Origin of the sequence: Bradyrhizobium sp. LMG 9283, assembly GCF_045571415.1 — a bacterium.
GTDB lineage: Bacteria > Pseudomonadota > Alphaproteobacteria > Rhizobiales > Xanthobacteraceae > Bradyrhizobium.
In genome coordinates this window covers 1,082,501-1,137,423 of the sequence record NZ_CP120691.1, presented here as the reverse complement: position 1 = coordinate 1,137,423, position 54,923 = coordinate 1,082,501, and the positions used below count along the sequence as shown (strand labels likewise).

The 54,923-nt window shown below is 64.6% G+C and carries 58 protein-coding genes (1 of these 58 cut by a window edge); 20 read left to right on the top strand and 38 right to left on the bottom strand.

The genetic code is table 11. From position 1 onward, the window contains the following. Together P6U29_RS05330 and P6U29_RS05325 are read right to left on the bottom strand one after the other, a co-directional pair. Window positions 1–503, bottom strand: partial view of a DUF1007 family protein gene (locus tag P6U29_RS05330; protein ID WP_407116637.1) — the 5' portion only. The gene continues 136 nt to the left of window position 1, outside the view; 503 of the gene's 639 nt are visible here — the first part of the coding sequence; the start codon lies at window positions 501–503; its stop codon lies off the left edge, out of view. Further along, entirely contained in the window at window positions 503–2,584 is a 2,082-nt protein-coding gene (locus P6U29_RS05325) for a M3 family metallopeptidase (RefSeq protein WP_407116636.1), read from the bottom strand. The genes P6U29_RS05330 and P6U29_RS05325 overlap by 1 nt, the downstream gene beginning before the upstream one ends. 134 nt (window positions 2,585–2,718) lie before the next feature. Here P6U29_RS05325 and P6U29_RS05320 point away from each other — a divergent pair, with 134 nt between their 5' ends. The 5 genes from P6U29_RS05320 to P6U29_RS05300 all read left to right on the top strand — a co-directional run bounded on the left by P6U29_RS05320 (window position 2,719) and on the right by P6U29_RS05300 (window position 7,545). After that, window positions 2,719–2,973, top strand: coding sequence for a hypothetical protein (locus tag P6U29_RS05320; RefSeq protein WP_122400851.1), 255 nt, complete (start codon window positions 2,719–2,721; stop codon window positions 2,971–2,973). A gap of 686 nt (window positions 2,974–3,659) precedes the next feature. Next, a complete protein-coding gene (locus P6U29_RS05315; RefSeq protein ID WP_407116635.1) occupies window positions 3,660–4,802 on the top strand; it encodes a type III PLP-dependent enzyme in 1,143 nt (380 codons plus the stop codon). A 128-nt stretch (window positions 4,803–4,930) separates the two neighbouring features. Then, the gene (locus P6U29_RS05310) at window positions 4,931–5,518 is read left to right on the top strand and encodes a GNAT family N-acetyltransferase (RefSeq protein ID WP_407116634.1); all 588 of its coding nucleotides are present in this window, start codon (window positions 4,931–4,933) and stop codon (window positions 5,516–5,518) included. A 146-nt stretch (window positions 5,519–5,664) separates the two neighbouring features. Further along, complete coding sequence (locus tag P6U29_RS05305; RefSeq protein WP_407116633.1) at window positions 5,665–6,054, top strand: RidA family protein; 390 nt, start codon at window positions 5,665–5,667, stop codon at window positions 6,052–6,054. 48 nt (window positions 6,055–6,102) lie between these two features. Continuing rightward, window positions 6,103–7,545, top strand: coding sequence for a homospermidine synthase (locus P6U29_RS05300; RefSeq protein ID WP_407116632.1), 1,443 nt, complete (start codon window positions 6,103–6,105; stop codon window positions 7,543–7,545). A 35-nt stretch (window positions 7,546–7,580) separates the two neighbouring features. Here P6U29_RS05300 and P6U29_RS05295 read toward each other — a convergent pair whose 3' ends face one another. The 15 genes from P6U29_RS05295 to P6U29_RS05225 all read right to left on the bottom strand — a co-directional run bounded on the left by P6U29_RS05295 (window position 7,581) and on the right by P6U29_RS05225 (window position 19,275). Beyond that, on the bottom strand, window positions 7,581–7,919 hold the full coding sequence (locus tag P6U29_RS05295) for a hypothetical protein (RefSeq protein ID WP_407119247.1): 339 nt from the start codon (window positions 7,917–7,919) through the stop codon (window positions 7,581–7,583). A 59-nt stretch (window positions 7,920–7,978) separates the two neighbouring features. Beyond that, window positions 7,979–8,464: a hypothetical protein gene (locus P6U29_RS05290; RefSeq protein ID WP_407116631.1), complete on the bottom strand. Its 486-nt coding sequence runs from the start codon at window positions 8,462–8,464 to the stop codon at window positions 7,979–7,981. 18 nt (window positions 8,465–8,482) lie between these two features. Next, window positions 8,483–9,226, bottom strand: coding sequence for an IS21-like element helper ATPase IstB (istB, locus tag P6U29_RS05285; protein WP_407112755.1), 744 nt, complete (start codon window positions 9,224–9,226; stop codon window positions 8,483–8,485). Between the two features lie 11 nt (window positions 9,227–9,237). After that, window positions 9,238–10,776: an IS21 family transposase gene (istA, locus tag P6U29_RS05280; protein WP_407119246.1), complete on the bottom strand. Its 1,539-nt coding sequence runs from the start codon at window positions 10,774–10,776 to the stop codon at window positions 9,238–9,240. 196 nt (window positions 10,777–10,972) lie between these two features. Next, window positions 10,973–11,386, bottom strand: coding sequence for a hypothetical protein (locus tag P6U29_RS05275; RefSeq protein WP_407116630.1), 414 nt, complete (start codon window positions 11,384–11,386; stop codon window positions 10,973–10,975). Next, the gene (locus tag P6U29_RS05270; RefSeq protein ID WP_407116629.1) at window positions 11,383–12,099 is read right to left on the bottom strand and encodes an MgtC/SapB family protein; all 717 of its coding nucleotides are present in this window, start codon (window positions 12,097–12,099) and stop codon (window positions 11,383–11,385) included. The genes P6U29_RS05275 and P6U29_RS05270 overlap by 4 nt, the downstream gene beginning before the upstream one ends. Before the next feature lie 30 nt (window positions 12,100–12,129). After that, window positions 12,130–13,149, bottom strand: a complete 1,020-nt coding sequence (locus P6U29_RS05265; protein ID WP_407119245.1) for a WD40 repeat domain-containing protein — start codon at window positions 13,147–13,149, stop codon at window positions 12,130–12,132. Further along, window positions 13,149–14,192: a CobW family GTP-binding protein gene (locus P6U29_RS05260; protein ID WP_407116628.1), complete on the bottom strand. Its 1,044-nt coding sequence runs from the start codon at window positions 14,190–14,192 to the stop codon at window positions 13,149–13,151. The genes P6U29_RS05265 and P6U29_RS05260 overlap by 1 nt, the downstream gene beginning before the upstream one ends. Window positions 14,193–14,247: 55 nt before the next feature. Further along, the gene (locus tag P6U29_RS05255; RefSeq protein ID WP_407116627.1) at window positions 14,248–15,111 is read right to left on the bottom strand and encodes a metal ABC transporter solute-binding protein, Zn/Mn family; all 864 of its coding nucleotides are present in this window, start codon (window positions 15,109–15,111) and stop codon (window positions 14,248–14,250) included. 2 nt (window positions 15,112–15,113) lie between these two features. Next, window positions 15,114–15,983 (bottom strand): metal ABC transporter permease, encoded by an 870-nt coding sequence (locus P6U29_RS05250; protein ID WP_407116626.1) that lies wholly within the window; start codon window positions 15,981–15,983, stop codon window positions 15,114–15,116. 6 nt (window positions 15,984–15,989) lie between these two features. After that, entirely contained in the window at window positions 15,990–16,742 is a 753-nt protein-coding gene (locus tag P6U29_RS05245) for a metal ABC transporter ATP-binding protein (protein ID WP_407116625.1), read from the bottom strand. Between the two features lie 2 nt (window positions 16,743–16,744). Continuing rightward, complete coding sequence (locus P6U29_RS05240; protein WP_407116624.1) at window positions 16,745–16,981, bottom strand: hypothetical protein; 237 nt, start codon at window positions 16,979–16,981, stop codon at window positions 16,745–16,747. Between the two features lie 169 nt (window positions 16,982–17,150). Next, window positions 17,151–17,651, bottom strand: coding sequence for a hypothetical protein (locus P6U29_RS05235; RefSeq protein ID WP_407116623.1), 501 nt, complete (start codon window positions 17,649–17,651; stop codon window positions 17,151–17,153). After that, window positions 17,648–18,259 (bottom strand): permease, encoded by a 612-nt coding sequence (locus P6U29_RS05230; RefSeq protein WP_407116622.1) that lies wholly within the window; start codon window positions 18,257–18,259, stop codon window positions 17,648–17,650. Before P6U29_RS05230 ends, P6U29_RS05235 begins: the two co-directional genes overlap by 4 nt. Before the next feature lie 419 nt (window positions 18,260–18,678). After that, the gene (locus P6U29_RS05225; protein ID WP_061846478.1) at window positions 18,679–19,275 is read right to left on the bottom strand and encodes a superoxide dismutase; all 597 of its coding nucleotides are present in this window, start codon (window positions 19,273–19,275) and stop codon (window positions 18,679–18,681) included. Between the two features lie 245 nt (window positions 19,276–19,520). On the opposite strand from P6U29_RS05225, the gene P6U29_RS05220 reads away from it, so the two are divergent. The 3 genes from P6U29_RS05220 (at window position 19,521) to P6U29_RS05210 (ending at window position 22,056) form a co-directional block, all read left to right on the top strand. Then, the gene (locus P6U29_RS05220) at window positions 19,521–20,048 is read left to right on the top strand and encodes a GNAT family N-acetyltransferase (RefSeq protein WP_407116621.1); all 528 of its coding nucleotides are present in this window, start codon (window positions 19,521–19,523) and stop codon (window positions 20,046–20,048) included. Between the two features lie 83 nt (window positions 20,049–20,131). Beyond that, window positions 20,132–21,517, top strand: a complete 1,386-nt coding sequence (locus P6U29_RS05215; protein WP_407116620.1) for an MATE family efflux transporter — start codon at window positions 20,132–20,134, stop codon at window positions 21,515–21,517. Window positions 21,518–21,621: 104 nt separating this feature from the next. Further along, a complete protein-coding gene (locus P6U29_RS05210) occupies window positions 21,622–22,056 on the top strand; it encodes a DUF2147 domain-containing protein (protein WP_407116619.1) in 435 nt (144 codons plus the stop codon). Window positions 22,057–22,126: 70 nt separating this feature from the next. Here P6U29_RS05210 and P6U29_RS05205 read toward each other — a convergent pair whose 3' ends face one another. The 11 genes from P6U29_RS05205 to P6U29_RS05155 all read right to left on the bottom strand — a co-directional run bounded on the left by P6U29_RS05205 (window position 22,127) and on the right by P6U29_RS05155 (window position 32,316). Next, entirely contained in the window at window positions 22,127–23,266 is a 1,140-nt protein-coding gene (locus tag P6U29_RS05205) for a DUF3095 domain-containing protein (protein WP_407116618.1), read from the bottom strand. A gap of 208 nt (window positions 23,267–23,474) precedes the next feature. Continuing rightward, complete coding sequence (locus P6U29_RS05200; protein WP_407116617.1) at window positions 23,475–23,684, bottom strand: hypothetical protein; 210 nt, start codon at window positions 23,682–23,684, stop codon at window positions 23,475–23,477. A 126-nt stretch (window positions 23,685–23,810) separates the two neighbouring features. Continuing rightward, on the bottom strand, window positions 23,811–24,533 hold the full coding sequence (locus P6U29_RS05195) for an SDR family NAD(P)-dependent oxidoreductase (protein ID WP_407116616.1): 723 nt from the start codon (window positions 24,531–24,533) through the stop codon (window positions 23,811–23,813). Then, complete coding sequence (locus P6U29_RS05190; RefSeq protein WP_407116615.1) at window positions 24,526–25,908, bottom strand: class I adenylate-forming enzyme family protein; 1,383 nt, start codon at window positions 25,906–25,908, stop codon at window positions 24,526–24,528. The genes P6U29_RS05195 and P6U29_RS05190 overlap by 8 nt, the downstream gene beginning before the upstream one ends. Next, entirely contained in the window at window positions 25,895–26,140 is a 246-nt protein-coding gene (locus P6U29_RS05185; protein ID WP_370137778.1) for an acyl carrier protein, read from the bottom strand. The genes P6U29_RS05190 and P6U29_RS05185 overlap by 14 nt, the downstream gene beginning before the upstream one ends. A 139-nt stretch (window positions 26,141–26,279) precedes the next feature. Further along, complete coding sequence (locus P6U29_RS05180) at window positions 26,280–28,094, bottom strand: long-chain-acyl-CoA synthetase (RefSeq protein ID WP_407116614.1); 1,815 nt, start codon at window positions 28,092–28,094, stop codon at window positions 26,280–26,282. A 211-nt stretch (window positions 28,095–28,305) separates the two neighbouring features. Continuing rightward, window positions 28,306–28,575, bottom strand: a complete 270-nt coding sequence (locus P6U29_RS05175) for a DUF3551 domain-containing protein (protein WP_407116613.1) — start codon at window positions 28,573–28,575, stop codon at window positions 28,306–28,308. 32 nt (window positions 28,576–28,607) lie between these two features. Then, complete coding sequence (locus P6U29_RS05170) at window positions 28,608–28,886, bottom strand: DUF3551 domain-containing protein (RefSeq protein ID WP_407116612.1); 279 nt, start codon at window positions 28,884–28,886, stop codon at window positions 28,608–28,610. Window positions 28,887–29,004: 118 nt separating this feature from the next. Beyond that, complete coding sequence (htpG, locus tag P6U29_RS05165) at window positions 29,005–30,882, bottom strand: molecular chaperone HtpG (protein ID WP_407116611.1); 1,878 nt, start codon at window positions 30,880–30,882, stop codon at window positions 29,005–29,007. 127 nt (window positions 30,883–31,009) lie between these two features. Continuing rightward, window positions 31,010–31,438, bottom strand: coding sequence for a hypothetical protein (locus P6U29_RS05160; protein WP_407116610.1), 429 nt, complete (start codon window positions 31,436–31,438; stop codon window positions 31,010–31,012). A gap of 263 nt (window positions 31,439–31,701) precedes the next feature. Beyond that, window positions 31,702–32,316 carry a nuclear transport factor 2 family protein gene (locus P6U29_RS05155; protein WP_407116609.1) on the bottom strand — a complete coding sequence of 205 codons (615 nt, stop codon included), beginning with the start codon at window positions 32,314–32,316 and terminating at the stop codon, window positions 31,702–31,704. A 198-nt stretch (window positions 32,317–32,514) separates the two neighbouring features. Between P6U29_RS05155 and P6U29_RS05150 the strand changes: the two genes are divergently transcribed. Beyond that, window positions 32,515–33,351 carry an energy transducer TonB gene (locus P6U29_RS05150; protein ID WP_407116608.1) on the top strand — a complete coding sequence of 279 codons (837 nt, stop codon included), beginning with the start codon at window positions 32,515–32,517 and terminating at the stop codon, window positions 33,349–33,351. An 81-nt stretch (window positions 33,352–33,432) separates the two neighbouring features. Here P6U29_RS05150 and P6U29_RS05145 read toward each other — a convergent pair whose 3' ends face one another. Beyond that, on the bottom strand, window positions 33,433–34,239 hold the full coding sequence (locus P6U29_RS05145) for a response regulator (protein WP_407116607.1): 807 nt from the start codon (window positions 34,237–34,239) through the stop codon (window positions 33,433–33,435). Window positions 34,240–34,472: 233 nt separating this feature from the next. Here P6U29_RS05145 and P6U29_RS05140 point away from each other — a divergent pair, with 233 nt between their 5' ends. Further along, on the top strand, window positions 34,473–34,706 hold the full coding sequence (locus tag P6U29_RS05140) for a NepR family anti-sigma factor (RefSeq protein WP_407116606.1): 234 nt from the start codon (window positions 34,473–34,475) through the stop codon (window positions 34,704–34,706). Next, entirely contained in the window at window positions 34,706–35,254 is a 549-nt protein-coding gene (locus tag P6U29_RS05135) for a sigma-70 family RNA polymerase sigma factor (protein ID WP_018316216.1), read from the top strand. Before P6U29_RS05140 ends, P6U29_RS05135 begins: the two co-directional genes overlap by 1 nt. Window positions 35,255–35,327: 73 nt before the next feature. Here the strand turns inward: P6U29_RS05135 and P6U29_RS05130 are convergent, their stop codons facing one another. The 8 genes from P6U29_RS05130 to P6U29_RS05095 all read right to left on the bottom strand — a co-directional run bounded on the left by P6U29_RS05130 (window position 35,328) and on the right by P6U29_RS05095 (window position 44,528). Continuing rightward, a complete protein-coding gene (locus P6U29_RS05130; protein ID WP_407116605.1) occupies window positions 35,328–36,026 on the bottom strand; it encodes a nitroreductase in 699 nt (232 codons plus the stop codon). A gap of 139 nt (window positions 36,027–36,165) precedes the next feature. After that, the gene (locus P6U29_RS05125; protein WP_407116604.1) at window positions 36,166–37,410 is read right to left on the bottom strand and encodes an acyl-CoA dehydrogenase; all 1,245 of its coding nucleotides are present in this window, start codon (window positions 37,408–37,410) and stop codon (window positions 36,166–36,168) included. A 132-nt stretch (window positions 37,411–37,542) separates the two neighbouring features. Further along, a complete protein-coding gene (locus tag P6U29_RS05120; protein WP_407116603.1) occupies window positions 37,543–38,787 on the bottom strand; it encodes an acyl-CoA dehydrogenase in 1,245 nt (414 codons plus the stop codon). Between the two features lie 143 nt (window positions 38,788–38,930). After that, window positions 38,931–40,058: an acyl-CoA dehydrogenase family protein gene (locus tag P6U29_RS05115; RefSeq protein ID WP_407116602.1), complete on the bottom strand. Its 1,128-nt coding sequence runs from the start codon at window positions 40,056–40,058 to the stop codon at window positions 38,931–38,933. 153 nt (window positions 40,059–40,211) lie between these two features. Then, window positions 40,212–42,083, bottom strand: a complete 1,872-nt coding sequence (locus P6U29_RS05110; RefSeq protein WP_407116601.1) for an AMP-binding protein — start codon at window positions 42,081–42,083, stop codon at window positions 40,212–40,214. A 43-nt stretch (window positions 42,084–42,126) separates the two neighbouring features. After that, on the bottom strand, window positions 42,127–42,933 hold the full coding sequence (locus tag P6U29_RS05105) for an enoyl-CoA hydratase/isomerase family protein (protein ID WP_407116600.1): 807 nt from the start codon (window positions 42,931–42,933) through the stop codon (window positions 42,127–42,129). A 191-nt stretch (window positions 42,934–43,124) separates the two neighbouring features. Further along, the gene (locus P6U29_RS05100; protein ID WP_407116599.1) at window positions 43,125–43,883 is read right to left on the bottom strand and encodes an SDR family NAD(P)-dependent oxidoreductase; all 759 of its coding nucleotides are present in this window, start codon (window positions 43,881–43,883) and stop codon (window positions 43,125–43,127) included. Window positions 43,884–43,949: 66 nt separating this feature from the next. Further along, window positions 43,950–44,528, bottom strand: coding sequence for a TetR family transcriptional regulator (locus P6U29_RS05095; RefSeq protein WP_249781772.1), 579 nt, complete (start codon window positions 44,526–44,528; stop codon window positions 43,950–43,952). A 230-nt stretch (window positions 44,529–44,758) separates the two neighbouring features. Here P6U29_RS05095 and P6U29_RS05090 point away from each other — a divergent pair, with 230 nt between their 5' ends. Both P6U29_RS05090 and P6U29_RS05085 read left to right on the top strand, forming a co-directional pair. Further along, window positions 44,759–45,931 (top strand): acetyl-CoA C-acetyltransferase, encoded by a 1,173-nt coding sequence (locus P6U29_RS05090; protein WP_407116598.1) that lies wholly within the window; start codon window positions 44,759–44,761, stop codon window positions 45,929–45,931. Window positions 45,932–46,078: 147 nt separating this feature from the next. Continuing rightward, window positions 46,079–47,623, top strand: a complete 1,545-nt coding sequence (locus P6U29_RS05085) for an acyl-CoA synthetase (protein ID WP_407116597.1) — start codon at window positions 46,079–46,081, stop codon at window positions 47,621–47,623. A gap of 40 nt (window positions 47,624–47,663) precedes the next feature. Here the strand turns inward: P6U29_RS05085 and P6U29_RS05080 are convergent, their stop codons facing one another. Beyond that, window positions 47,664–48,206 carry a methylated-DNA--[protein]-cysteine S-methyltransferase gene (locus P6U29_RS05080; protein WP_407116596.1) on the bottom strand — a complete coding sequence of 181 codons (543 nt, stop codon included), beginning with the start codon at window positions 48,204–48,206 and terminating at the stop codon, window positions 47,664–47,666. A gap of 133 nt (window positions 48,207–48,339) precedes the next feature. Between P6U29_RS05080 and P6U29_RS05075 the strand changes: the two genes are divergently transcribed. From P6U29_RS05075 to P6U29_RS05045, 7 genes are all read left to right on the top strand, one after another. After that, complete coding sequence (locus P6U29_RS05075; protein WP_407116595.1) at window positions 48,340–49,158, top strand: alpha/beta fold hydrolase; 819 nt, start codon at window positions 48,340–48,342, stop codon at window positions 49,156–49,158. Between the two features lie 3 nt (window positions 49,159–49,161). Next, window positions 49,162–49,974 carry an alpha/beta fold hydrolase gene (locus tag P6U29_RS05070; protein ID WP_407116594.1) on the top strand — a complete coding sequence of 271 codons (813 nt, stop codon included), beginning with the start codon at window positions 49,162–49,164 and terminating at the stop codon, window positions 49,972–49,974. 115 nt (window positions 49,975–50,089) lie between these two features. Further along, entirely contained in the window at window positions 50,090–50,233 is a 144-nt protein-coding gene (locus P6U29_RS05065; protein WP_407116593.1) for a hypothetical protein, read from the top strand. 91 nt (window positions 50,234–50,324) lie between these two features. Further along, window positions 50,325–51,581 (top strand): M20/M25/M40 family metallo-hydrolase, encoded by a 1,257-nt coding sequence (locus P6U29_RS05060; RefSeq protein WP_407116592.1) that lies wholly within the window; start codon window positions 50,325–50,327, stop codon window positions 51,579–51,581. Between the two features lie 188 nt (window positions 51,582–51,769). Continuing rightward, entirely contained in the window at window positions 51,770–52,447 is a 678-nt protein-coding gene (locus P6U29_RS05055; RefSeq protein ID WP_407116591.1) for a GntR family transcriptional regulator, read from the top strand. A gap of 129 nt (window positions 52,448–52,576) precedes the next feature. After that, window positions 52,577–53,377 carry a phytanoyl-CoA dioxygenase family protein gene (locus tag P6U29_RS05050; protein WP_407116590.1) on the top strand — a complete coding sequence of 267 codons (801 nt, stop codon included), beginning with the start codon at window positions 52,577–52,579 and terminating at the stop codon, window positions 53,375–53,377. A gap of 162 nt (window positions 53,378–53,539) precedes the next feature. Beyond that, entirely contained in the window at window positions 53,540–54,853 is a 1,314-nt protein-coding gene (locus P6U29_RS05045) for an NAD(P)H-dependent oxidoreductase (RefSeq protein WP_407116589.1), read from the top strand. Window positions 54,854–54,923 lie beyond the last annotated feature (70 nt).

Sequence of the window (54,923 nt, the reverse complement as noted above, 5' to 3'; positions counted from 1 at the left end):
CCCGCGGGCGCGCCGACCAGTTTGACCGGGTTGTCCTTGGCCATCTGGAAGTCGATGAAGAAGGAGCGGTCGAACACTTCGAGCACGAGCTGCCTCGGCTTGACCGGATTCTTCAGCGGCAGCGTGAAGTGCAGGGTCAGCACCGTGTCCTTGTAGTCGAGGAAATAGTCGACCGGCTCCTGGAACCGCTCCTTCTTGCCGTCGGCCTTTGCGAAGGTGAAGTAGGCGTATTCCTTCAGCGACTCGACATTGGTCTGCGCCAGTGGCCCGAGCTCCTCGCGGGTATAGGTGCCCCTGGTCTTGCTCTCGAGCCCCTGCACCGCATAGGCCGAGAACATGTCGTCGAAGGTCCAGGCGTGGCGCACGCCGGTGATCGAGCCATCCGCCGCGTAGAGCAGCTCGCTGGTCGCGGTGATCCAGACATGCGGATGCGCCTGCGCCGAGCCCGATACGAGCGCGAGGCCAATGGCGAGCAGCCATCCGAACAGAGCGCGCATGCCCATCAGGCGGCCTTTGCCGTTTCGAGCAGGCCGCGACGGCGCAGCAGCGCGTCGGGCTCCGGCGGCCGGCCGCGGAAGGCCTCATAGGCAGCTTCCGGATCGACTGAGCCGCCCGACGAATAGATGTCGTCGTGCAGGCGCTTGGCCACAGCCGGATCGAAAATGTCGCCGGCCTCCTCAAACGCGCCGAAGGCGTCCGCGTCCATCACCTCCGACCACATGTAGCTGTAATAGCCGGCGGCGTAGTGGTCGCCGGTGAAGATGTGGCCGAACTGCGTGGGCCGGTGACGCAGCGCGATCTCCTCGGGCATGCCGATCTTCTCCAGCTCACGTCTCTCGAAGGCACGGACATCCTGTGCGGCGGCAGCCGGCTGGGTGTGGAATTCGAGATCGACCAGCGCGGAGGAGACGAACTCGACCGTGGCAAAGCCCTGGTTGAATTTTCGCGCGGCAAGGAACCGTTGCAAGAGCTCGTCCGGCAGCGGCTCGCCGGTCTGGTAATGGCGCGCGAACTTTTGGAGCACCTCGGGCCGCTCCTGCCAGTGCTCGTAGAGCTGCGACGGCAGCTCGACGAAGTCGGTGAACACTGACGTGCCCGACAGCGACGGATAGGTCACGTTGGAGAGCATGCCGTGCAGCCCGTGGCCGAACTCGTGGAACAGGGTGCGGGCATCGTCGGGCGACAGCAGCGAAGGCTCGCCGCCGGCGCCCTTGGCGAAATTGCAGATGTTGAGAACGAGCGGTGCGACGTCGCCGTCAAGCTTCTGCTGATCACGCAGCGAGGTCATCCAAGCGCCGGAGCGCTTCGACGGCCGGGCGAAGTAGTCGCCATAGAACAGCGCCTTGTGCTTGCCGTCCGGCCCCTTCACCTCCCAGACCCGGACGTCGGGGTGCCAGACCGGAACGTCCTTGCACTCCTCGAACGTGATGCCGAACAGGCGCGTGGCGCAGTCGAACGCGGCGGCAATCATGTGGTCGAGCGAAAGATAGGGCTTGATCGCGGCGTCGTCGAAATTGGCGCGCTGAAGGCGCAGCTTCTCGGCGTAGAAGCGCCAGTCCCAAGGCGCGAGCTTGAAATTGCCGCCCTCGGCCGCAATCAACCCCTGCATCTCGTCGCGGTCGGCGAGCGCCCGCGCCCTCGCCGGCTTCCAGACCCGCTCCAAAAGGCCCCGCACCGCCTCCGGCGTCTTGGCCATGGAGTCTTCGAGCCGGTAGGCGGCAAAAGTCGGGTAGCCCAGGAGCTTGGCGCTCTCCTCGCGCAGCTTCAGGATCTCGACAATGGTTCCATTGTTGTCATTGGCGTTGCCGTTATCGCCACGCGCGACGAAGGCTTTGTAGACCTTCTCGCGGAGGTCACGCCGGGCAGAGCTCTTCAGGAATTGTTCGACCGAAGAGCGCGACAACGTGACGATGGCCTTGCCTTCCATGCCGCGCTCTTCTGCCGCAGCCTTGGCGCCGGCGACAAAGCTCTCCGGCAGGCCCTGGCTGTCGGCCTCCCCGAGCTCCATAAACCAGTCCTGCTCGTCGCCGAGCAGATGGTGGCTGAAGCTGGTGCCGAGCTGGGCGAGCCGCTCGTTAATCTCAGCCATCCGCGCCTTGGCCTCCTCGGAGAGACCGGCGCCGGAGCGGTGGAAGCGGGTATAGGTGCGCTCCAGCAAGCGGAGCTGCTCGGGCGTGAGCCCAAGATTGGTGCGATTCTCGTGCAGCTGGGCGATGCGGCCGAACAGCACCGCGTTCATCATGATCGGATTCCAGTGCCGCGCCATCCGCAAGGAGACCTCCTTGTCGATCTCCAGGATGGCCGGGTTGGAATGCGCCGAAACGAGGTCGTAGAAGACCGCCGCAACCTTGCTCAGCAGCTTGCCCGAGCGCTCCAGCGCCGTGATGGTGTTGGCGAAGTCGGGCGCCGCGGGATCATTGATGATCGCGGCGATCTCGGCGGCGTGGTCGGCGAAAGCCTGCTCGAACGCCGGGAGGAAGTGCTCCGGCTTGATCTCGTCGAAGGGCGGGGTCGCGAACGGCGTTACCCAGGCCTTCAGCAGCGGGTTGGTCTCGGCGTCCGTCATTTGGCGGGATTCTGACATCACAAATCCGGTTTCGTGGCTCGATTGCGGCGGCCAGCTATAGCACGCGATGGGGCTTTTTTGGGCCATTTGCCCTTGCTCCCGGCCGCCTTTTCGGGGAGATTGCGGCCCTCGAAGTCAGGACCCCGAGCCCCATGAACGCGCCTTCTTCCTCTTCCCGCCAGATCGTCTGGCCCAGCGTGATCACCGTCATCAGCGCCGCCATCCTGATCGGCGCCGAGGTGTTCGGAGCAGCCTTCGCCGGCGGCTGGGCGCTCGCGATCCTGCTCGGGCTCGGCGACCAGGGCGCGCACATCCTCCAGGCCGTGCTGTTCACACTCGGTGTGCTCGTGATGACCGCGTTCATCCGCGGCGCTCAACGCGTCGAGCCCTTCACGAAGCGCGGCTGACGCTTCTCGCGCGTGAGCAACACACACGCGCCGCAAAAAACTTAACGCCTGTTCATCTTCCGCGTCGCTCGCGCAACACTGCGCAAGCAGATGTTAGGCAATTCGTTCTCAACCTAAAAAAATTCTTGCGAAGCAGAGTCAAAACGCTTATTTGCGCTCTTGCCCAATTTCGCACGTGCCTGTGGTCGTGTGTCAGTCGGTAGGTATCCGGACAAGAGGCCGGACAGCCGCCAAGGGGTGAAGAAGCCGAGGGGCTCTTCGGAAGTGCAGAAGTCGAAGACCTGATGTCGCAAGACCGAAGGTCGGACGACGAAGCAAACCCGGAGCGCCCAGCATCTCTCTCAAAGAGGTGCCATGTCGAAGGTGACTTCGCTCTTTGCAACCGTGACTGGCAGCCGGAGGCGAACCGGCGCACCCCGCTCTCAACGGGGGACGCGACTTAAAGCAACGACGGATCGGGCTTTTTTGGTCTCTACCGGCAGTCCAACGCCGGCGCGGGCTACTGAAAAGGCTTGTCCTTCATTGCCAGGTGAGCGGGCGGGAATCTCTCCCAACCAATCCACGGCAGCACAGTCTGGTTTGAGTTTTTTGGCCTCAGCGCGCCTCCATCGCGCGGTGTGGCCGAAGCACTCTCATCAGACGTCACGTTGATATGGCTCCCGTCGCTGGGACCGTTGGAGAGTGCCATGACCGAACGTATTCAGGAATTCCTGCGCAACCGCCGCAAAGAAGGCCTCGACACCGAGCCGTGCCTCGTCGTCGATCTCGAGGTCGTGCGCGACAACTACCAGAGCTTCGCCAAGGCGCTGCCCGACAGCCGCGTGTTCTACGCCGTCAAGGCGAACCCGGCGCCGGAAGTGCTGGCCCTGCTCGCCTCCATGGGCTCCTGCTTCGACACCGCCACCGTCGCCGAGATCGAGATGGCGCTGGCCGCGGGTGCGACGCCCGACCGCATCTCCTTCGGCAACACGATCAAGAAGGAGCGCGACATCGCGCGCGCCTTCGCGCTCGGCATCCGGCTGTTCGCGGTCGATTGCGCCGCCGAGGTCGAGAAGGTCGCCCGTGCCGCGCCGGCTGCGAAGGTGTTCTGCCGCATCCTCTATGACTGCGCCGGCGCCGAGTGGCCGCTGTCGCGCAAGTTCGGCTGCGACCCGGAGATGGCGGTCGAGGTGCTCGACCTCGCCAAGCGCCTGGGCCTGGAGCCGTGCGGCATCTCCTTCCATGTCGGCTCGCAGCAGCGCAAGGTGAAGGCGTGGGACCGTGCCTTGGCGATGGCCTCGCAGGTGTTCCGCGACTGCGCCGAGCGGGGCATCAACCTGTCCATGGTCAACATGGGTGGCGGCTTCCCGACCAAGTACCTGAAGGACGTGCCGCCGGTCGTGACCTACGGCCGCTCGATCTTCCGCGCGCTGCGCAAGCACTTCGGCAACCAGATCCCGGAGACCATCATCGAGCCGGGCCGCGGCATGGTGGGCAACGCCGGCATCATCGAATCCGAGGTCGTGCTCATCTCGAAGAAGAGCGACGAGGACGAGGTGCGCTGGGTATATCTCGACATCGGCAAGTTCGGCGGTCTCGCCGAGACGATGGACGAGTCGATCCGCTACGCCATCCGCACCCGTCACGACAGTGCGGACATGACGCCGTGCGTGCTCGCAGGTCCCACCTGCGACAGCGCCGACGTGCTGTACGAGAAGAGCCCGTATCCGCTCCCCGTCACGCTCGAGATCGGCGACAAGGTGCTGATCGAAGGCACCGGGGCCTATACGTCGACCTACTCGTCGGTGGCGTTCAACGGCATCCCGCCGCTGAAGACGTATCACATCTGATCCGCCTCTCTGCCTGAGGCCTGACGAACCCGGGAGCCGGTCCGCCGGCTCCTCCCCGACATTGCCATTCTGACGACGCTCGAATCCGCGTGCCGATTGCGCACGGATTCAAGCGGGGATGACGTGCCATGACTGCTCCTCGGAAGCCACAGATCGCCCTCACCTCGAAAGCCGCTCCGTTCGTGATCCGTGCGGAACGTGCTGGAGACGTCGCGATGCGTGAAGCGCTGCTCGATGCCTGCTTTGGCGAGAACCGCCACGGCCGCACCTGCCAGCGCCTGCGCGACGGACGCGCGCCTGCTGCCGGCCTCGCGCTGGCCGCCGTGCGCGAGGGAAAACTCGTGGGAACCGTGCGGCTGTGGCACGTCAGCGCCGGAGGCAGGCCCGCTCTGGTCCTCGGACCGCTGGCGGTGGATCCTGCCTGCCGCGAGCTCGGGATCGGCGCCGCGCTGATGCACCAAGCGCTGGCTGCCGCCCGGGCGCGCGGGCATGCCGCCGTGATCCTGCTCGGCGACGCGCCCTATTACGCCCGTTTCGGCTTCTCGACCGAGAAGACCGGCGAGCTGTCGCTGCCCGGCCCATTCGAGCGCGATCGTCTGCTGGCGATCGAGTTCGCCGAAGGTGCGCTTGATGGCGTCGAAGGGATGATCGTCCCGACCGGTGCGGCCTTGCCCAAGCGGAGGTCGGTTCGCGCCCTCCAGGCGCACGCGGCCTAACGGATCGCTTTGATAGCGAAGACCGAGAGCCGCATTGAGCGGCAACGCTCCGCTGCGCCTGCGCTAAGCTCTTTCCTTGGGGGTTGCGCAGGCGCGAGAAACGCCCTTTAACCCCGCGAAACACCCTTCCGTCGAGGTCCCTGACCATGCCCCGTCGCCTGATCTCAACCGGCTCTCCCCTCGAGAAGACCGTCGGCTATAGCCGCGCCGTGATCGACGGCGAGTTCGCCTTCGTCGCGGGAACCACCGGCTATGACTACACCACGATGACGATGCCGGCCGATGTCACGAGACAGTCACGCAACTGCTTCAAGACCATCGAAGCTGCCCTGAAGGAGGGCGGATTCGAGATGGCCGATATCGTCCGTGCGACCTACTACGTCACCGACGCCAGCTACATCGATGCCCACTTTGCCGTCTGCGGCGAGGTTCTCGGTGACATCAGGCCGGCCGCGACGTTGCTGGTCGTCACCGCTCTCGCCAAGCCCGAGATGAAGGTCGAGATCGAAGTCACCGCCAAGCGCCGCAGCGCCTGATCACCCCCTCACTGTTTGTCCGCCAGCACTTTCTGGAGAAACCATCCCATGAGCCCCGCCTCGCAGATCTACGCGAAGATCACCGGCCCCATCGTCATGGTCGGCTTCGGCTCCATCGGCAAAGGCACCCTGCCGTTGATCGAGCGGCACCTCGACTACGACAAGTCGCGCATCACCGTGCTCGACCCCAAGGACGAGGGCCGCAAGGCGCTTTGCGAGAAGCACAATGTCCGCTTCATCCAGAAGGGCCTGACCAAGGACAATTATCGCGAGGTGCTGACCCCGCTGCTCACCGAGGGCGGCGGCCAGGGCTTTTGCGTCAATCTCTCGGTCGATACCGGCTCGACCGACATCATGGAGCTCTGCAACGAGCTCGGTGCTCTCTACATCGACACCGTCAACGAGCCCTGGCTCGGCTTCTATTTCGATTCCTCGAAGGGCCCGGAAGCGCGCTCCAACTACGCGCTTCGCGAAGCGACGCTGGCCGCCAAGAGGGCGCGCCCGGCGGGCTCGACGACGGCGGTCTCGTGCTGTGGCGCAAATCCCGGCATGGTCTCCTTTTTCGTCAAGCAGGCGCTCCTCAATGTCGCCGCCGATCTGAAGCTCAATGCCCCCAGGCCGAAGACCAAGGCCGAATGGGCGGATTTGATGCGGCAGGCCGGCATCAAGGGCATCCATATCGCCGAACGCGACACTCAGCGCTCCAAGAAGCCGAAGGAGCCTGATGTCTTCGTCAACACCTGGTCGGTCGAAGGTTTCCTGTCCGAGGGCATGCAGCCATCCGAACTCGGCTGGGGCACTCATGAGAAATGGATGCCCGAGAATGCACACACCCACGAAGCCGGCTGCGGCGCCGCCATCTATCTGATGCAGCCCGGGGCCAACACGCGCGTGCGCACCTGGTGCCCGACCCGCGGTACGCAATACGGCTTTCTCGTCACCCACAACGAGTCGATCTCGATCGCGGATTACTTCACCGTGCGCGACGCGTCGGGCAAGGCGATCTATCGGCCGACCTGCCACTATGCCTACCATCCCGCTGACGATGCGGTGCTGTCGCTGCACGAGATGTTCGGCCGCGCCGGGAAGATGCAGGAGAAGCACCACATCCTCGACGAGAACGAGATCGTCGACGGCATCGACGAGCTCGGCGTGCTGCTGTTCGGCCATGACAAGAATGCCTATTGGTACGGCTCGCAGCTCTCCATCGAAGAGACCCGCAAGCTCGCGCCCTATCAGAACGCCACCGGCCTGCAGGTGACCTCCGCCGTGCTCGGCGGCATGGTGTGGGCGCTGGAGAACCCGAACGAAGGCATCGTCGAAGCCGACGAGATGGACTTCGATCGCCTCTTGGAAATCCAGCTGCCGTATCTCGGCCCGGTGAAGGGTTTCTACACCGACTGGACGCCGCTGACCGATCGTCCGGGACTGTTTCCGGAAGATATCGATACGAGCGATCCCTGGCAGTTCCGGAATATTCTGGTGCGATGAGCCGGGCGATGACAGCGCGTGTGTAGGAGCGCCGCCTACTTCTTCTCAATCGGCGGCGCGACCTTCTCCGCCGGAGCCGGCGGCAGCGCCGGCTTGGCGGCACCCGCTGCGCCCTGCGTCTGGGAATCCGGCCGCGCTGGTTCGGGCGCCGGCGTGGTGGGCCGGTCGCCGCCGGGCTTGGACTCCGCAGGTGTCTTACTTTGATCGTCGGACGGGGTGCCCCGCAGCGGTGGCGTCGCCTGTGCCAGCTCCATCCGGCTTTCGGCGCGGATTTGCGCGAGCGATATCACCGACACCACAGCGCCTGCTGCGAACAGCGCAGCGGCGATTGCCAGGTCGAGCTTCAGTCTGCGCTTGTCATCGTGGCCGGGCATGTCGATCACCGCCTTTGTCCACGGGATCAACGAAACTGGGGCGCGCCGGTTCCACCCGGTCAGTGGGCTGCGGGGAACTGAAATTCACGAGGAACGCCAAGCTCGTTTTCGACCGACAGCGTGGCCGTCCCTCCACGCTCGACGATGGTCATCTTGGGTATTGGCTCCTTGTACCAATAGATCCAGTTCGTCACGCTGCGTCTCGTTTCCGGCGCACCAACCATGTCGCGCGCGAGCAAGCGATCGCCCAACCTTGAAAAGACAACGAGCTGATACGGATTCCAAAGCATCACATGGGAAAGCCTGCTGATTCCGATGATCTCGCCCGGGTGTACCGATTTGATCTCGCCCAGGATTCCGAGATGATCTCGCCCACCATTCCGATTTGATGTCGCCCGGGGCGCGAGGCGTTCTGGCTGTCTGGTTTCTGGCATCGGCGAAGCCGCGTGGTCAATCTTGAATCGCGGCTCGACGGGTTGGTTTTTCTGTTGCTCCTGCTGTGGGCATGTGGGCGACGCTCTTGCGTTGTCCAAGCGTAGCGGCATGTCCACAGCGCCACAGGCTCAAGCCTTTCGGTCGGGTTTGCGGGTTCGCCGCATGCTTTCGCCGTTGAGATCGATCCGGTGGGCGTTATGGACCAGGCGGTCGAGGACGGCGTCGGCGTAGGTGGGATCGCCGATCAGCGCGTGCCATTGATCGACCGGGAGCTGGCTGGTGACGATGGTGGAGCGGCGGCCGTAGCGGTCCTCGAGGATCTCCAGGAGGTCGTGGCGGGCGGCGGCGTCGAGCGGCTCGAGGCCCCAGTCGTCGAAGATGAGGAGATCGACGCGGCCAAGCGCGCGCAGCAGGCGGGAGTGGCGGCCGTCGCCGCGCGCCAAAGCGAGATCGGTGAACAGCCGCGGGACGCGCTGGTAGAGCACGGAGCGATTGTCACGGCAGGCCTTGTTGCCGAGCGCTGAGGCGAGCCAGCTCTTACCGACGCCGGAGGGCCCGCAGATCAGCAGGTTAGCGTGGTCATCGATCCAGCGGCCTTCGACCAGCTTCGTCAGCAGGCTGCGGTCGAGGCCGCGTGGAGTGCGGTAGTCGATGTCTTCGACGCAGGCCTCCTGGCGCAGCTTGGCGTATTGCAGCCGCTTCGACAGCCGCTTGTCGCGTCGTAATGACGCTTCGCGTTCGAGCAGCAGCGCAAGCCATTCGGCGTGGCCGAGGCTTGCGGCCTCGCCGCCGGCTTCGATGTCGGCGAAGGCCTTGGCCATGCCATGCAGGCCGAGCGCGTAGAGTTGATCGAGGGTCGGATGCGTGAGCAAGATGTGATCTCCTAATTGTAGTAGCGCGGCCCGCGGATGTTGGGATGAAGGATCGGCGCGTCGTCCGCGGAGCGCTTGGGTGAAGGACGCCGATCGAGATTGTTGGCAAGGATCGATTTGACCGAGCCGTACGTGCGCGCGCCAATATCGATCGCCCGCATGGCGGCGGCATCGAGCCGCTCGTGCCCGTAGGATCGGGCGAGCCGGATGATGCCGAGACAGGCGCGGAAGCCCTGTTCCGGATGCGCCCGCTCGTCGAGGATCAGGTCGCACAGCGCCGCGGTGGCCGGCCCGATCGAGGCGGCGTCCTTACGGATGCGCTCGATGGTCCAGCCAGCGTAGCGCCGATGACTGGAGGCCATATGCTCCGGCACGGTCGTGTGCTTGTGGTTGCCGCTCATGCGCTGATGCGCGGCGATCCGCTCACCCTTGTGGAAGATCTCGACGGTGCGAGCCGTGAAGCGCACCTCCACCTCGGCGCGGACGAAGCGATGCGGAACGCTGTAATAATGCGCCTCGACCTCGACGTGATAATCGATGCTGACCCGGCAGATCCGCCACTCGGCGAACTCGTAAGGGTTCTCCGGCAGGGCCTTCAGCGCTGGCCGGTCGATCTCCTCCAGCAGCTTGCGGCGGGTGACACCGAGCCGCCTAATCGGTCGCTCCTCGTTGAGCCGGATCATCAACTCGGCGATCGCCGCGTTGACGTCGGCGAGGCTGTGGAAGGTGCGGTGGCGCAGCCGCCCGAGCAGCCAGCGTTCGACCATCAGGACCGCCTGCTCGACCTTGGCCTTGTCCCGCGGCCGTCGCGGCCTGGCCGGCAGAATGGCGGTGCCGTAATGCGCCGCCATGTCGGCATAGCTGCGATTGATCCTGGGATCGTAGAGACAGGCTTTGATCACAGCGACTTTGGTGTTGTCCGGCACCAGCAGCGCCGGTACGCCGCCGATCGCCTCGAAGGCGCCGACGTGGCCGCTGATCCAATCGGCGAGCCCCTGCGTCCAGGTCGCCTGCGCGTAGGTGAAGCTCGATGCGCCGAGCACCGCGACGAAAATCTGCGCACTGCGCCGCTCGCCGGTGCGCCGGTCGATCACCACCGGGACGCCGTCGCCGGCATAGTCAACGAACAGCTTGTCGCCGGCCGCATGCGACTGGCGCATCGTCACCGACAGCCGGCCTTCCCAGGCGCGGTAGAGCTCGCAGAAACGCGAATAGCGATACCCGCCGGGCTCGCCCGCGATGTACTCCTCCCACAGGATCGACAGCGTCACGTGCTTGCGCCGGAGCTCGCGGTGCACCGCCGCCCAGTCCGGCTCGGCCTGCCGGCGATGGCCCCGCCGGGTGCCGGGACCGGCTCCCGCGCTGGCGAACAGCCGGGCTTCCAGCACAGCGTCGGTGATGGCGTCGGGCAATGGCCAGGTCAGCCCCGCCGCCTCGAACCGGTGGATCGTCAACCGCACCGTCGAAGGGGCTGTCCCCACCCGCCGCGCAATCTCGCGGGTCGGCATCCCGGCCGACTTCAATCTGATCACATCGCGCACATGGCGCATCGCAAACCTCTCCGTCGGCATCCAGGTCCCCCTTCGCAAAGCCGAAAGGCGGACCGTATCGGAGCCAGAAGAGGCCTCGTCACCCCGGGCGACATCATCCCGGAATGGTGGGCGAGATCATCTCGGAATGGCGGGCGAGATCAAATCGGAACGGTGGGCGAGATCATTCCGGAATGGTGGGCGACATCGAGCGGAATCAGCAGGAAAGCCCGACCACATATTTCAGATCGGGCGAAATCCAGATGTATGTCAGCGCCGGCACGGGCCGGCGAAACAATACGGTCCCCGTCGTGGTGTCGCACAAGCGCAAATAGGAATAGTCATTGTCCGCCGTGAAAGGATCTCTTGTCGCAGAGATCATCTTCCATCGTGCATTCTGGCTTGCACCGCCCCAATCGTGATGATGCTCCGCGCGAAGCGTACCTGCCTCGGCCGAGAGGTCGACGACTCCGCTATAGCCGACCCTATCGGCCCGAGCCGGAATGGCCATGAGAACCAACAGCCAGAGTACCATCCGCATGATCATGCGCTGACAGTTACCAAAACTAGCAGTTGATGCAACTTGGGCCTGCACGTTTCCACTAACGAAGGCCTGCCCCTCGACCGTCACTCCGTCGTGCTGACTTCCCAGGTCGCATGCCGCACGCCGGGCAAATGCTGCAGATCGGTCGCCACCGCGTTCAGCTCGTTCGGGTCGACCGCGCTCGCAACCAGCTTGGCGGCGATCTCCAGAATGTCCTCGCTGATCTCGGCGACCTCGATGTCGGCCACCGCATATTTCGCCGCCTCGAGCTTGTCGACGAGGCGGTCGCGCATGTCGGGCAAGGCGTCGGCCGCAACCGCGAGCTTGAAATAGTAGGTTGCCTCCAGCGCCTTCTCGTTCAGCGGGATGCGGTTGATGGCGTTGACCAGCGGGCGCAGCATAGTGTTGCCGGCAATCACGAAGACTGTCAACGCGGCCGCCTGCGCGACCATGTCGGCGCCGGCGCAGGAGCCCACCGCGGCCGAGGCCCATAGCGTCGCCGCCGTGTTGAGGCCGCGCACGTCCATGCCCTGCTTCATGATGACACCGGCGCCGAGAAAGCCGATGCCAGAGACGACGTAGGAGATCACCCGCACCGCGCCGTCGGCGCCGGTCAGGTGCATGGCGAGATCGACGAAGGCGGCCGCGCCCACCGCGACCAGCACGTTGGTGCGCAGCCCCGCGGTGCGCTGGCGGTATTGCCGCTCGGCGCCGATCAGCGTGCCCAGCACGAAGGCCGTGGTCAGGCTGATCAGCGTGTCGGCGAAATCGGCAAGCTGGAAGGTCGTCAGAAACCGCATGGTCCCCTATACGGCGGGAACCATGACAGATTAAAGCTCCAGCAGGCCGCCGTCCCCATTTTCATCGGCGAAAGCCAGCAGCGTGCCTTTGGCGTTCCAGGCAAGCGCGGCGACCGGCGGCGTGCCGTTGCGGCGCACCAGGATCTCCGCGCCATCCTCCAGCCGCACCATCAGCACGGTGCCGTCGCTGTAGCCGGCGGCGAGGATGTCGTTCTTCGGATGGCAGGCGACCACGGACACGCGCGCCTGCAGCGGCGCGAGCATCGCGGGCTCCTTGCCCATCGGTCCGTCCTTGCTGCCGAACGGCCATATGATGACGGTGTCGGCGCCCGAAGTCGCGAGCCCCTTGCCGCCCACGCTCCAGGACATCGAGCGGACACGACCGGGATAGCCGGTCATGCGCATGTGCCTGTTGTCGGCAAGCCGCCAGCCATGCAGCGCCGGCTCGTGCATCGCTGTGACGAGAAACTTGTTGTCGGGGCTGAAGGTGACGCCGTGATGCGAGCCGGCCCAGGGCAGGAATTCGGCCGATCCCGCCATATTCGGAAACCACAGCGTCACGCCATTGTAATGCGCGATCGCGAGACGCAGGCCCTTCGGCGCGAAGGCAAGTCCGCCGACGGTCGAGGGCACCTCGATCGACTTCTCCTCGGCTTTGCCGCTCTTGACGGTGGCCGTCTTGCCGGCCGACCAGGCGAAGGCGCCGTCGGCGTGCAACGCCACCGCGTCGATCCAGCGCCGCTTGGGATCGGTGGCGAGCAGCGTCACCTCGCCCTTGGCATCGAGCGACACGACCTTGCCGTCGTCACCGCCCATTACAAGGCGCTTGCCGTCGGAGGCTGTCGAGAGAATGCCGCCGCTGTGCACTGCGACCTTGGTGATCTCACCCTTGGCGTCGACGAACGCGACGTTCTCCTCGCCGCCGACGAACGCGGCGCGAGGACCAAGAAAATGCGCCGAGGTCACGGCCATGCCGAGCGCAACAGGCTTGACGCGGTCGGTGACAGAGACGATCGAGGCGGAATCCGGGGGCGGCGCGAACTCTTTCATCACGAGACGATGCAGCTCTCGAAACCCTTGCGGATCGCCTCCTCAGGCAATTCGCGACCGATGAAGACGAGGCGGCTCTCGCGCGGCTCGCCCTCCTTCCACTTCCGCTGGTGATTGCCCTCCAGCATCATGTGGACGCCCTGGAAGACGTAGCGGTCGTCGTCGTCGTGGAAGGCGAGGATACCCTTGGAGCGCAGGATCTTGCCGCCCTCGACCTGCACCAGGTTCTGCAGCCAGGGCATGAACACGTTGGGATCGAGCGGCTTGTCGGTCTTGAGGGAGAGCGACTGCATCTCCTCATCGTGATAGTGCTTCAGGCCGTGATCGTGGTGATGATGGTCGTGGCCGTGATGGTGGTGATGATCATGGTCGTGGTCGTGATCGTCGGCCTCCAGGAAATCAGGCTCGATGTCGAGGATGCGGTCGAGATCGAAGGCGCCGCGGTCGAGCACGTCGGCGAGCGCCACCGAGCAGCGCTCGGTGCGATGGAGTTTCGCATAGGGGTTGATGCCGCGGATGCGGGCCTCGACCTCGGCGAGCTCGCCCTTGTTGACGAGGTCGGTCTTGTTCAGCACGATGACGTCGGCAAAGGCGATCTGGTTCTTGGCCTCTGGTGCGTCCTTCAACCGGTCCGACAGCCACTTGGCATCGGCGACCGTGACCACCGCATCGAGCCGCGCGTTCTTCTGCACATCCTCATCGACGAAGAAGGTCTGGGCGACGGGCGCCGGATCAGCGAGACCGGTGGTCTCGACGATGATGGCGTCGAACTTGCCCTTGCGCTTCATAAGCCCGTCCATGATGCGGACGAGGTCGCCGCGCACGGTGCAGCAGATGCAACCATTGTTCATCTCGAACACTTCCTCATCGGCGCCGATGATGAGGTCGTTGTCGATGCCAATCTCGCCGAATTCGTTGACGATGACGGCGTATTTCTTGCCGTGGTTCTCGGACAGAATGCGGTTCAGGAGCGTGGTCTTGCCGGCACCGAGATAGCCGGTCAGGACGGTCACGGGAATCTTTTGGGACGTCGCTTCAGACATAACAACTCCGGACTTTAAGGCTTTTCGCGCGACGCGAGGCGGGGTGGCCCCTGCCCTAGTGGTCAAGCGCGCTGGTCAGGGCCTTTATATTGTGCCTGACCATGTCAATGTAAGTGGGTGCAGGCCCCTTTTCGCCGGTCAAACCGTCGGAAATCAGGGTCCCGCCGACCTTTGCCCCGGTCTCGGCCGCGATCCGCCGGATGAGGCGGTCATCGCTGATATTTTCCAGGAACACGGCCGGGATCTTCTGGGCCTTGATCTGGCCGATGATGGCCGCAATGTCGCGCGCGCTCGGTTCGGTTTCCGTTGAGACGCCGAGGGGGGCGATGAACTGGATACCGTATTCGGCGGAAAAATAGCCGAAGGCATTGTGGGTGGAGATCACCTTGCGCCGCTCGGGTGGGATTTTTGCCACGGCCTCGCGGACCTCACGGTCAAGGGCTTCGAGCTTTTCCAAATAGGTCTTGGCCTGGGCGCGGAAGAACTCCGCGTCATCCGGAGCAGCCGCGGCCAGCGCATTGGTGATGTCGGTGACGTAGATCTTGGCCTTGAGGATAGACTGCCAGGCATGGGGATCTGCGGCCGAGCCTAATTTCAGCGGCGCGATGCCGGCGCTTGCCGTGACCACCTGCGCCTTGCTGCCCGCGGATTGCACGAGGCGCGGCAGCCAACCCTCGAGCCCGAGCCCGTTGACGATGACGAGCTTTGCATCCGCGACTCGCTTCGCATCGCTTGGTGCAGGCGTGTAGACGTGGACATCGCTGTCGGCGCCGACCAGCGTCGTCAGATTGATGCGGTCACCACCGACATTGCGGACGAAATCACCGAGAATCGAGAAGCTCGCAACGACATTGAGCCGCTCCGCGGCGTGCAGCGGCGAGGCGATCAGCAACAGCGCACAAAACAGGATCAGTCGCATCGTCACGCTTCCAGATGCCGGCCGGGAAACAGCTGCCGGACAATGCCGCCGACGCGCCCGAACAGGACGGAGACCACGTAGAGCACGGTCGCCACGAGAATGATCGCGGGACCTGACGGCACACGGGTCTGGAACGACAGCACGAGGCCCGCATAGCCCGAGACCGTCGCAGCGACGACGGCGATGCAGATCATCGCGGTGAGATCGCGCGACCAGAATCGCGCGATGCCGGCGGGCAATATCATGAGGCCGACCGCAAGCAGCGTGCCGAGCGCCTGAAAGCCATTGACGAGATTGATGACGACGAGCGCGAGAAAGGCGAGGTGCGCAGGCCCCCCGGCGCGGCTGACGGTGCGCAGGAACAGGGGATCGACGCTCTCGATCACCAGCGGACGGTAGATCACGGCGAGCACCAGCAGCGTGATCGTGGCGTTGAAGGCCACCACCAGCAGCGTCTGATCATCCATTGCGAGGATGTTGCCGAACAGCACGTGCAAGAGGTCGATATTGGTGCCCTTGATCGAGACGATGGTGACGCCCAGCGCGAGCGAGGCCAGATAGAAGGTTGCCAGCGACGCATCCTCCTTCAGCCCGGTCGATCGCGCCACCACGCCGGCGAGGATCGCGACGGCAAAGCCGGCGATCAGGCCGCCGGCCGTCATCGCGAACAAATTGAGGCCCGACAGCAGGAATCCGACGGCCGCGCCCGGCAGGATCGCATGCGCCATGGCATCGCCGACGAGGCTCATCCGCCGCAGCATCAGAAACACGCCGATCGGCGCGCCCGCCAGCGCCAGCGCGATCACGGCGGCGAGCGCCCGCCGCATGAACTCGAATTCGGTGAACGGACCGATCAGCGCGTCATAGAGCATCTGTGATCACGCCGCCTGGGAGCGCCCATCTTCGCCGCATGCCGCGGCGCTGTCGTCAAAGGCTTCGCACATCCGCATCGCGACCAGCAGGTTCTCCGGCGTCAGCACCTCTGCCGTCGGGCCCCACGCGACTGGGCCCCGCGCTAGCACCAGCGTCTCGCTGAAATGGTTGCGCACCATCTCCAGGTCGTGCAGCGCGGCGAGCACCGTGCGGCCCTCACCGTGCCAGCGCTTGACCAGCGCGAGCAGATCGGCCGTGGTCTTGCTGTCGATGGCGTTGAAGGGCTCGTCGAGCACGATCAGGCTCGCATCCTGAAGCAGCACGCGCGCGAACAGCACGCGCTGCATCTGACCGCCCGAGAGCGTGCCGATCGGGCGGTTCTCGAACCCGTTGAGACCGACGGACGCGATCGCACGGAGTATCTTGTCGCGCGCGGCCTTGCCGATGCCGCCAAACAGGCCGGCCCCGCGCCACAGCCCGGTGCTGACGAAATCGAACACCGAGATAGGGAAGCTGCGGTCGATCTCTGCGCTTTGCGGCAGATAGGCAATGTCTTTGCTGTCGAGCCCGCCGAGATGGATGCTGCCGTCGAGCGGCCTGAGGATGCCGACGATGCCGCGCAGCAGCGTCGACTTGCCTGCGCCGTTCGGACCGATCACGGCGACCAGCGCCCCCACGGCGATCTCGCCGCTGAGATGATGCACGGCCGGATGCCGGTCATAGCCGAGCGTGACGTTGTGAAAGTGGAGCGCCGCCATGGTCACCTCATCGCCAGGAAGACGATGCCCCAGAGCACGGCGCAGACGGCGAGCGCGGCCGCGACACGGCCCGCCATGGTCATGCGCAGGATCGACCAGGGCGCCGCCTGGGCAGGATGCGGTGAGGCCGCATCGTGAACATGGGCATGGGTGTGGTCGTGCCCATGCGAATGCGGCTTGCCATGAGAGTGGCCGTGGGCACGGTCGTGATGATGGGCGTGGGACGCGGCGGGAACCATTGGAGGATGTTATATTATAACATTACCCCTGTCCACGCTTTGAGGTGTCATCCCGGGGCTATGCGGAGCATAGAACCCGGGATCTCGAGACTCTCAGGTGCGCAACTGCGCACCATAGTTCGGCTCTTCGAGCCGCCCCGGAATGACGCCCCAAAGCATCCACGCCGGCTTAGGGCTTGCCGATCACCATGGCGATGGCGGCCGCCACGAACGGGAACGGCACCGAGACGGCGCAGCGGAACCAGACGAAGCGGGCCGGCATGAACGGTATTTCCCACAAGATGACCCGTTGGAAGGCAAACAGCGCCCAGGCGACGACATAGGCGACCACCTGGGGCACCCCGCCGCCCGACTTCAGCGCTACGGTGCCGATGGAGAAGCCGATCACGGGACCGCCGGGCGTGGCCGCGCCAGCGACCACGGCAGTCGCGACCCCGAGCCAGCCGCTGTCCGGACCGAGCCAGCCGGTGATCACCTCCTGCGGGATGATCGCCGCGATGTAGCCGGAGCCGATCACACCCAGCGCGATCCGCGGCACGATGTTGACGAAGTCCATCGAGCCTTCGCGCAGCGAGGCCTTGAACACCGGCGGGCCCCGGCGGAAGGCGATCAGCCCGACGCCGAGCACCGAGCCCCACAGCAGGATGTCGATCAGAAGCGCTGCGCTCAACCCTCGTCATCCTTCGTGAGCGGCTTCGGATAGAGCCTGACATAGACGAAGCGGCCAAGGGCGCCTGCGAGCACCGGCAGCGGCAGCGAGATGACGATCCGCCACAGCGTGAAATCGGTGCCCATGATCGGGATTTCCCACGCGACTGCCCGGCCATAGCCGATCAAGGTCCAGCTCACGACCATGGCGATGGTGGCGCCGAAATCGGCGCCGACTGCCAGCAGCGCGCTCGCCACGGGATAGGCGGTGAAGGGGCCTCCGGGCAGGATCGCGCCGAAGGCGGTCCCGATCAGAAGGCCCATCAGACCGGATTTCGGCCCGAGCGACCGCGAGACTTTTTCGTGCGGCAGGATCTCGGAGATGAAGGCGCCAAGCAGGCAGCCTGCCAGCACGCGCGGCAGGATGCCGCCGAACAACGAGAGATCGTGAGTGAGAATGTCCAGAACGCCGTCGACGCCGTCGCGCCGCCAAACCAGTGTTGCGCTCACCGCCACCAGGATCGCGATGATGATGGTCGACCAGCCGATCGGCTTGCGCACACGCCCCGGCCGCGGCTCGGACTCCGCGTCCTCGGCAGGCGCCGGGTCTTTCGGGGAAAGTTCTAACAACGGATGTGGAGTGGCTCGAGGGTGATGCCCGTCCTGATTACGGGCGCCGTTCCCCCGATGCAAACGGTACGATGACAGACCCGTGCGCGCACCACGCAGGACTCGCACGAATGGCTTTAGGCAACGGCGGTGCCACAGGGGCGGTCAACCTCCACCGGTTGCGGAGGAGGTCGGCGCGAAGCGCCGGGTGGGGGCTCTCTCCACGCTGAGATTCCCACCGTGGAGACACCCCCACCCCAGCCCCTCCCCCGCAAGCGGGAGAGGGACTGCACCGATTTCTATGGATGAATTCCGCACAGCAAAAAGGCGGCCGCGCATGCGACCGCCTTATCTGTCATTCCGGGGCGGCGAAGCCGAACCCGGAATCTCGAGATCCCGGGTTCGATGCTGCGCATCGCCCCGGGACGACGGAGTGAAACTTACGCCTTCTCGAACAGGGACTCGACGTATTCCCAGTTCACGAGGTTCTCGACGAACGCCTTGAGATAGTCGGGCCGGCGGTTGCGATAGTCGATGTAGTAGGAGTGCTCCCAGACGTCGCAGCCGAGGATCGGGGTGGCGCCGTGCACCAGCGGATTCTCGCCGTTCGGCGTCTTGGAGATCTCGAGCTTGCCGTTCTTGACCTGGAGCCAGCACCAGCCGGAGCCGAACTGGCCGACGCCGGCCGCCTGGAAGTCGGTCTTGAACTTGTCGAAGCCGCCGAGGTCCTCGTTGATCTTCTTCTCGAGCTTGCCCGGCAGCTTGGTGCCGCCGCCATTGGGCTTCATCCAGCTCCAGAAGTGGATGTGGTTGTAGTGCTGGCCGGCATTGTTGAACACCGCAGGGTTCTTGCCGAACGAGCCCTTGACGATCTCTTCAAGGGACTTGCCTTCCCATTCGGTCCCCTTGAGCGCGTTGTTGCCGTTGGTGACGTAGGCCTGATGATGCTTGTCGTGGTGATATTCCAGCGTCTCCTTCGACATGTACTGGCCGAGGGCGTCATAGGCGTAAGGGAGTGGGGGCAGCGTAAAGGTCATGGGTTCTTGTCCGCAACTGGTGGGGAACGAGTTATAACGGTCACCTCTTATAGAAGGTTCCGCTGCCATTAAATACCTCAGAATTTCGAAAACGCGTGACGGGGACGCTTGGCACGATTGCATAAAATCAGCGCAGCACGCGGACATTCGCGCAGCCTTGGTGGTTTGATGCAAAATATCATTGCCTTTGAGGCGCTTATGGCAGAACGAATGCCCTACGCACCGAGGTTGCGAAAGACAGAGCCATGAGCATCGAGATCGACATTTTGAACGGCGACGCCTCGTGGCCGATCGCAAAGCCGCTGCTCAGCACGGTCTGGGGACACGATGCGGCGGAAAAGCCGCGCTGGGCTCACGTCAAATGGGCCAATGCGGACCTGCGCGTGCTGATCGAGACGCCCGAGGACGGGCTCGTCTGCCATGTCGGCGTCTACTTCCGCACGGTGACCTGGAATGGACAGAAGGTTCACGTCGGCGGCATCGGCGGCGTCTGCACGCGCGCGGACCGGCGCGGCCGCGGCTACGCGACGATCGCGATCGACGCGGCAGTGCATACCATGCGTGCCAACGAGGCGGTCCGCTTCGGGCTCCTGTTCTGCGAGCCGCACAATTTCGCTTTCTACGAGGGCCGCAAATGGCAGCCCTTCAAGGGCGAGGTCTATTGCGAGCAGCCGGAGGGGCGGATCCGCTTCGACTACATGGCGCCGTATGTCTTCGACATCGTCCGGGCGCCGACGCTGGGCACCATCGACCTATGCGGCCTGCCCTGGTAAGCCCTGCGTGAGATGAGGGCTGGCGCGGGTCTCGCGCGCCCTATAATATGTCGATCATCATCCAATATTCCGCACCGTGACACATGACGATCGACGCCCCCTTAGACGCCGTCCCGCCGGTTGCGCCGGTCGCCTCACCCATCGCCAGCCTCCTGACCGCGCCGATCCTGCCGACGCTGCTGCGGCTCGCGATCCCCAACATGATCGCGATGGTCGGCAGCACGCTGGTTGCCGTTGCCGAGACCTCCTATATCGGCCGGCTCGGCACCATTCCGCTCGCCGCGATCGCGCTGGTGTTTCCGTTCGCGATGCTGACGCAGATGATGAGTGCGGGCGCGATGGGCGGCGGCGTATCGTCAGCGATCAGCCGCGCGCTCGGTGCGGGCAATCACGACCGCGCCGCGACGCTGGCGCTGCACGCCGCCATCATCGGCCTCTGTGGCGGGCTGTTCTTCACGGTGATGATGCTCGTCTTCGGCCGCTCCTTCTTCGCGCTGCTCGGCGGCCGCGAGCGCGTGCTCGAGGAAGCCAGCGGCTATTCGCAGGTACTGTTCTCCGGCGCGATCGCGATCTGGCTCGTCAACACGCTGGCCTCGGTGATCCGCGGCACCGGCGATATGCGCCTGCCCTCGATGACGCTGATCGGGGCGAGCGTGCTCCAGATCGCGCTTGGCGGCACGCTGGGGCTTGGCCTGTTCGGAGTGCCGCAATTCGGCATGCCGGGCGTGGCGAGCGGGCAGCTGATCGCGTTCAGCTGCGCCGCGATCTTCTTCCTCTGGTATCTCCTGTCCGGCCGCAGCCGGTTGCAGCTCGATTTTCGCGCCTTTCATTTCGAGCGTGCGATGTTCCTGGACATCCTCAAAGTCGGCGCGGTGGCCTGCCTGTCGCCGCTCCAGACCGTGCTCACCATTCTGATCTTCACGAAGATTCTCGCGACCTTCGGCACCGAGATGCTGGCAGGCTACGGCATCGGATCGCGGTTGGAGTTCTTGCTGATCCCGATCACCTTCGCCTTCGGCATCGCCTCGGTGCCGATGGTCGGCATGGCGATCGGCGCCGGACATATGACGCGCGCGCGGCATGTGGCCTGGACGGCCGCCGCGGCCTCCGGACTCACGGTCGGCCTGATCGGCCTCGCCGTCGCACTTGCTCCGTCGCTGTGGGTCGCGCTGTTCACGCAGGATGCCGGTGTCACCGCCGCTGCGCACAGCTATTTCCACTGGGCAGGTCCGGCCTTCGTGTTCTTCGGCATGGGCGTGTCGCTGTACTTCTCCTCGCAAGGCGCCGCACGCGTCGGAGGCCCCGTGCTCGCTTCCACCGCACGGCTTCTGATCGTCGCGATCGGCGGAGCTGGCCTGATGATGGCGCAGGCGCCGGCCTGGACGCTGTTCGCGCTGGTCGGCGGCGCCATGGTCGTGTTCGGGCTGTCGACCGCAGCCTCGGTCGCCTTCGTGCGCTGGGGCAAATGATCGCAGGAAGATCAATGCAAGTATAAACGCAGGAAAGTGATTCCATCCAGCGTTGCACTATCTTGCCGGGCTGCTATGGAGGCGCTCCATTTCGGGGCTTTTCCATGACGTCCAGATTCGCTGCGCTCATCGTCCTCCTCGCCGCGCTGTTCGGCACGACTGCCGCCCACGCGCAGAGCGCCGACGGGACCTGGCTGACTCAGGCGGGTGATGCACGCGTCAAGATCAGCAAATGCGGCGGCGGCATCTGCGGCCATATCGTGTGGCTGCGCGAGCCCTATGACACCTCAACCGGCCAGCCCGCCACCGACAGCAAGAATCCCAATCCCGCCCTCGCCAGGCGTCCGATGATCGGCTTGCCATTGTTCAGCGGCATGGAGCCCGCAGGACCGAACAAATGGGCGGGTCAGATCTACAATGCCGACGATGGCAGCACCTATGCGAGCAGCATCAGCCTGACTGGCGCGGACTCGCTGCGGGTCGAAGGCTGCGTCGGCGCGCTCTGCAGCGGTGAAACCTGGACCCGCGCTGGTCGCTGAGCTTCCGAACGTGCCCCGGCTCTGCGCAGCGTCACTGCGTGCCGCAGCGCATCCGGGACACGAGAGTCTTTTACGCCGTCATCGCCTTCAACGCGGTCGCCGCCGAGGCATAGCCGCCCCGCGCGCCGTCGATGAAGTGCACATGGTCGCTGCGCAGCGCCGAGGGCGTGAAGCAGGTCATCATCGCGGCATCCTGCTGATGGACGCCATAGCGCACAATGCCGTCGTGCGCGGCGGCCGCGAGGCGAGCGCTCAACGCGCGCTCGAGCTGCGGAGTGCAGTCGAGAATCATGCGCAGACCGTCGTCGTACTTGCGGAAGTCCGAGTTCTCGACGACCTGGCGCTTATAGAGGCTGGGCACGAAACCACCGATCTTGATGTCGAAGCGCATGATCAGATAGGCGAACAGCGTATAGGCCAGCACGCTGGCTCTGCGCGCGAGCAGCGGACCGCCGCGCCTGGTGCGGGCTTCGAGCTCCAGCCCCTGCGGCGGCCATTTCAGCGGCGGCCCCTGCGGCGGCACCGGGCGGCCGCCCTCCGGACTACGCTCGACGAGATGGATGATGTCCTCGATCACCTGGCGGAAGGCGTGCGGATCGACGCCGCGCGCCGGCATCACTAGCACTGACAGGATCAGGCCGCGGGCAGCCGGCATCACCTCGAATCGGCACGACAGGCCGGAGAGGTCCGGTTGTGTGCCGGCGGACGCCTCCTTGACCGCAAACTCGCCGCGCTTCATCGCGGCGTCGGCCCAGGCAAGCCCGCCGCCCGAGAACATCGCATAGGACAGGTTTGCCGACGGTCCAAACCGGGCGACGCGCACGTCAAGGCCTTGAGCGCGAATGACGCCGACCGGCACCAGTGCGATGCGCATGGTCAGATCGAGATCCTCCCGCACCCAGGTCGCGGTCGCAGCCAGTGCTTCGCGGGCAAGTTCGATATCGTCCGGCGCGACCGCGAAGCTCGCGCCATCGCCGCCGAACACGAAGGGGAATTCGCGCCCTCCCAGCGCGTTGGTCACCGCCGCGATCACGGCGGCGCCGGCCATGTTCACGGCCTTGTAGCGTTGCGCCGCGATCGCCTTGGTCGAATCGACGATATCGGCAACACCGATGCTCCAGTCGTCCGGCAACGGCGAATACAGCGCAGGATCCATCAGGCTGGTGAAGCCTCGGAAGACGGGAATGCCGCCATAGAAGGATGATGTCATCGGGTGATGCCGGATGGTTGAGATGGCGCCTTGCGAGACAAATACGTGGCGGGAGCGATCTGGGTTCGCGGGCCGGCTTCCGCGATGTCCAGATCATTGGTTGAAATGAAGCCGGACAACAAGCTTGCACGCCGGTGCAATGCGCACAAGCGGCCACCGGAATTGTCACATGAACGAATTGATTTGGAGAAGTCTCGGGCCCGAGCGCCTAGTGCAGCTTCTCGTCCTGACGCTTGCGCACGGTATCGAGAGACGCATCATGGCAGCCGATCAGGCGAACGAATTGCTGCAGGTGCATTTCGTGCCCGTGACCGCCGGAATTTTGCTGCGACATTGGCGTGCAGTGGACATCGTCCGGGTTCGCACGGGATTGCTCCGTGTGGCCCTGATTTGAAGCCGTCATGTTTGGCGTGGTCATGGACTGCTCCCTGTCGATTAGGGCAGATCGATTGACGTAACCCAATCGGGTGCGGGGCATCTTACGACCAAATCCGGCTGGATGTCATTGTGCCGGATCAATGCGATCATAACGGCAGAGTTCCGCTTATGCCGTATTCCCTGCGTCGACAGTGAACACCGTCCCGGTGACATTGCGGCCGCCTTCCCCCAACAGGTATTCCACCATGCGCGCGACATCGTCCGTCTCCGGGAGGCGGCGCAGCGCGCTGCGGCCGGCGATGCGCTTGCGTCCCTCGTCGGAGAGATCGTGGGTGAGCTCGGTGTCGATGAAGCCCGGAGCGATCGCATTCACGGTGATGCCGAGCTTGCCGACCTCGCGCGCGAGCGAGCGGGTGAAGCCGGTGGCGGCCGCCTTGGTCGCGCCGTAGACCGAGAGGCCGTTGTAGCCGGTGGTCGCGATGATCGAGGAGATGTTGATAATGCGGCCGGCGCCGTCCGCCATCATCTGCCGCGCGACATATTTGGTGAGGATGATCGGCGACAGCACGTTGAGCTGCACCAGCGCCGCGATCTCGGAATTGTGCATGGTGGCGAGCAGGCCTTCGGTGCCGAGGCCGGCATTGTTGACGAGACCGTAGATCGGGCCGAACTCGTCGCGCACGAGCTTTGCGAAGGCCGGAATCGCATCGATCACGGCAAGATCGCAAGCGCGGAAGTGCAGACGCCCCTCGGACCCGGCGATGGCCGCCTTGAGCTCGTCGCTCTCGCGCCGCGCGGCCGCGATTACGTTGAAGCCTGCACCAACGAGGCGCCTCGCAATCGCTAGCCCAATGCCGCGGCTGCCACCGGTGACGAGAACATTATGCATCGGTACGCGCCAGTTTTCCGGCCGGGGTGACGTCGAGTGCCTCGACGAAGCGGACCACCGCCGGCACCTTGTGGGACGCGAGCTGGGCGCGGCACTGCTCCAGGATCTGATCGCGGATCTCCTTCACGCGTGCCTGATCGGTACCGTCGGCGAGGATCACGTCGGCGACGACGATGCCGCCGGTGATCGGGCTACGGCGGGATTTGGCCCGCGACATCCGCACGTCGGGATGGCGGTTGATCACCGCCTCGATCTCCTCGGGGTGGACCTTCAGGCCGCCGATATTGATGATGCCGCCGCGACGGCCGACGAAATAATAGCGGTCGCCGCGCAGCTCGACGATGTCGCCGCTGTCGACGAAGCCGTCGGCGTCGGTGAGCGCCGCCGCATTGCGGCCGACATAGGCATGCGCCGTGCGCGCCGAGCGGATCCGCAGCGAGCCGTCGACGACCTTCATCTCGACGCCGTTGCGGTTGCCGAGATAACTGGCCGGAAAGCCTTCCAGCCCGTCATTCACGGCGAAGCCGACGCCGGCCTCAGTTGAGGCATAAGCATGGCCGACGGAAGCATTGGGGAACGCCGCCTTCAAGCCGTCCAGCACCGCCTGGTCGGCGATCTCGCCGGAGAGACGGACGTAAGCCGGGGCGAATTGCGCCGCCGAACCGCTCATCAGGAGCTTGCGCCAATGCGAGGGCGTGCCTGAGATGTGCGAGACGCCGCGCGCCTTCAGCCGCGCGACGTGATCGGCGAGCGCTTCATGCGGATCGGATAGCACCATCGAGCCGCCGGAGAGAACGGCGCGGAGGAATATCTGCAGGCCACCATAGCGGCGAATGTCGTAGAAGGTTGCCCATATCGGCGCCGGACCACGCGCCGGGCCTTCGGCAACAATCGCTCCGGTCAAGGCTTCCAGCGTATGGCCGACGATCTTTGGCACGCCTGAGGTCCCCGAGGTGAGCATCAGCCATTCGGTCGCGCGCTCGGACTTGGCCGGCGCGGTGGCTTGAAGCGGCAATCGCGCGACGACGACCAGCGGCACACAGGTCTCCGCCCAGCGATCGGGCTCATCGGTGACGACCGCATCGATCCCGGCATCCGCGATCAAGGCGTCGAGATGCGCCGGATTGAGGTCCGGCGGACACAGCAACATGCGACGTGCGATGCCGTCGAGCTCGATCATGGCAAGACCGGACCGGAGCTGGTCGGACAGCTTGAGCAGCACGGCACGGCCCGACAGCTCGCGCAGGCGACCGCCCAGAACCGTGTGCGCCAGGATGTCGGTCAGCGACACGACATCCTGCGCATCGGAGATCGTGCGGCCCTTCAGCTCGGCGCCGAGATGGTCGCGAAGCGCAAAGATCTCACGCGGGGACATTTTCGTAGGCTCGCACGAAATCGCCCACCGTGGCGGGGAACGCGGCGTCCTCGGAAATGGTGAAGGGGTCGACGCCGATCTCGTCCTCGAGCCGCGCCACGAGAATCGCGAAGGCGAGCGAGTCGAAGCCCGTCTCGTGTAACGACAGATCGTCCGACAATGCGGGGAGCGTGACGTGCTGCTCCTTGGCGATCTGCTGGATCGCTTCGATGACCTTAGACCTTACCGACATGGCTGGCTCGCTTTTCGTTATCGTTCGTGTTGCGGCGGCTCTTGATGACCGCATCCCATGGCGTCTGTTTACCCGACAGAAGTAAATGGCTTCTTGGACAATTCAGATAAAATTGGACCGATCGGCGGATTTCCGGGCGCTACAGCCGGACCGTTCCTTCAAGGATCTTCGTAAACGCCTCTGAATCGAGCGTGACGTAGGCCCCCGACGTCGGATCGAACATGAATAGCGGATCGCTTATCGCACTGGGGTCGAATCCCTCCCGCGCGAGCTCGCCCTTCTTCTGCTTGAACGTCTCGGTCGCATCGATTTCGCTGGAGATACGGATGAAGACGGGACGGGCATAGGCCGGCAGCCGGTGCGCGAGATGGACGGGCAGTGCGGCAATATCAAAGCCCTCGTTCACGACGAGCGCGCTCATGCCGGCACGGCCATCCGCACCGGAAACGCTGACGCCATAGGTGGTGGCGTCGATCACGCCGGCGAAGTCGCGAACGGCATCGTTGACTTCCGAGGTCGCGACATTCTCGCCCTTCCAGCGGAAGGTGTCGCCGATGCGGTCGACGAAATGGAAAAAGCCCTTGTCATCAATCCGCATCAGATCGCCGGTGCGGAACCAGGCATCGCCCTTGGCAAAGACGTCGCGCAGAATCTTCTTTTCGGTCTCGCCGGCGTCGGTGTAGCCCTCGAAGCGGCCGCCGCCCTCGTCCGCGGTGCCGATGCGGCCGATGGCTTCGCCAGGCTCACCGCGGGCGCAGGCGATGCAGAAGCCCTCGTCACTACGTAGAGGCGTGCCGCTGTCGGGGTCGAGCTTGACGAGACTGGCCGGAAAGCGGTGCGCGAGCAGAGGCGGGACGCGCCCGATCGCGCCCGGCTGTCCCTCGACGTTGAACAGCGAGAAATTGCCTTCCGTCGCGGCGTAGAATTCGAGGATGCGCGGGATGGAAAAGCGCGCCTGGAAATCCTCCCAGATGTCGCCGCGCAGGCCGTTGCCGCAGACGAGCCGCAGGCGGTGCTGATTTTCGTATTCCGACGGCGCCGCCTTCAGCAGGTAGCGGCAGAGCTCGCCGATATACTGGAACAGCGTGCAGTCATGCCGCACAATGTCGGACCAGAAATGCGAAGCCGAGAATTTTTCCGCAATCACTACCGAGCCGCCGGCAGCCAGCATGCTGCACGGCGCGACGATGCCGCCGACCGAGTGGAATAGCGGCAGACAATCGTAGAGCCGATCCTGCGGCGTCGCGCCGGTGAGGCCGGCGAACCAAAAACCCCAATTGAGAATGCGGCGGTGGCTGATGCTGGCCGCTTTTGGGAGGCCGGTGGTGCCAGAGGTGTAGATCAGCAGCGCACGGTCGTCGATGGTGATCTTGCCGTGTTCCTCCGGCGAGAGCGGGCCGTCCTCGAGGACGGCGAGCGCGACGTCGATCGCGCGTTCGCCGCGAGCATCGCCGTGGGTCCAGACCTTAGACTGCGTCTTCATATACGGGGTTGCGCTCTCCAGCATCACCCTCAGGTCGTGCGCGACGATGATGTGCGCCGGCTTTGCGAGATCGAGGCAATGCGCAAGCGATTGGCCGACAAGCTTCGTGTTGATCAGCGCAACCACACCGCCGATCCGGCTGATGCCGAGCCAGGCGGCAACATAGTCGGTGCCGTTCGGAATGATCAGCGCAACTGTATCGCCCTTGGCCACGCCGACCGAGCGTGCCCAGCACGCGTAGCGATTGATGCGCTTCGACAAGTCTTCATAGTCGAGCGCCGCGTCATTCGTGACCAGCGCGATGCGCCCAGGCTGGCACCGGGCCCAATCGTCGACGACATCGGCGAACAACCGCCCCGGCAGCGTCTCGATCCGCGCGGTGAGCTCGATGGCCTTCAGCCAGATCTTCGAAGCCGAAGGCGTGCGCGCCGCTTTCGGCTGCTCGATGACGCCGGTGGTCATGTTGTTCACTCTTGCGGGCCGTCTGCTGGTTTCCGGCAACTTAGCCCGCGCGCCCTGCCCAGATGTTAAGAGACAAGGTAAAACCAGGTTAGTGTGCGATTAACTCTATTCATCCCTTACCAAGCCAGACGGGATCGGCGCGAAGCCGCTGGCGCAAGGTGGCAGACGTATCGGGGGATCAAGCTGGCGTAGCGAAGCGGGCGCGCGGGTCCGCCTTGCGCTAGCCGGCTCGCCCGTGACGCAAACGTTGCGGCGGTGCGTTGACCGGGTAGTACGGATTGAGGTTACAGACCGCGGCGCGCCCCCAAGCTGTGGCGCGGCATTGCGGCAGCGAGGTAAAGGAGCAGTCGTACCACTCCCCGCCACCGCCATTCGCGCCGGAATAGACGTGCATGCAGACGGGATAGCGAGGATCGAAGGTCTGCGCCTGCGAGGGCGCGACGACGAGCACTGCCGCAACAGCGCTGATCAGGCTAAACGAGAGACGCACGAAGAATGCTCCTGTACGCTGTATCGCGGATCTCAGTACACCCTCTTGTGACGCCGGCGCGGTGGCGGCGGTTCGTCGAAGGCGTAATAGGGATTGAGATCGCAACTCGCCGCGCGGCCCGAGGCCGAGGCGCGGCATTGCGGCAGCGAGGTGAAGGAGCAGTCGTAATAGTCACCGCCGCCACCGGTGAAGCCGCCGGGCGTATAGACGTGCATGCACACGGGGTAGCGCGGATCGTAGGTCTGCGCGCTGGCATCGGCCGCGACGAACAGCGCGGCGACCGCCGTGAGGGTCAAAATCGGCAAACGCATGGAGGAATCCTCGAGTTGGTCACGGCGGCGACGGGGAGGCCAACCGCCTCATATGGCATAACACCACGCTAGAGGCGACTGTTCCTAGGGGCAGATGACGGCAAGGTGAGTGGACGAGCTAGCCGCCGAGCCCCTGCAACACCAGCCGGTTCAGCCTTGCCGCGAACGCCGCCGGGTCTTCCGGCAATTCGCCGTCCAGGATCTGCGCCTGTTCGAGAAGGAGCAGGCTGAGATCGTCGACGGCCTTCGAGCCAGCTTGCGCCTTGGTGACCGCGGTGACCAGCGGATGGCGCAGATTGATTTCGAGGATCGGCTTGGTCTTCATGCCGCGGTTCTGCTGCGACAAGATGCGCTCGAGCTCGCGGCTGGGGCCCTGGCTATCGGCGACGAGGCAGGAGGCCGAGCTGGTAAGCCGGGTCGAGGCCTTGACGTCGCTGACGCGCTCGCCGAGCGCGGCCTTGATCACGGCGATGGTGGCCGCTTCGTCCGCAGCCGGCTCGTCCTTCTTCGGCTCGTCCTTGTCGTCAATACGCGGGATCAGGTCGAGATTGAGATCGCCCTGGCTCAGCGATTTCAGTGGCTTGCCTTCGAACTCCGACGGCATCGAGGTCCAGAACGCATCGACGGGATCCGACAGCAGCAGCACCTCGATGCCGCGCGCGGTCGCAGCTTCCAGCCGCGGATTGGACTTCAACCGTTCGATGCTGTCGCCGACGAGATAATAGATCTCTGTCTGGTTCGGCTTGAAGTCGGCGACGACCTGCTTCAGCGACCGCTTCTCGCCCGACGTCGTGGTGAAGCGCGACAGCGCCAGCAGCTTTTCGCGCCGCTCGAAATCCTCGTAGATGCCTTCCTTCAGCACCGCGCCGAAGGCGTCCCAGATCTTGGCAAAGTTCTCCGGGTCCTTGTCGGCGAGGCTTTCGAGCTCGGACACCACCCGGGTCGCCACAGCTTTGCGGATCTGCGCCAGCTGCGGATTGTTCTGGAGCATCTCGCGCGAAATGTTGAGCGGAAGATCCTCGGCGTCGACCACGCCGCGGATGAAGCGCAAGTAACCCGGCAACAGATCGGCATCATCGGTAATGAAGACGCGGCGGACATAGAGCTTCACCCGGCCCTTGCGGTTTGGCTCGAACAAGTCGAACGGCTTGGTCGAGGGTGCAAACAGCAGCACGGCGTAGGAGTAGCGTCCCTCGGCGCGGTAGTGCAGCGTCATGGCGGGATCGTCGAAGGCGGAGGCGATCTGCTGATAGGCCTTCTTGTAATCGTCCGCCGTCAGCTCGGATTTCGCGCGCTGCCACAGCGCGCTCGCCGAATTGATCTGGCGCGGCTCGCCTTCTTCCGGCACGAGCTCGATCGGAAACAGGATGTTGTCCGAATAGGCCGTGACGATGCGCTCGATCTCGTAGGTCTCGAGATACTTTTTCGTATCATCCTTCAGATGCAGGACGATCTCGGTGCCGCGCGTCACGCGCGCCGCCTCCTCGTCGCTGGCGCGGGCGATCTCGAAGCCGGAGCCGCCGGACGACGTCCAGGTCCAGACGTCACTCTCGCCGGCGCGGCGGCTGATGACGACGATCTTCTCGGCGACCATGAAGGCGGAATAGAAGCCGACGCCGAACTGGCCGATCAGGCCGAGGCCGTCCTTGGCCTCCTTCAGCTTGGACACGAACGCCTTGGTGCCGGAGCGGGCGATGGTGCCGAGATGGTCGATCAGCTCCTGCCGCTCCATGCCGATGCCATTGTCGGCGATCGTCAGCGTCTTGGCCGTCTTGTTCGGGATGATGCGGATCTTGAGCGTGTCGCCTTCACCAAGCAGGGCGGGACTTGCGATGGCCTCGTAGCGCAGCTTGTCGCAGGCATCGGAGGCATTGGAGATGAGTTCGCGAAGGAAGATGTCGGTTTCCGAATAAACGGAGTGCACCATCAGGTGCAGCAGTTCGGAAACTTCGGCCTGGAAAGGCTGAGTGTGCACAGCCGTATCTGACGTCGTCATGCGCTTACCCGGTCAAAACAAAAGGGAGGAACCCGGATATAGCGCGATGAGAGGGCGGATCAAGAGGACGTGAAGCGGTGAGCCCCTGCCCGTGACGGAGGCGATCCTGTCGATGGACAATAGGCGATCAGGTCACGCATCGGCCGGGCTGGAGCAGCTTGGCGACCTCGGTCAGGGAGCTGACCATCGGTTCGCAGGCGATGGTCGGCTTGTTGCGGCCCTGCTGCTTCTTCTGGTTCTGGAGCAGCACCGGCGCCTTGGCGTTGCCGCTCTCGATCACCGCAGGGACCCGCAGCAGCACCGACGTATCGGGGAGGTCGCTCAGCCGCATCGACACGGTGCGGGTGGAAACTGCTGCCGGCTTGACCTCGGCCAGCCGGTCGGCTTTGGCGGCCCGATTGACGTTGTGGCCGGGCTTGTCAGACTTGTCGGCGACCGCCTGCCAGCGGTCGGCCAGATCGTGGCCGGCGGCCAGTTGCACGGCACCCACCTGGACGGCACCGAGTGTCGCGGCAATCGCGACGGCACCCAAAAACACCTTTTGAATCTGTGACATGGCTGTCGATCCCTCGCCCCATGGCGATCGCGGGAACAACGCGGGCCGAGGACGGGGGGTTCTCGGCCGTCACGATCACTTAACCGTGTGCGAAAAAAGTCGCGCCGCGAAAAATATTTGGAGAGCCTTGGAACGACTCCGGCAGTCCGGAGTCGTCTCAGCAGCCGGCTATTCCCCCCTGCCCCATAAGCCGGCGACGTAGGGCGCGACTGTGGTGATGCCAGTCGCGCCTTACTTTTCTCTGCGACTCACTTTGGTTCGAGTTATTTGGCCTTCCCCGCCAGCCAATCCCGCCCCTCGCCGTAGAGCTTCTCGACCTCGGCACCGGTGAGGCCCGGCATGTCGCGCTTCACCTTGTAGCCAATCAGCTCCTGCATGTAGGCGAGATGGCGATAGCCTTCGGGAAGCGCGGCGAGCGCCCGCTGATCGAGGCGGAGTGTCGCTGCGGGATCGACTGGGTCGATCCGATCCTTCTCGTAGATCGGCTGCCGGCGGACGATGCCCCATTTGCCAATACCTGATTGGTCATGCCGCTTCTCCAGGAAGTCGTAGAAGCGGCCGGTGCAGACAACGTCGCAGAGCACGTCATGCACCAGCGCGCGCTGCGAGATCGTCATCTTGGTTTGGGCGATCGCGCGCTCGCCGGACAGGTCGATGCTGGTACCGCCGAGGAAATGCAGAATGCGCACTCCCCTGGCAAACCCCTCCTGGCTGACGCGCATGAAATCCCGCGCCGGCCCCTGAAACCAGGTGGCAGACATCCAGCCTTCCTCGTGCCAGACCGTGGCAAAGCGCTCCCAGTCGCCGGCGTCGCGCCAGACCGCCCAGTTCTCAACGAGGTCGCGAATGGCGAGGCGATCGAGGAGTTGCTGGTCCATGGTAGGTCTCTCCCGGCGGCTTGAGGCTGCGATGGATGTCATCGGCCCGAGGTATCAACGGGGCAATGAGGTTGGCAAGCGGAGATGCCTCGCGGCCGTTCGAATTGCCCACACAACGGGACAAGCGCGACACGAGCAACTAGCCTTTCAATCAACCAGAACGCGATTAATATCGCGCCAATGCAGATGAAATTCCCCTTGTTGGCCGCGCTTCTCGGATTGCTCGCGGCTTTCCCTTCCCATGCACAGACTGATACGCAGAGCGAAAGTGCCCAGGCTTGGGCGAAGCTATCGGCGCACATCGCCAAGAGCAGGCTATTTCCAGCCCAGGCACTGGGGCAAACCGGTGAGGCCAAGGTAGGCTTCGTCATCGATCGGTCCGGCAAATTGATCTCGCGGGCGCTGGCTGCGAGCACCGGCTCGCGACTGCTCGACGATGCTGCGCTGGAGATCGTCGCCCGCGCCCAACCGTTTCCGGCGCCACCGCCTTCGGAGCTGAAGGAAGAGACTTTCTATTTCGTAGTGCCGATTGTCTTCAACGGCCGTCAATTCCAGGTGCCGACCAACGGGCTGGTACTGAGCACGCCGGCTTCCGGCTTCGCAGAGTCCGAGGCTATGGCCGCCTGGCGCAAGGCGGTCACCGAGCACGTCTGGCGCAACAGGGTGTTTCCTCCGCAGGCGATCGGCCGCAGAGGTGATGCCGGCGTCACATTCGTGGTCGATCGCTCGGGCAAATTGATTTCAAGTGCTTTGGTGGAAAGCACGGGCTTCGCGCCGCTGGATGCCGCGACGCTGGCTATGGTCGAGCGATCCGTGCCGTTCCCGAAGCCTCCCGCTGAGGCGAAGGATGACCTGCAGACAGTAACAGTCCTCATAGCTTTCGACGGGACGCAGCCGAACATGGCGCCGTCGCCGGAACGAGAGAAATGGCTCCAATCCTGGATCGAGGGCCAGGCCAAGCTAAACGCGAAATCCCCTGGGCCGGATGATACAAAGCTAAACTCGATGCTTCGCAGCATCTGCCGCAGCTGCTGATGCAGAGCGAACCAACTCTTCGCCACCTGTAAAAACGGCGCGCCTTGCGACGCGCCGTCTTCTTTTCCGATGCGAGCTTCCTTATGCCGCCGGCGCCTTCGGCGTGCGATTGCGCGAGTTGCGCTGGAAGAACAGCGCCTGGCTCGCGACCGCCGACACCATCGCGGGCTGGAACGGCTTTGAGATCAGGAACGCCGGCTCGGGACGTTCGCCGGTGAGGAAGCGCTCGGGGTACGCGGTGATGAACACCACCGGCACCTCGAAGGTGCGCAGCAGCTCGTTGACCGCGTCCAGGCCCGACGAGCCATCGGCGAGCTGAATGTCGGCGAGGATCAGGCCGGGCCGCTTGTTCTTGGCGAGCGCCACCGCATCGGCGTGGGTGCGCGCGACGCCGACGACATTATGGCCGAGATTCTTCACCAGGCTCTCGAGGTCCATGGCGATGAAGGTCTCGTCTTCGATGATCAGCACATCGGTGGCGATCTCGGCCGCCATCTCGCGCCCTGCCGCATCCGCAAGCCGCCGCGTCTCGGCAACGTCGGTGCTGAGGATGAAGGCGACTTCCTCTTCCGAAAATCCCTCTAGCGACAGCAGCAGAAATGCCTGCCGCGGCAGCGGCGTGATGTTCGACAGCCGCCGCTCGGGCGGCATCGGCAGGGTCGTCACCTCGGCATCGTCGTTGACCGAAACCGAATTCCAGATCTGGGTGAACAGCCGAAACAGGCCCGCCCGCGGTCCGTGGCTCTCGTCGAGCACCGACGGATCTCCCAGCATGGCTTCCAACATGGCTGCGACATAGGCGTCGCCGGACCCCTGGCTGCCCGTCAGGGCGCGTGCGTACCGGCGCAGCAACGGCAAGTGTTCAGCGACAAGCTGTGAACGGGACATCCCCACTCCATTCGTCTTCGGGCCAAACCTTGAGATCCAATCCTGAGGTCAGGGCGTCACGCGGGGGGCCCGGGTTCCCCTGCTGGGCTGATTACGCATCAGCTCAAGAAAAGTTCCGTTGGGCTGGGAACTTTTTCGCGCAGCTGGAATTGTGCCTATCCAGGGAACGGCTCCCGGTTGAGAAAACCTCTCGATTTTACAGTCACTTAACTCGGGGAAACGTGGAACAGGTCATGAAAGATCTCAAGTCTCAAGCCAGCAGAAGCACGACCCCCGGCAAGGGAGGCCTCACTCCGGAGATTCAATCCCGGATTGGGCATCAGTTGCGCGCCATGTACGACGATGTCGTGCGACAGGGGGTTCCGGATCGGTTCGCAGAACTGATCAAGAAGCTTGATGCGCCGGGAGCGGCACCCCACGTGGAAAATGAGGGCGGATCCAACGACAACAACAATGGGAGGGATTAATGCCTCTCACGGACTCGCTGCGTAACGACATCTTGGCGGCCGTGCCCAGTCTGCGCGCCTTCGCCATCTCGCTCAGCGGCAATGCGGACCGCGCCGACGATCTGGTCCAGGAGACGCTGCTGCGGGCGCTCGCCAACATCGACTCGTTCCAGCCCGGCTCCAACCTGCCGGCGTGGCTGTTCACGATTCTGCGCAACCTGTTTCGCTCCGACTATCGCAAGCGACGGCGAGAGGTCGAGGATGCCGAAGGCAACTACGCCAAGACGTTGAAGACACAGCCTTCGCAGAACGCGCATCTCGAATTCGAGGAGTTTCGCACGGCGCTGGACAAGCTTCCGCAGGATCAGCGTGAAGCGTTGATCCTGGTCGGCGCGTCGGGCTTCTCCTACGAGGACGCGGCCTCGATCTGCGGCTGCGCAGTCGGCACGATCAAGAGCCGCGTGAACCGCGCCCGCTCGAAGCTCGCTGCGCTGCTCTATGTCGACGGTGCCGAGGATTTCGGACCCGACGAGACCGTGCGGGCCGTGATCGGCGGCAGCGGCGGATAGCGGCAGTCGATCATCGGACCCACACCCACACGCGTGAAGGCGGCCGTTGGCGCGGCCGCGTTCACGCACGTCATCACTCCTCCACGAACGTCACCGTATCAGGCACGCTCGCGCGCGAGGTACGGTAACTGTTGACCTTGTGGGCGTGGTCGGCATAGCCGAACGAAATGCCGCAGACGACGCGGCGGTCGTCAGGCAGGTTGAAGTGGCGGCGGATCAGGCCGGAATGCCGCGCCAGCGCCGCCTGCGGAATCGTCCCCAGCCCGAGCGCCTGCGCCGCCAGCATGAAATTGGAGACGTAAGCGCCGCAATCGATCGCACCGTAGATGCCGAGCGGCTCGTTGGTGTGGATGACGGCGACATGCGGCGCGCCGAAGAAATTGTAGTTCTCCAGCGCCTGCTTGGCGTAAGCCATCTTGTCGCCGCGGGCGATGCCGAGCGTGTTGTAGAGCTGGAAGCCGCTCTCACGGCGGCGCTCGAGGTAGACCCCGACATATTCGCGCGGCGGGGTGAAATCGTAATCGTCGCCGAGGCCCTTCGAGGCCTCCGCGTAGATCGCCTTGCGAAAACGTTCCTTGGCCTGGCCGCTGGCGATGATGACCTGCCAGGGTTGGCTGTTGCACCAGGATGCCGTGCGCTGCGCGGTGGTCAGCACATGCTCGATGGTGGCGCGATCGACCTCCTTGGGCAGGAAGGCGCGGACGGAGTAGCGCTCGTTAAGAAGTTCTTCGAGCACGCCGATGCGGTCGTTTTGTTTCACTTGTGCGTCCATGAATCAGCTCGCGCTCTTCTCGTAGGGTGGGCAAAAGGCGCGACAGCGCCGTGCCCACCGACAGACTTTCCCCGGCGCATCTGCATATGGTGGGCACGCTTCGCTTTGCCCACCCTACGTGATACCGCGAGGCGTGAGATCACCGCCCCTTCGTCGGGATCTTGTTATACGGCACATCCTTGTCGACACGGATGTCGCCCGGCAACCCGAGCACGCGCTCGGCGATGATGTTGCGCAAAATCTCGTCGGTGCCGCCGGCGATGCGCATCGAGGGCGAGGACAGCAGCATCTGCTGGAACTGGCCCTGCACCGTCTCCTCGTCGCTGCCGGTGAGAACACCGGCCGCGCCCTGCAGGTCCATCGCGTAGGTCGCGATATCCTGGAGCATCATGCCTGACACCAGCTTGCCGATCGAATTCTCCGGGCCCGGCCGCTCGCCCTTGGACAGCGCCGAAATCGTGCGGTAGCTGGTGTATTTCAGCCCGCTCGACTTCGCCGCCCAGCTCGCGAGCTTCGAGCGCACAGCGGGATCGTCGATGGCGAGCCCGTCCTCCAGCATCAAATTGGAGCAGAACTCGAACATCTCAGGGACGCCGGTCGCGAGCCGCGCGCCGATCGACATGCGCTCGTTCATCAGCGTGGTCAGCGACACGCTCCAGCCGTCGCCGACGGCCCCCAACCGCTGGCTGTCGGGGATCACGACATCGGTGAAATAGACCTCGTTGAACTCCTGCATGCCGTTGGCCTGCTTGATCGGCCGCACCTCGACGCCGGGGCTCTTCATGTCCAGGAAGAACATGGTGAGGCCCTTGTGCTTGGGGACATCAGGATCGGTGCGCGCGATCAAGAGACCGTAGTCGGAGTAATGCGCGCCCGAAGTCCAGATCTTCTGGCCATTGACGACCCAATTGCCGCCCTTCTTCTCCGCGCGCGTGCGCAGGCCCGCGACGTCGGAGCCGGCGGACGGTTCGGAGAACAGCTGGCACCAAATCTCTTCGCCCGATGCGAGCTTCGGCAGATAACGGCGCTTGGCCTCCTCGCTGCCGAAGGCCATCACGGTGGGACCGCACATGCCCTCGCCGATCTGGAACGGCTGTGTGAGTTTGCCGTAGACGCCCTCCTCCTGCTGCCAGATCACGCGCTCGATCGGCGATGCGCCGCGCCCGCCATATTCCTTCGGCCAGTGCAGGCAGGCCCAATTGCCGTCGAACTTCTTCTTCTGCCAGGCCTTGCCGACATCGACGATGTCGCGGTGCACGAGCCGGATGCGGCCGAGCGAGGATTTCGACAGCTCGGCATGCAGCTCCTTCGGCGCATTGGCCTCGATCCATTTGCGCGCGGTCTCGCGGAACGCGGCTTCCTGCGGGGTGTCGTCGAAATTCATTTTCGAACTCTCCTCTCTCGTGCCCCGGACGCTGCGCCGCGAAGCGATGCGCTGCAGAGCCGGGGTCCATTGTAGCGTTCTGGGTCCCGGCTCAGCGAAGCGGCGCCTAAGCAGCGCGTCCGGGACACGAACTCATCTTCCCTTCGTCGGGATCTTGTTGAACGGCACGTCCTTGTCGACACGGATGTCGCCGGGCAGGCCCAGCACCCGCTCGGCGATGATGTTGCGCATGATCTCATCGGTGCCGCCTTCGACGCGGGTGCCCGGCGCGCGCAGCAGCATGGCCTGGAAGCGGCCCGCGACTTCGGCGTCTTCAGTGCCGCTGACCACACCAGCCGCACCTTGCAGATCCAGCGCGTAGGTCGCCACATCCTGGATCATCGAGCCCGCCACCAGCTTGCCGATGGAATTCTCCGGCCCAGGGCGCTCGCCTTTCGACAGCGCCGAGATCGCGCGCATGCTGGTGTAGCGCAGGCCGCTCGCCTTCACCGCCCAGTTGGCGAGCTTCGAGCGCACCGCGCGGTCCTCGATCGCGGGACCGTCGTCGAGCATCAGGCTGGAACAATACTCGAACAGCTCCGGAAAGCCGGTCGAGACGCCCGCTCCGATCGACATGCGCTCGTTCATCAGCGTGGTCAGCGAGACGTTCCAGCCGTCGCCGACCTCGCCGAGGCGCTGGTGGTCGGGGATGCGCACATTGGTGAAATAGACCTCGTTGAAGTCCGAGGCCCCGCTCGCCTGCTTGATCGGCCTGACCTCGACGCCTGGGCTCTTCATGTCCAGGAAGAACATGGTGAGGCCCTTGTGCTTGGGCACGGTCGGATCGGTGCGGGTGAGCAAGATGCCGTAGTCGGAATAATGCGCGCCCGACGTCCAGATCTTCTGACCATTGATGACCCAGTCGTCGCCATCCTTCTCGGCGCGCGTGCGCAGGCCTGCGACGTCGGAGCCGCCGGCCGGCTCGGAAAACAGCTGGCACCACACGTTCTCGCCGGAGGCGAGCGGCGGCAGGTATTTGCGCTTATGCTCCTCGCGCGCGAACGCCATCATGGTCGGCCCGCACATGCCATGGCCGATGATAAACATGTGGGAGAGCTTGCCGAACGGGCCCTCCTCCTGCTGCCAGATCACGCGCTCGATCGGCGATGCGCCGCGGCCACCATATTCCTTCGGCCAGTGCAGGCACGCCCAGCCGGCGTCGGCTTTCTTCTTCTGCCAGGCCTTTGCCACCTCCAGGATATTGGCGTTCTTGAGCTGCGTGCGGCCAAGCGAGGATTTGCGCAGCTCTTCCTCATACTGCTTCGGTGCATTCGCGTCGATCCAGGCGCGCGCGGTAGCGCGGAACTCGGCTTCCTGCGGGGTGTCGTCGAAGTTCATGGTTCTTTTCTCTCGGTTCGTTCCCCGGACGCTGCGCAGCACGAAGCGATGCGCTGCAGATCCGGGGTCCATTGCGGCCCCTGGGTCCCGGCTCTGCGACGGGGCACTACGCGCCGCATCGCGTCCGGGACACGCACATCGGCTTACGCCGCGTTCTTCTTGCGCATGCGATCGATCAGCTGATCCTCCCAATAGGACAGGCTGCCCAGCCCGAGCGCCATCGCATTGGCGCGGCGGTAGTACATGTGGCAGTCGAACTCCCAAGTGAACCCCATGCCACCATGAACCTGGATGTTGTTCTTGGCGCAGTGCTGGAACGCCTGCGTCGCGCTGATGCGCGCGGCGGCGGCGGCTTCCGGCAGCTCGGCCGCATTGGTCGAGAGCGCCCAGGCGCCGTAATAGCTGTTGGAGCGCGCCAGCGTCGCCGACACGTACATGTCAGCGAGCATGTGCTTCACAGCCTGGAACGAGCCGATCTGCCGGCCGAAGGCAATGCGGTCAAGCGCGTAGTCCCGGCCCATCTCCAAGGCGCGATCAGCCCCGCCGACCTGCTCGAACGCGCACAGCACCGCGGCGCGGTCGAGCACCTGGGTGAGGATGCTCCAGCCTTCGCCGGCCGCGCCGAGCAGCTCGGCCTTGCAGTTCGTGAAAGTAATTTCGGCCTGGCCGCGGGTCGGATCGAGATTGTTGAGGCTCTTCACGTCGACGCCACCGGCTTTGAGATCGACCAGAAACAGCGAGATGTCATTGTCGCGCCCGCTCGATCCCGTGCGTACCGCGACCACCGCGAAATCGGCGATGGCGCCGTCGGCCACTGGCTTCTTGACGCCGTTGAGCACCCCGTTCGCAGCCGTCAGCTTGACGTTCTTCGGCGACGGGTTGCCCTTGCCCTCGAACAGCGCCAGCGTGCCGATCGCCTCGCCCGCGGCAATCGCCGGCAGCCATTTCTTCTTCTGCGCGTCGCTGCCGGCGATCAGCAGCGCTTCGGCGGCGAGGTAGACGGTCGAGGAGAATGGCACCGGCGCGTTGGCCCGGCCCATCTCCTCCGCAATCACGCAAAGCTCGAGATGGCCGGCGCCGGCACCGCCGAACTCTTCCGGGATCGCAACACCCAGAAAGCCCATCTCGGCAAGGCCCTTCCACAGCTCCTTGTCGTAGGGCGCCTTGCCGTCGAGCACGACGCGCACCGCCCTGGGCGGGCACTTTTCAGCGAGGAATTTGCGCGCCTGATCGCGGAGCTGTTTCTGGTCGTCGGAGAAGTCGAAGTTCATTGCGGGCTTACCTATTATTGTCATTGAGACTGTCATTCCGGGGCGCGACGAAGTCGCGAGCCCGGAATCCATCTCGCCGGACGTATGCGGCCCGATGGATTCCGGGTTCGCGCTGCGCGCGCCCCGGAATGACGAGGTGAGAGAATTGCGCACTCATCGCAGCACGATCACATCCTGATCCGGCTTGTCGGCATAGAGCCGCTCCACCAGCGCGGCGCGGCGTTCGAGGCCGGCGCGCTGGTTGATGTAGCCCTTGTCGGTGAGCTCGTTGCCGTCGATCGAGGGCGGCTCCACCATCAGCATGGCGCGCGCGATGATGCGGCTGCTGGCGCCCTCGCACTCCCGGTTGTGGGCTTCCAGCCCGCGCCTGAAGCAGGCAATCACCTCGGGATGCTTCACCGCATCGGAAAAGCTCAGATCAGGATTGCCAACGAGCTGACGGCAGGCGTGCAGGTTCGGCCAAGCCAGGAGGCCGATGAAGGCGCGATCCTGCCCTGCGACCAGCGCGTCGTGCACCACAGGCGTCGCCGCGGCGATCGCATCGGTCCTCAGCGAGCCGACATGCACGAACGTGCCGGTGGTGAGCTTGAAGTCCTCCACAACGCGGCCGGCGAAGATGATGCCCTGCACCGGATCGGAATCGTCGACGAAGATGCCTGCATCGCCGATGCAGTAAAAGCCTTCCTCGTCGAACATCTTCTTCGTCAGCTCCGGCTGACCGAAATAGCCCGGCGTGACATTGACGCCGCGCAGGCGCAGCTCGTATTTCGAGCCGCACGGCACCATCTTCAATTCGACCCCGGGGAACGGCAGGCCGATCAGGCCGACGCGCTCGGTGTCCCAATAGGTGCCGGTCGAGGTCGGCGCGGTCTCGGTCGAGCCCCAGCCGGTGTAGAACACGATGCGCTCGCCGGTGGTCTTCACCGCGAGCGCCTGCATGCGCTCGTAGAGATCGTCAGGCAGCCGCGCGCCGCCATAGGCCATGATCGAGAGGTTCTTGAAGAAGGAGCGGCACAGCGCGTCGTCCTTCTCCATCGCCGCCGCGAGTGCGGCATAGCCGGCGGGCACGTTGGCGTAATAGGTCGGCGAGATTTCGCGCAGGTTTCGCAGCGTCTCCTCGAACTGGCCCGGCATCGGCCTTCCGTCATCGATATAGAGCGTACCGCCATCGACCAGAATTGGATGAAACGCCGCGTTGCCGCCCATGGTGTGATTCCAGGGCATCCAGTCCAGCATGGTCGAGATCGGGCCGCTGGGATCGCGCGGCCGCACCTGCATCATCATCGCCGCATTGGCGCACATCATCTCCTGGGTGTTGATGACGGCCTTAGGCATGCCGGTCGAGCCTGACGTGAACAGCAGCTTGCCGACAGTCTGTGGCGTGATCTCCACGATCGAGGTGTCGACATCGGCGGTGACAGGCGTTGCGGCGAGCTCGGCAAAGCTGACGCTCTTGATGCCGTCGCAGGGGCGCGCGACGTGAACCACGGTGACGCCGCTGAGGTCGAGCGCCTTCAACGCCTTCTCGAAGGTCGGGCCGTCCTGCACCATCACCACGGCCGGCTTGATCAGGTCGAACAAGTATTTCAGCTTGACGTGATCGTGGCTCATCAGCGAGTAGGCCGGCGACACTGGCGCCGCCGGGACGCGCGCTTGCATCGCAGCCTGCGTCATCAGCGCGTGCTCGATCGAATTGCCGGAGAGGATCGTGACCGGCCGTCCCGCGAGCCTGAGGTTCAGCAGTCCTTGCGTCAGCGCGTCCACAGTGCGCTTGGCTTCGCCATAAGACACCCTGCGCCATTCGCGGTTCGAACCGCCGCGCTGCGCCAGCCAAATGCGCTCGGGCGCTTCCTTCGCCCATTTCGCCAGCGAGGCCGGGATGTGCTTTTCATAAGGCTGCAGTGGAATGCGCGACTTCAGCACCAGCGTTCCGTCGCCGCGGCGCTCGACGGCGATGTCGCGCTTGAGCCACTGGACCTTGCGAAAGGCAGGCTTCGTCATCACTGCCGCCGCGCTTCCACTCATTTTGCGTCTCCCGGAATTATTGTCCTTTGCGGATCTTCATCGTTCAGCGCCTGATATAGACAGGCTTTCGCTTCTCAAGGAAGGCCCTGATGCCTTCCGAAAATTCCTCGGAACGGCTGCACAGGACCTGGTTGCGATCCTCCATCGCGATCGCGGCTTCCAGCGATCCGGCATCGGCGCTCATGTTGAGACATTCCTTGGACAGCCGCAGCCCGACGGGCGAAGCCGACATCATCGCCTCGACATAAGGCGCAGCCGCGTCGTCGAGCTTGTCCTCATCGACGACCTCCGAAACGAGCCCCACGGCGAGCGCACGCTCGGCGCCGATGAAGCGTCCGGTCAGGATCAGCTCGGATGCGACGGAGACGCCGACGAGCCGCGGCAGAAAGTAGCTGGTGCCGATGTCGCAGCCGCCGAGGCCGAGCTTGATGAAGGCGCAGTTCATCCGCGCCGATTTCGTCGCTATGCGGATATCGGACGCCAGTGCCAGCGCAAAGCCGCCACCGGCCGCCGCGCCCTGCACCAGCGCCAGGATCGGCTGCGGACAACGTCGCATCAGCATCACGATATCGGCGATGCGACGTTGCGAATCCAGCGACTCCGTGACGCCGGGCGGCTCTTGCTGCCCGGCGCGGCGCGCCATCGCGGCCTTGAGATCGAGGCCCGCGCAAAAGTTCTTGCCGGCACCCTTCAGCACGACGACGCGCGTGTCGCGGTTGCGCTGCAAGCTCTGGAAATAGACGTTGAGCGCATCGATCAGCGCGGGATCGAGCGCGTTCAGGCTTTCAGGCCGATTGAGCGTCACCCGGTCGACGCCGTCGTTGTGCTCGATCAGCAGCGGTTGGGACATGACAGTCTCCTCCAGTCCGGCGCTCGGTTTTCACCCTCCCCTGGGAGGGGGAGGGTCGATCGCGCGCAGCGCGAGCGGGGTGGGGTGACGGTGCCTCCCCGCCAAACAGTGCCCGAGTGGAGAGATCACCCCACCCCGGCGCTTCGCGCCGACCCTCCCCCTCCAGGGGAGGACAAGAGGCGGCGCGCCCCTTACCGCGGCGCCATGCGGATGGCGCCGTCGAGGCGAATGGTTTCGCCGTTCAGCATCGGATTCTCGACGATGTGCACCGCAAGCATGCCGTATTCGGCGGCATCACCGAGACGAGAAGGATGCGGCACCTGGGCGCCCAGGCTCTTGCGGGCCTCTTCGTTCAAGCCCATCAAGAGCGGCGTGAAGAACAGGCCGGGCGCGATGGTGTTGACGCGGATCTTTTGGCTGGCGAGATCGCGCGCGGCCGGCAGCGTGAGGCCGACGACGCCGCCCTTTGAGGCAGAATAGGCGATCTGGCCGATCTGGCCTTCGTAGGCGGCAACCGAGGCGGTGTTGATGATGACGCCGCGCTCTTCGCCGATGGGCTCCGCAGTGACGAGACGTTCGGCGAACAGGCGCAGGCAGTTGAAGGTGCCGATCAGATTGACGTTGATGATGCGCGCGAACTTTTCGAGCGGGTAGACGCCGTCGCGGCCGACAATGCGCTGCGAGCCGCCGATGCCGGCGCAGTTCATCAGCACACGCGCGACGCCGTGCGCGGCTTCCGCCTTGGCGATCGCGGCCTTGATCTGCTCCTCGCTGGTGACGTCGGCGTGCAGCGCGACGCCCTTCACTTCAGCGGCAACCTTCTCGGCGTTTTCCTTGCTCTGGTCGATCACGCCGATCCTGGCGCCCTTCGCGGCCATGGCGCGGGCGGTCGCGGCGCCAAGGCCCGAGCCACCGCCGGTGATGAGAACGGCTACGTCTTTCAACTGCATCGCTTGTACCTTTCCTCTACCTTTTCCTTGGGCGTTTCTTCTCTAGACTTGAAGAGTTCGGCCGGATCATCCGGCCGCGGCAGCTTCCCCGGCTTGCGTGAGGATGCCGCCGCAGATCAGTGTTTCCATGTGCTTGATGTATTGCCGGCAAACGTCATCGGTGACCGGGCCGACGCCGGTCGCGCGGGACATCGCGTGGCGGCCGAAGAACAGGTGATCGCAGGCACCGATCAGGCTGGTGTAGAACAGCACCGGATCGGTCGGGCGGAATTCGCCGCGGCTGACGCCTTCAGCCAGCAGGCGGCGGTGGAAGTCCAATAGCGGCGCAACGAAGAATTTCGAGACTTCGTCGGCAGAGCTCGCGCTGGTCTCGTGCAGCAGATAGTGGATCAGCCGGTTCATATAGGGGAACCGGTGATAGGCGCGGATGATGCCGGCGATATGCAGCTTCAGCTTCGCCGTCGACGTGATCGGCTGCGCCAGCAGATATTCGAGATTGGACATCTCGGTCGCAGCATCCCGCGCGAGCAGCGCTAGTAGGAGGCCGTCCTTGTTCCCGAAGTGATATTTGACCAGCGCGGCGTTGGCGCCCGACTTCTGCGCAATGTCGGAGAGCGAGATCTCGATCGAGGAGCGTTCGATCATCAGCTCGCTCGCGGCCACCAGCAATTTCTCTGCCGTGGAATTTTTCCCGCTGGGGAGCCTGTTCGGTACGCTGGTAGCCACGGAGATCCCTGTTTGGAGCTGGAGCGGGCGCAGATAAGCGCATGCAGCGCCTCATCACAAGAGTTAATTGATCGATTGACTAAACGATATCCCGCCCCTTAAATCCGTCCCCGAAAACCCAATTCAGAACAATCATGGGAGAGACCGAAATGGCCGAGGCTTACATCGTCGCCGCTGCGCGCACCGCCGGCGGGCGCAAGGGGGGCCGCCTCGCCGGCTGGCATCCGGCCGATCTCGCCGCGAAGGTGCTGGACGAGCTGGTCGATCGGACCAAGATCGATCCGGCCCAGGTCGAGGACGTGATCATGGGCTGCGTCATGCAGGTCGGCGAGCAGTCCAACAACGTCGCGCGCAATGCGGTAATGGCGTCAAAGCTGCCGGAGAGCGTGCCTGGCACCTCGATCGACCGCCAGTGCGGCTCCTCGCAGCAGGCGCTGCATTTCGCCGCGCAAGCGGTGATGTCCGGCGCGATGGACGTCGTGATCGCGGCCGGCGTGGAATCGATGACGCGGGTGCCGATGGGCCTGTCGTCGCAGTTGCCGGCCAAGAACGGCTTTGGCAATTACAAGAGCCCGGGCATCGAGAAGAAGTATCCGAACATCGTGTTCAGCCAGTTCACCGGTGCTGAGATGATGGCGGAAAAGTACGGCCTCTCCAAGGATGAGCTCGACGAATACTCCTATAATAGCCATCAGCGCGCGATCGCGGCGACCCAGGCCGGGCACTTCAAGAAAGAGATCGTGCCGCTCGAGATCACCCGCGCCGACGGCAGCAAGGACACTCATCACATCGACGAGGGCATCCGCTTCGACGTCAGCCTCGACGGCATCAAGAGCGTCAAGCTGATCGCCGAAAACGGAAAGCTCACCGCGGCGAGCGCCAGCCAGATCTGCGACGGCGCCTCCGGCGTGATGGTGGTGAACGAGAAGGGCCTGAAGCAGCTCGGCGTCAAGCCGCTTGCGCGCATCCACCACATGACCATGATGGGCGGCGATCCCGTGATCATGCTCGATGCTCCCCTGCACGCCACCAAGCGCGCGCTGGAGAAGGCCGGCATGAAGATCGGCGACATCGACCTGTTCGAGGTCAACGAGGCTTTCGCCTCGGTGCCGACGGCCTGGCTCAAGACCACCGGCGCCGATCCGGAGCGTCTCAACGTCAACGGCGGCGCGATCGCGCTCGGCCATCCACTCGGCGGTTCCGGCACCAAGCTGATGACGACGCTGGTCCATGCCCTGCACCAGCGCGGCAAGCGCTATGGTCTGCAGACCATGTGCGAAGGCGGCGGCATGGCCAATGTGACGATCGTGGAGCGGCTGTAGCCACTCTTGTGTCCCGGACGCGCTGCAGCGTGCAACGCTGCTGCGCAGAGCCGGGACCCATGCCTCAGTGGACCCCGGATCTGCAGCGCACCGCTGCGCGCTGCGCTGCGTCCGGGGAATGTCACACCTAGCCTTATAAGCAGAGACATGACCCACCCCTCCATCCACGCCCGCACCACGCCCGACAAGATCGCCTATCAGATGGCCGGCACCGGCAAGGCGATCACCTATCGCGAGCTCGACGAGCTCTCGAACCAGGGCGCGCAGCTGTTCCGCTCGCTCGGCCTCAAGGCCGGCGACCACATCGCGCTCTTGATGGAGAACCGCCTCGCCTTCATGGAGCTGTGCTGGGCCGCGCAGCGGAGCGGGCTCTATTACACCGCGATCAGCCGTTATCTGAAGCAGGACGAGATCGACTACATCATCGCCGATTGTGGCGCCAAGGTCGTCATCACCACGCCGAAATGCGCCGACCAGATCAAAGGCCTGATCAAGGGCACGCCTAGCGAGCCGATCTTCTACATGATGGACGAGCCGCTGCCGGGCTTCCGCTCCTACGACAAGGAAGCCGCCGCGCAGCCGACGACGCCGATCGCGGACGAGGTCGCTGGTTACGACATGCTATATTCGTCGGGCACCACGGGGCGACCTAAGGGTGTCAAGAAGGCTTTCGAGGGCAAAGCGATCGACGAGCCGAATCCACTTCTGCGCGTGCTCTGCGCCGACATGTGCGGCATGAACGCCGAGAGCATTTATCTGTCGCCGGCGCCGCTCTATCACGCCGCGCCCTTGCGCTTCAACATGATGGCGATCGTGCTCGGCGGCACCTCCATCATCATGGAGCACTTTGACGCCGAAGAATTCTTGAAGCTGGTCGAGAAGTACAAGGTCACCCAGGCGCAACTGGTGCCGACCATGTTCGTGCGCATGCTGAAGCTGTCGGACGAGGTGCGCACGAAATACAACGTTTCGACACTGAAGGGCGCTATCCACGCCGCCGCCCCCTGCCCGGTCGACGTCAAAGCAAAGATGATCGAATGGTGGGGACCGATCCTGATCGAGTATTACGCGGGCTCGGAAGGCAACGGCGTCACGGTCTGCACATCGCGGCAATGGCTAGAGCATCGCGGCAGCGTCGGCCGCGCCGTGGTGGGCAAGATCAAGATTTTGGACGAGAACGACGAGGAACTGCCGGTTGGCGAGATCGGCGCCATCTATTTCGCCGACGCGCCGGCCTTCACCTATCACAACGACCCCGAGAAGACGAAGAAGGCCTACAATGCCAAGGGCTGGTCGACGCTCGGCGATGTCGGCTATCTCGACAAGGAGGGCTTTCTCTATCTCACCGACCGCAAGTCCTACATGATCATCTCCGGCGGGGTGAACATCTATCCGCAGGAGACCGAGGATGTGCTCATCACCCATCCCGATGTCGCCGACGTCGCCGTGTTCGGCGTGCCGAACGAGGAGATGGGCGAAGAGGTGAAGGCGGTGGTGCAGCCGCACGACATGAGCCGCGCCGGCAAGGAGCTGGAGGCTGAGCTGATCGCGTTCTGTAAGACCCGCCTCTCTGCCATCAAGTGCCCACGGTCGATCGATTTCGAAGCCGAGCTGCCGCGCACGCCGACCGGCAAGCTGGTGAAGCGGCATTTGCGCGACCGGTATTGGCCGAAGACGGCGGCGAAGATTTAGAGCCCTCTCACCCTCCCCCTCCAGGGGAGAGTAAGAGATCTCAATCGAACAAGCTCGGCGTGTGGTTCACCAGCGCACCTTCGATCTCGAGCATCTTCAGCTTCGTCACCACGCCGCCATTGGCAGAGAAGCCGCCGGGCTTGTTGCCGGCCGCCAGCACACGATGGCAGGGCACGACGATCGGGCAGGGGTTGCGACCGAGCGCCTGGCCCACGTCGCGCGACAGCTGGACGCCGCCGAGCTGCTTGGCGATGTCGCCATAGGTGATGGTCTTGCCCGGCGGGACGGTGCGGGCGATGTCATAAACGCCGCGGTTGAATTCGGGAACACCGTCGAGGTCGAGCGGGATGTCGGTGAGATCATCCGGCTCGCCGGCGAGCAGTTTGGTCATGCGGTCGATCGCCTGCTGGACCTCCGAGGGCGGCTCGGCCTCGCTGGCATCTGCATGGCGCTGATGGATGCGGGTGCGGATCTTTTGCTCGCCGCCCATCGGCAATTGTGTGCCGTTGATGCCGCGCGGACCCCAGGCGACGGCGCACAGGCCGATCCGGGTGTCGAACAGGGCAAAATGCTGGTCGGTCATGGCTAGGTTCCTGGCTTGCTTCCGTTGCAGGCCCCCCACTTTCATCTCGCGCCAAATCTAGGCTTGGAAATAGTTGCGATCCACCGGTTTCCGGGAATCTTGCACAGGAGTTCCAATTCCTCGTGAGCCCTGAATGCAAAGCCTCCACGTCAACGGATACGACATGCCCTATCTCGACGTGGGCGAAGACAAAGGCCGCGCGCCGCTGGTGTGCGTGCACGGCTCGCTGAGCGATTTCCGCGTCTGGGGCTGCGTGCTCGGGCCGCTGACGCAGCGGCACCGGGTGATCGCCGTCAGCCTGCGGCACTTCTTCCCCGAGCGCTGGGACGGCCTCGGTGACACCTATTCGATCGCTCAGCATGTCGAGGACGTCATCGCCTTCATCGACAAGCTCGATCTCGGGCCGGTTGATCTGATGGGCCATTCACGCGGCGGGCATATCTGCTTCCGCGTGGCGCAGCGGCGGCCGGACCTGCTCCGCCGGCTGATCCTGGCTGAGCCAGGCGGCGAGCTCGATGTCAGCCTCGACCCCGATTACGTCGGCGGGCCCTCGCCGCTGCTGGCGCGCTTCACGGCTTCCGCCGAGAAGATCGCGGCCGGCGACGTCGATGGCGGCCTTGCCATCTTCGTCGACACGCTGGAGGGCACCGGGACCTGGCCGCGACTGCCGGCGATGGTGAAGCAGAATCTGCGCGACAACGCCATGACCCTGATCGGCCAAGTCCGCGACAACCGCCCGCCGTTCTCGAAGGCGGATGCGGAGTCCATCAAAATGCCAACGCTGTTCATCCTGGGCGCGCGGACCAAGGGCCTGCTGCCGAAGGTGTTGCATGCGCTGGCCGCGCATGTGCCCTATTCCAAGACGGCGATCATCCCGAACGCGACGCATCCGATGTTCGAGCAGGCGCCGCAGAAATATTCCGAAGTGGTGCTGGATTTTCTGGCGAGCTGACCAATGCAGAGCTTTCGCGTCAACGGTTACGACATGGCTTATCTCGAAGTGGGAAGCGGTCCGCCGCTGGTCTGCGTGCATGGCACGCTCGGGGATTTCCGCACCTGGTATTCGGTCCTCGGTCCACTGTCGAAAGCACATCGGGTGATCTCGGTCAGCCTGCGGCATTTCTTTCCCGAGCATTGGGATGCCGTCGGCGACGACTACAAGATGGCGCAGCACGTCGCCGACGTGATCGCCTTCATCGAGCAGATGAGGCCCGCACCCGTCGATCTGATGGGCCATTCGCGCGGTGGACATATCGCCTTTCGCGTCGCGCAGACGCGGCCCGACCTGCTGCGAAAGCTGGTGCTGGCCGAGCCGGGCGGCGACCTCGACGCCGGCCTGCCGGTGCCGGAAGGCACGCCCGCGCATCCGCCGCTGGCGGCCCGCACTGCGCGCTCGGTCGAGATGATCCGCGCCGGCGATATCGAGGGCGCGCTGCAGAACTTCTATGAAGGCATCGAAGGTAACGGCTCCTGGCGACGCGTGCCTGCTGCGGCGAAGCAGCAGCTGCGCGACAACGCGCTAACCTTTCTCGGCCAGATCAACGAGCAGCGTCGGCCCTATACGCGCGCCGATGCAGAGGCGATCAGGACACCGACGCTGCTGATCGGCGGCGGCGCGACGACGGGAAGCCTATCGGTGATGTGGCGCGTGCTGGCCGCGCATATCGCAGGCGCCAAAACGGCAGTGATCGAGAATGCCGGCCACTGGATGTTCGAGCAGGCCCCGCTGGAGTTCTGCGAGGTGGTGAACGGGTTTTTGGCGGAGTAGGTGCATGTGAGGCGGGCAGCGCCGGTGATCTGCCTCGCCCCGCTTGCGGGGAGAGGCTGGAGTGAGGGGGAGCCTCCGCCCGGACGCTGAGAGGCCGCGCGGGCCGCAGTGGTCGATGGCGAGATGGGCGTTGCCGTCGTCCTCGGGGGGGCAGTTGCGCATCGTACTGCGTGTTACATTCAAGGGCGACCGCATCGCCGCGATCGATACCATCGCGGAGGCGGACCAGATTGCTCCGCTCGACGTGGAGGTGCTGTAGCGCGTGTGGCATGGCACCAGGGTTGCCGCGATGCTAGGCTCTCGCCTAATCGCGCGCAATGCCGCCGTTCAAAGACGCGAAAGGACGCTTCATGACCATCCGATCCCCTCTCCTGCTTGTCCTCTCGTTGCTCGGCCTCGCCGCCGGCACGACGACCGCGTTCGCGGCCGCCGACGAAAAGCTGAAAGCCGCCGCCGAGCAGGAGAAGGCGCCGCTGATCGAGACCCTGCGCGACATGGTGATGATCGAGAGCGGCAGCAGCGACGTCGAGGGGCTGAAGAAGATGGCCGACTTCACCGAAGGACGCCTCAAGGCGCTCGGCGCCGCCACGGAGCGGCGCAAGACCACGGCAGGCGCCGGCGCCGACATGGTGATCGCGACCTTCAAGGGCTCGGGCACGCGGAAGCTGATGCTGATCGCGCATATGGACACGGTCTATCAGCGCGGCATCCTTGCGAGCGAGCCGTACCGTGTCGACGGCAACCGCATCTACGGCCCCGGCGTCGCCGACGACAAGGGCGGCATCGCCGTGGTGCTTCATGCGCTCAAGATGCTGAAGGACGCCGGCTGGACTGACTACGCCACACTCACCGTGGCGTTCAATCCGGACGAGGAAGTCGGATCGATCGGATCGGGCGAGATCATCTCGGATCTCGCCGACCAGCAAGATATCGTGCTCTCCTGCGAGCCGACGGCGGCCTCGCCGCCGGCGAAGAACGACTCGCTCCTGCTGGGCGCCAGCGGCACTGCGACTGGCATCATGAAGGTGAAGGGCCGCGCGGCGCATGCCGGCGCGGCACCCGATCGCGGCCGCAACGCGCTGATCGAGCTCTCGCATCAGCTGCTGCAGACGCAGGACGTCGCCAAGTCGATTCCGGGCACCCAGCTCAACTGGACGACGGCGAAGGCTGGCACGGTGCGCAATCAGATTCCGGAAGATGCCGAGGCCGGCGCTGACATCCGCCTCACCATTTCCGATGGCATCGCCAAGCTCCAGGCGGCGCTCGACGAGAAGATCAAGAACCGCCTCGTACCCGACACTGAAACAACTGTGAAGATCGTGGCGGGACGCCCGCCCTTCGTCGCCAATGAGCGCGGCCGCGCGCTGGCTGAGATGGGGCAGGCGATCTATGCCGAGATCGACCGCAAGCTCGACATCGTCGAGATGACCGGCGGCGCTACCGACGCCGGCTATGCCAACCGCAGCGGCAAGGCGATTGTGGTCGAGAGCTTTGGCCTCGCCGGCTTCGGCTATCACGCTCGTGACGAGTTCATCGACACCAACTCGATCGTGCCGCGGCTCTATCTCATGAGCCGGATGCTGATCGAGCAGGGGAAGAAGAAGTAGGAGCGGGCTTGCTCAAGAGAAACGTGCCTCACTTTTTCTGAAAAACAACCCCATGCACAGTAGACGACCGCAGCAATATCAATAGCTTAGCAGATACGAAAAATGATGCTGCGAGGCGCTTGACGTCCTCCGCCGCCGGGCGTAGCTTCGAATACGGAATTCCGTATTCCGTCGTAGGAGCTGCCGGCGTGATCCCTCTCGACCCGCTCCCGAACCTGATCGACCAGGTCTATGCGCGGATCCTGGAGGCGATCTCCGACCGCACGCTTCAGCCCGGCCAGCGCATCCGGCAGAACGAGCTTGCCGACAAGCTCGGCGTCTCGCGCCAGCCGGTGTCGCATGCGCTGCATCTGTTGCACCGGCAGGGCCTCGTCGCCGAGAGCGGCCGGCGCGGTTTCGAGGTCACCCAGCTCGACCCCGCGCGCATCCGCCAGCTCTACGAGGTGCGCGGCGCAATCGATGCGCTGGCGGCGAGGCTCGCCGCGGAGCGCGCGGGCACTGACGCGGCGGGACGCGCGCGGCTGGACGCAGCGCTTGCCGCGGGACGCCGCAGCGACCGCAACACGTCGCTCGCCGAGCTCATTACGCTCGACGTCGATTTCCACCGCGCGATCTACCAGCTCGCCGGCAATCCCGTGATCGAGGAGACCATTGCGCCGCAATGGCCGCATATGCGGCGCTCGATGGCGACCGTGCTCGCAGAGCTCGACTATCGCGACAGCGCCTGGGCGGAGCATGCCGATATTGCCGGACATATTCTCGCAGGCGAAGCGAAGGCGGCCGAGCGCGCCGCGCTGGCGCATGCGCAGACGGCGGGACGGATGACTGAGGAGAGATTGAGGGCGACGGACGCGGCGGCGGCGTAGCGGCGTTCGCCGTTATTCCGGGCGCGCGATGGCGCGACCCGGAATCTCGAGGTTCCGGGTTCGATGCTCCGCATCGCCCCGGAACGACGAACAAAACAAAAGTAGATCAAAACAACAGGAGGACGCCCCATGAAACTGTCTCAGGAGCAATTGGAGTTCTTCCACCGCGAGGGCTGGCTGTTCCTGCCCGAACTGTTCAGCCAGGAGGAGGTCGACCTGCTCGCGCGCGAGGCGGTCGGCATCTACGACGCCAACCGGCCCGAAGTCTGGCGCGAGAAGAGCGGCGCGCCGCGCACGGCCTTTGCCGCGCATCTCTACAACGAGGCGTTCAGAATCCTCGGTGCGCATCCGCGCATGATCGAGCCGGTCGAGCAGGTGTTCGGCGAGCCCGTTTACATGCATCAGTTCAAGATCAACGCGAAATCGGCCTTCACCGGCGACGTCTGGCAGTGGCACCAGGATTACGGCACCTGGAAGCGCGACGACGGCATGCCGGAGCCGCGCGCGATGAACATCGCGATCTTCCTTGACGAGGTGATGCCGATCAACGGCCCCCTGATGCTGGTGCCGCGCAGCCAGAACGCCGGCGATCTCGAGGCCTCGCATGACCTCGCCACCACCTCCTACCCGCTGTGGACGCTGGATGAGGACACCGTGACGCGGCTCGTCAAGCAGGGCGGCATCGTGGCGCCCACCGGCAAGCCCGGCGGCATGCTGATGTTCCACGGCAATCTCGTGCACGGATCAAGCGGCAACATCACGCCCTACCCGCGCAAGATCGTGTATCTGACGCTGAACGCGGTCTCGAACTACATCCGCACACCGACGCGGCCGGACTACATCGCGCACCGCGATTTCACGCCGATCAAGACGGTGGATGATGATGCGCTGCTGCGGCTTGCCCCTGCGCCACGCCAGGCGGCGGAGTAGAATGCTCTTGTGCCCCGGACGCAGCGCAGCGTCTCTTCGACGATGCGCTGCAGAGCCGGGGCTCACGCCGCGCGGATAGTTTTTCTCTGGGTCCCGGCTCTGCGGCGCAGCGTTGCACGCTGCACCTTGTCCGGGACATGATAGTTGTATTGGACATCCCCCATGAACCTATTCCGCCTCCTCCAGGCCCGCGCATCCGCTGGCAAGCCCGTCCGCGTCGCGCTGATCGGCGCCGGCAAATTCGGCTCGATGTTTCTGGCGCAGGTGCCGCACACGCCGGGGCTGGAGGTACCCATCATCATCGACATCGACCGCGATCGCGCGCGCGAGGCCTGCCGCACGGTCGGCTGGGACGCAGAGCGGATCGCAGCAACCGTCTTCACCGATGACGGCGCTCGCGCGATTGCTGGCGGCGCGATTGATGTGGTGGTGGAGGCGACCGGCAATCCCGCCGTCGGCATCAAGCATGCGCGCGCCGCGATCGCGGCGGGCAAGCATATCGTGATGGTGAATGTCGAGGCCGACGTGCTGGCGGGCCCCCTGCTTGCCGAGGAAGCGCGCAAAGCCGGCGTAGTTTATTCGCTCGCTTATGGCGACCAGCCGGCGCTGACGGCGGAGATGGTCGACTGGGCCCGCGCCACCGGCTTCCGCGTCGTCGCCGCCGGCAAGGGGACGAAGTACCTGCCGGCCTATCACGACGTGACGCCCGACGGGGTCTGGCAGCATTACGGCCTGACCGCGGACGAGGCGCAGTCGGCCGGCATGAATCCGCAGATGTTCAACTCCTTCCTCGATGGCACCAAATCGGCGATCGAGATGGCCGCGATCGCCAATGCCTGCAGCCTCGACGTGCCCGCGGACGGCCTGCTGTTTCCGCCTTGCGGCGTCGACGACCTGCCGCACATCATGCGGCCGCGCTCGCGCGGCGGCGTGCTGGAGCGGTCCGGCGTCGTCGAGGTCGTTTCCTCGCTCGAGCGCGACGGCCGGCCGGTGTTTCGCGATCTGCGCTGGGGTGTCTATGTCGTGCTGGAGGCGCCGAATGACTACGCCGCCGATTGCTTCAGACAATATGGCCTAAAGACCGATGCTAGCGGACGCTTCGCCGCCATGTACAAGCCGTATCATCTGATTGGGCTCGAGTTGAACATCTCGGTGCTGTCGGCCGCGCTGCGAGGCGAGCCGACCGGGCAGCCTTACGGCTTCCGCGGCGACGTCGCGGCGGTTGCAAAACGCAATCTGCGCGCGGGGGAGGTGCTCGATGGCGAAGGCGGCTACACGGTATGGGGCAAGCTGTTACCGGCAGCGGCGAGCCTCAAGGCCGGTGCCTTGCCGATCGGGCTCGCACATCGCGTGAAGCTGAAGCATGACATCGCCCATGGCGCGGTGGTGCGCTGGAGCGATGTCGAATTCGACCCGGGCAACGAAACGGTGAAGACGCGCAAGGCCATGGAAGCCGCATTCGCAGCGCAGCATTGATCGGCTTCGGCGGTCACACAACCAAAGTGCGCTTGATTTGCAGTTCCCCTTTGGTCATCCTGACCACGAT

What these genes read in the sequence shown, in the direction of transcription:
- P6U29_RS05325 (WP_407116636.1), bottom strand. Translation starts at nt 2,584, where the DNA reads ATGTCAGAATCCCGCCAAATGACGGACGCCGAGACCAACCCGCTGCTG.
- P6U29_RS05320 (WP_122400851.1), top strand. Translation starts at nt 2,719, where the DNA reads ATGAACGCGCCTTCTTCCTCTTCCCGCCAGATCGTCTGGCCCAGCGTG.
- P6U29_RS05315 (WP_407116635.1), top strand. Translation starts at nt 3,660, where the DNA reads ATGACCGAACGTATTCAGGAATTCCTGCGCAACCGCCGCAAAGAAGGC.
- P6U29_RS05310 (WP_407116634.1), top strand. Translation starts at nt 4,931, where the DNA reads ATGACTGCTCCTCGGAAGCCACAGATCGCCCTCACCTCGAAAGCCGCT.
- P6U29_RS05305 (WP_407116633.1), top strand. Translation starts at nt 5,665, where the DNA reads ATGCCCCGTCGCCTGATCTCAACCGGCTCTCCCCTCGAGAAGACCGTC.
- P6U29_RS05300 (WP_407116632.1), top strand. Translation starts at nt 6,103, where the DNA reads ATGAGCCCCGCCTCGCAGATCTACGCGAAGATCACCGGCCCCATCGTC.
- P6U29_RS05295 (WP_407119247.1), bottom strand. Translation starts at nt 7,919, where the DNA reads ATGCCCGGCCACGATGACAAGCGCAGACTGAAGCTCGACCTGGCAATC.
- P6U29_RS05290 (WP_407116631.1), bottom strand. Translation starts at nt 8,464, where the DNA reads ATGCCGCTACGCTTGGACAACGCAAGAGCGTCGCCCACATGCCCACAG.
- istA (WP_407119246.1), bottom strand. Translation starts at nt 10,776, where the DNA reads ATGCGCCATGTGCGCGATGTGATCAGATTGAAGTCGGCCGGGATGCCG.
- P6U29_RS05270 (WP_407116629.1), bottom strand. Translation starts at nt 12,099, where the DNA reads ATGCGGTTTCTGACGACCTTCCAGCTTGCCGATTTCGCCGACACGCTG.
- P6U29_RS05265 (WP_407119245.1), bottom strand. Translation starts at nt 13,149, where the DNA reads ATGAAAGAGTTCGCGCCGCCCCCGGATTCCGCCTCGATCGTCTCTGTC.
- P6U29_RS05260 (WP_407116628.1), bottom strand. Translation starts at nt 14,192, where the DNA reads ATGTCTGAAGCGACGTCCCAAAAGATTCCCGTGACCGTCCTGACCGGC.
- P6U29_RS05255 (WP_407116627.1), bottom strand. Translation starts at nt 15,111, where the DNA reads ATGCGACTGATCCTGTTTTGTGCGCTGTTGCTGATCGCCTCGCCGCTG.
- P6U29_RS05250 (WP_407116626.1), bottom strand. Translation starts at nt 15,983, where the DNA reads ATGCTCTATGACGCGCTGATCGGTCCGTTCACCGAATTCGAGTTCATG.
- P6U29_RS05245 (WP_407116625.1), bottom strand. Translation starts at nt 16,742, where the DNA reads ATGGCGGCGCTCCACTTTCACAACGTCACGCTCGGCTATGACCGGCAT.
- P6U29_RS05240 (WP_407116624.1), bottom strand. Translation starts at nt 16,981, where the DNA reads ATGGTTCCCGCCGCGTCCCACGCCCATCATCACGACCGTGCCCACGGC.
- P6U29_RS05225 (WP_061846478.1), bottom strand. Translation starts at nt 19,275, where the DNA reads ATGACCTTTACGCTGCCCCCACTCCCTTACGCCTATGACGCCCTCGGC.
- P6U29_RS05220 (WP_407116621.1), top strand. Translation starts at nt 19,521, where the DNA reads ATGAGCATCGAGATCGACATTTTGAACGGCGACGCCTCGTGGCCGATC.
- P6U29_RS05215 (WP_407116620.1), top strand. Translation starts at nt 20,132, where the DNA reads ATGACGATCGACGCCCCCTTAGACGCCGTCCCGCCGGTTGCGCCGGTC.
- P6U29_RS05210 (WP_407116619.1), top strand. Translation starts at nt 21,622, where the DNA reads ATGACGTCCAGATTCGCTGCGCTCATCGTCCTCCTCGCCGCGCTGTTC.
- P6U29_RS05205 (WP_407116618.1), bottom strand. Translation starts at nt 23,266, where the DNA reads ATGACATCATCCTTCTATGGCGGCATTCCCGTCTTCCGAGGCTTCACC.
- P6U29_RS05200 (WP_407116617.1), bottom strand. Translation starts at nt 23,684, where the DNA reads ATGACCACGCCAAACATGACGGCTTCAAATCAGGGCCACACGGAGCAA.
- P6U29_RS05195 (WP_407116616.1), bottom strand. Translation starts at nt 24,533, where the DNA reads ATGCATAATGTTCTCGTCACCGGTGGCAGCCGCGGCATTGGGCTAGCG.
- P6U29_RS05190 (WP_407116615.1), bottom strand. Translation starts at nt 25,908, where the DNA reads ATGTCCCCGCGTGAGATCTTTGCGCTTCGCGACCATCTCGGCGCCGAG.
- P6U29_RS05185 (WP_370137778.1), bottom strand. Translation starts at nt 26,140, where the DNA reads ATGTCGGTAAGGTCTAAGGTCATCGAAGCGATCCAGCAGATCGCCAAG.
- P6U29_RS05170 (WP_407116612.1), bottom strand. Translation starts at nt 28,886, where the DNA reads ATGCGTTTGCCGATTTTGACCCTCACGGCGGTCGCCGCGCTGTTCGTC.
- htpG (WP_407116611.1), bottom strand. Translation starts at nt 30,882, where the DNA reads ATGACGACGTCAGATACGGCTGTGCACACTCAGCCTTTCCAGGCCGAA.
- P6U29_RS05160 (WP_407116610.1), bottom strand. Translation starts at nt 31,438, where the DNA reads ATGTCACAGATTCAAAAGGTGTTTTTGGGTGCCGTCGCGATTGCCGCG.
- P6U29_RS05155 (WP_407116609.1), bottom strand. Translation starts at nt 32,316, where the DNA reads ATGGACCAGCAACTCCTCGATCGCCTCGCCATTCGCGACCTCGTTGAG.
- P6U29_RS05145 (WP_407116607.1), bottom strand. Translation starts at nt 34,239, where the DNA reads ATGTCCCGTTCACAGCTTGTCGCTGAACACTTGCCGTTGCTGCGCCGG.
- P6U29_RS05140 (WP_407116606.1), top strand. Translation starts at nt 34,473, where the DNA reads ATGAAAGATCTCAAGTCTCAAGCCAGCAGAAGCACGACCCCCGGCAAG.
- P6U29_RS05135 (WP_018316216.1), top strand. Translation starts at nt 34,706, where the DNA reads ATGCCTCTCACGGACTCGCTGCGTAACGACATCTTGGCGGCCGTGCCC.
- P6U29_RS05130 (WP_407116605.1), bottom strand. Translation starts at nt 36,026, where the DNA reads ATGGACGCACAAGTGAAACAAAACGACCGCATCGGCGTGCTCGAAGAA.
- P6U29_RS05125 (WP_407116604.1), bottom strand. Translation starts at nt 37,410, where the DNA reads ATGAATTTCGACGACACCCCGCAGGAAGCCGCGTTCCGCGAGACCGCG.
- P6U29_RS05120 (WP_407116603.1), bottom strand. Translation starts at nt 38,787, where the DNA reads ATGAACTTCGACGACACCCCGCAGGAAGCCGAGTTCCGCGCTACCGCG.
- P6U29_RS05115 (WP_407116602.1), bottom strand. Translation starts at nt 40,058, where the DNA reads ATGAACTTCGACTTCTCCGACGACCAGAAACAGCTCCGCGATCAGGCG.
- P6U29_RS05110 (WP_407116601.1), bottom strand. Translation starts at nt 42,083, where the DNA reads ATGAGTGGAAGCGCGGCGGCAGTGATGACGAAGCCTGCCTTTCGCAAG.
- P6U29_RS05105 (WP_407116600.1), bottom strand. Translation starts at nt 42,933, where the DNA reads ATGTCCCAACCGCTGCTGATCGAGCACAACGACGGCGTCGACCGGGTG.
- P6U29_RS05100 (WP_407116599.1), bottom strand. Translation starts at nt 43,883, where the DNA reads ATGCAGTTGAAAGACGTAGCCGTTCTCATCACCGGCGGTGGCTCGGGC.
- P6U29_RS05095 (WP_249781772.1), bottom strand. Translation starts at nt 44,528, where the DNA reads ATGATCGAACGCTCCTCGATCGAGATCTCGCTCTCCGACATTGCGCAG.
- P6U29_RS05090 (WP_407116598.1), top strand. Translation starts at nt 44,759, where the DNA reads ATGGCCGAGGCTTACATCGTCGCCGCTGCGCGCACCGCCGGCGGGCGC.
- P6U29_RS05085 (WP_407116597.1), top strand. Translation starts at nt 46,079, where the DNA reads ATGACCCACCCCTCCATCCACGCCCGCACCACGCCCGACAAGATCGCC.
- P6U29_RS05080 (WP_407116596.1), bottom strand. Translation starts at nt 48,206, where the DNA reads ATGACCGACCAGCATTTTGCCCTGTTCGACACCCGGATCGGCCTGTGC.
- P6U29_RS05075 (WP_407116595.1), top strand. Translation starts at nt 48,340, where the DNA reads ATGCAAAGCCTCCACGTCAACGGATACGACATGCCCTATCTCGACGTG.
- P6U29_RS05070 (WP_407116594.1), top strand. Translation starts at nt 49,162, where the DNA reads ATGCAGAGCTTTCGCGTCAACGGTTACGACATGGCTTATCTCGAAGTG.
- P6U29_RS05065 (WP_407116593.1), top strand. Translation starts at nt 50,090, where the DNA reads ATGGCGAGATGGGCGTTGCCGTCGTCCTCGGGGGGGCAGTTGCGCATC.
- P6U29_RS05060 (WP_407116592.1), top strand. Translation starts at nt 50,325, where the DNA reads ATGACCATCCGATCCCCTCTCCTGCTTGTCCTCTCGTTGCTCGGCCTC.
- P6U29_RS05050 (WP_407116590.1), top strand. Translation starts at nt 52,577, where the DNA reads ATGAAACTGTCTCAGGAGCAATTGGAGTTCTTCCACCGCGAGGGCTGG.
- P6U29_RS05045 (WP_407116589.1), top strand. Translation starts at nt 53,540, where the DNA reads ATGAACCTATTCCGCCTCCTCCAGGCCCGCGCATCCGCTGGCAAGCCC.